At 47.8% G+C, this 57,671-nt stretch carries 27 protein-coding genes (1 of these 27 running past the window's edge); 15 read left to right on the plus strand and 12 right to left on the minus strand.

Annotated features, from left to right (window positions below; all coding sequences use genetic code 11):
- Window positions 1-68 precede the first annotated feature (68 nt).
- The 5 genes from QUB63_RS30030 to rsmI form a co-directional block, all read right to left on the minus strand.
- Window positions 69-1,082, minus strand: a complete 1,014-nt coding sequence (locus tag QUB63_RS30030) for an aromatic ring-hydroxylating dioxygenase subunit alpha (RefSeq protein WP_332949025.1) — start codon at window positions 1,080-1,082, stop codon at window positions 69-71.
- 305 nt (window positions 1,083-1,387) lie between these two features.
- Window positions 1,388-1,750, minus strand: coding sequence for a hydroxyisourate hydrolase (uraH, locus tag QUB63_RS30035; protein WP_332949026.1), 363 nt, complete (start codon window positions 1,748-1,750; stop codon window positions 1,388-1,390).
- A 218-nt stretch (window positions 1,751-1,968) separates the two neighbouring features.
- Window positions 1,969-3,129, minus strand: a complete 1,161-nt coding sequence (gene hpxO, locus QUB63_RS30040; protein ID WP_332949027.1) for an FAD-dependent urate hydroxylase HpxO — start codon at window positions 3,127-3,129, stop codon at window positions 1,969-1,971.
- Between the two features lie 160 nt (window positions 3,130-3,289).
- The gene (locus tag QUB63_RS30045; protein WP_332949028.1) at window positions 3,290-4,510 is read right to left on the minus strand and encodes a glycosyltransferase; all 1,221 of its coding nucleotides are present in this window, start codon (window positions 4,508-4,510) and stop codon (window positions 3,290-3,292) included.
- An 84-nt stretch (window positions 4,511-4,594) separates the two neighbouring features.
- The gene (gene rsmI, locus QUB63_RS30050; protein ID WP_332949029.1) at window positions 4,595-5,476 is read right to left on the minus strand and encodes a 16S rRNA (cytidine(1402)-2'-O)-methyltransferase; all 882 of its coding nucleotides are present in this window, start codon (window positions 5,474-5,476) and stop codon (window positions 4,595-4,597) included.
- A gap of 48 nt (window positions 5,477-5,524) precedes the next feature.
- On the opposite strand from rsmI, the gene QUB63_RS30055 reads away from it, so the two are divergent.
- From QUB63_RS30055 to QUB63_RS30095, 9 genes are all read left to right on the plus strand, one after another.
- Complete coding sequence (locus tag QUB63_RS30055) at window positions 5,525-6,388, plus strand: sugar kinase (RefSeq protein WP_332949030.1); 864 nt, start codon at window positions 5,525-5,527, stop codon at window positions 6,386-6,388.
- Window positions 6,389-6,637: 249 nt separating this feature from the next.
- Window positions 6,638-7,768, plus strand: a complete 1,131-nt coding sequence (locus tag QUB63_RS30060) for a cupin-like domain-containing protein (protein WP_332949031.1) — start codon at window positions 6,638-6,640, stop codon at window positions 7,766-7,768.
- Between the two features lie 566 nt (window positions 7,769-8,334).
- Window positions 8,335-9,213 (plus strand): 3'(2'),5'-bisphosphate nucleotidase CysQ family protein, encoded by an 879-nt coding sequence (locus QUB63_RS30065; RefSeq protein WP_332949032.1) that lies wholly within the window; start codon window positions 8,335-8,337, stop codon window positions 9,211-9,213.
- Between the two features lie 443 nt (window positions 9,214-9,656).
- Complete coding sequence (locus QUB63_RS30070; RefSeq protein WP_332949033.1) at window positions 9,657-17,252, plus strand: FG-GAP-like repeat-containing protein; 7,596 nt, start codon at window positions 9,657-9,659, stop codon at window positions 17,250-17,252.
- Between the two features lie 56 nt (window positions 17,253-17,308).
- Window positions 17,309-18,385, plus strand: coding sequence for a hypothetical protein (locus tag QUB63_RS30075; RefSeq protein ID WP_332949034.1), 1,077 nt, complete (start codon window positions 17,309-17,311; stop codon window positions 18,383-18,385).
- A 154-nt stretch (window positions 18,386-18,539) separates the two neighbouring features.
- Window positions 18,540-23,084, plus strand: coding sequence for a DUF4347 domain-containing protein (locus QUB63_RS30080; RefSeq protein ID WP_332949035.1), 4,545 nt, complete (start codon window positions 18,540-18,542; stop codon window positions 23,082-23,084).
- Between the two features lie 483 nt (window positions 23,085-23,567).
- Window positions 23,568-31,973 carry a DUF4347 domain-containing protein gene (locus tag QUB63_RS30085; protein ID WP_332949036.1) on the plus strand — a complete coding sequence of 2,802 codons (8,406 nt, stop codon included), beginning with the start codon at window positions 23,568-23,570 and terminating at the stop codon, window positions 31,971-31,973.
- Window positions 31,974-32,470: 497 nt separating this feature from the next.
- Entirely contained in the window at window positions 32,471-39,787 is a 7,317-nt protein-coding gene (locus tag QUB63_RS30090) for a DUF4347 domain-containing protein (protein ID WP_332949037.1), read from the plus strand.
- A gap of 76 nt (window positions 39,788-39,863) precedes the next feature.
- The gene (locus QUB63_RS30095; RefSeq protein WP_332949038.1) at window positions 39,864-41,132 is read left to right on the plus strand and encodes a calcium-binding protein; all 1,269 of its coding nucleotides are present in this window, start codon (window positions 39,864-39,866) and stop codon (window positions 41,130-41,132) included.
- A 475-nt stretch (window positions 41,133-41,607) separates the two neighbouring features.
- On the opposite strand, the gene dprA is transcribed toward QUB63_RS30095, so the two are convergent.
- The 3 genes from dprA to QUB63_RS30110 form a co-directional block, all read right to left on the minus strand.
- Window positions 41,608-42,759, minus strand: a complete 1,152-nt coding sequence (gene dprA, locus QUB63_RS30100) for a DNA-processing protein DprA (protein ID WP_332949039.1) — start codon at window positions 42,757-42,759, stop codon at window positions 41,608-41,610.
- A gap of 122 nt (window positions 42,760-42,881) precedes the next feature.
- Complete coding sequence (locus QUB63_RS30105; protein ID WP_332949040.1) at window positions 42,882-43,565, minus strand: YdcF family protein; 684 nt, start codon at window positions 43,563-43,565, stop codon at window positions 42,882-42,884.
- Window positions 43,566-43,734: 169 nt separating this feature from the next.
- Window positions 43,735-44,382: a DUF2301 domain-containing membrane protein gene (locus QUB63_RS30110; protein WP_332949041.1), complete on the minus strand. Its 648-nt coding sequence runs from the start codon at window positions 44,380-44,382 to the stop codon at window positions 43,735-43,737.
- Between the two features lie 84 nt (window positions 44,383-44,466).
- Between QUB63_RS30110 and QUB63_RS30115 the strand changes: the two genes are divergently transcribed.
- Window positions 44,467-45,129, plus strand: a complete 663-nt coding sequence (locus QUB63_RS30115; RefSeq protein ID WP_332949042.1) for a hypothetical protein — start codon at window positions 44,467-44,469, stop codon at window positions 45,127-45,129.
- Window positions 45,130-45,310: 181 nt separating this feature from the next.
- Here the strand turns inward: QUB63_RS30115 and QUB63_RS30120 are convergent, their stop codons facing one another.
- Both QUB63_RS30120 and QUB63_RS30125 read right to left on the minus strand, forming a co-directional pair.
- Window positions 45,311-46,066 (minus strand): DUF561 domain-containing protein, encoded by a 756-nt coding sequence (locus tag QUB63_RS30120; protein WP_332949043.1) that lies wholly within the window; start codon window positions 46,064-46,066, stop codon window positions 45,311-45,313.
- 227 nt (window positions 46,067-46,293) lie between these two features.
- Window positions 46,294-47,154: a creatininase family protein gene (locus tag QUB63_RS30125; RefSeq protein WP_332949044.1), complete on the minus strand. Its 861-nt coding sequence runs from the start codon at window positions 47,152-47,154 to the stop codon at window positions 46,294-46,296.
- 607 nt (window positions 47,155-47,761) lie between these two features.
- On the opposite strand from QUB63_RS30125, the gene QUB63_RS30130 reads away from it, so the two are divergent.
- Window positions 47,762-53,110 carry a PAS domain S-box protein gene (locus QUB63_RS30130; RefSeq protein ID WP_332949045.1) on the plus strand — a complete coding sequence of 1,783 codons (5,349 nt, stop codon included), beginning with the start codon at window positions 47,762-47,764 and terminating at the stop codon, window positions 53,108-53,110.
- A 397-nt stretch (window positions 53,111-53,507) separates the two neighbouring features.
- On the opposite strand, the gene QUB63_RS30135 is transcribed toward QUB63_RS30130, so the two are convergent.
- Window positions 53,508-53,828, minus strand: a complete 321-nt coding sequence (locus QUB63_RS30135; protein WP_332949046.1) for a WGxxGxxG family protein — start codon at window positions 53,826-53,828, stop codon at window positions 53,508-53,510.
- A gap of 325 nt (window positions 53,829-54,153) precedes the next feature.
- On the opposite strand from QUB63_RS30135, the gene QUB63_RS30140 reads away from it, so the two are divergent.
- Both QUB63_RS30140 and QUB63_RS30145 read left to right on the plus strand, forming a co-directional pair.
- Window positions 54,154-54,798 carry a hypothetical protein gene (locus QUB63_RS30140; RefSeq protein ID WP_293298216.1) on the plus strand — a complete coding sequence of 215 codons (645 nt, stop codon included), beginning with the start codon at window positions 54,154-54,156 and terminating at the stop codon, window positions 54,796-54,798.
- A 20-nt stretch (window positions 54,799-54,818) separates the two neighbouring features.
- A complete protein-coding gene (locus QUB63_RS30145) occupies window positions 54,819-55,571 on the plus strand; it encodes a pentapeptide repeat-containing protein (RefSeq protein WP_332949047.1) in 753 nt (250 codons plus the stop codon).
- An 81-nt stretch (window positions 55,572-55,652) separates the two neighbouring features.
- Here QUB63_RS30145 and QUB63_RS30150 read toward each other — a convergent pair whose 3' ends face one another.
- Window positions 55,653-56,180, minus strand: a complete 528-nt coding sequence (locus QUB63_RS30150; protein WP_332949048.1) for a hypothetical protein — start codon at window positions 56,178-56,180, stop codon at window positions 55,653-55,655.
- A gap of 83 nt (window positions 56,181-56,263) precedes the next feature.
- On the opposite strand from QUB63_RS30150, the gene pyrE reads away from it, so the two are divergent.
- Together pyrE and dcm are read left to right on the plus strand one after the other, a co-directional pair.
- Window positions 56,264-56,839 (plus strand): orotate phosphoribosyltransferase, encoded by a 576-nt coding sequence (pyrE, locus tag QUB63_RS30155; RefSeq protein ID WP_332949049.1) that lies wholly within the window; start codon window positions 56,264-56,266, stop codon window positions 56,837-56,839.
- A gap of 283 nt (window positions 56,840-57,122) precedes the next feature.
- Window positions 57,123-57,671, plus strand: the start of a protein-coding gene (gene dcm, locus QUB63_RS30160; RefSeq protein WP_332949050.1) for a DNA (cytosine-5-)-methyltransferase. 738 nt of this gene lie beyond the right edge of the window; 549 of the gene's 1,287 nt are visible here — the first part of the coding sequence; its start codon is at window positions 57,123-57,125; the stop codon falls past the right edge of the window.

The raw sequence follows: 57,671 nt of genomic DNA on the forward strand, positions 1-57,671 counted from the left end.
AACTGTCAACTGTCAACTGTCAACTGTCAACTGTCAACTGTCAACTGTCAACTGTCAACTGTCAACTGTCAACTGACTTTAGTTTGTTCGACTTCGCCGTGCGCTTTTAAGAGTGCAGCAATTTTGCGGCGGATGATGATTCCCGGCTTATCTGTAATCATGTGCTGTTCTTGCGCGATGTCGAGCGGCACGTCCCAGTCAGTTGTTTCTAAAATCCGCTTGTCCTCTAAAGTAACAGCGCGATCGAAGGCAATAATATCGCTGGTTTTTGCCTCATTTTCGGTATCGTTGCGGAGGCAAAACTGCACCATTTGAGAAGTCGAATCGTCAATCGGAGTCATGGTATTGACGATGATGTGAACCAGTCCGTTCGGGTACGCAATCCGCAGCTTGACGGTAAACGGCACAAACCAAACTCCGTCTATTGTGCGCACGGTTTCTTCTTGCTCTATTTTTAAGTTTTGCTGCTGCTGTGCGGGATTGGCGACACCTAAAACACTTCGATAATGCAGTTCCCATTCTGTTTCTGTAAACTCCATCACATCCGGCGTGAGATGCTCTTCGCTGCCGAAGGTTGTGGTATGTACAAAAGTAGGATGAGCCATATCTAATTCATTTTCCATTACCCGCAATCCCGCACAATTCCAAGGCTCGTAAAATTCGTGAATTTGGCGGTAGTTCGGGTCTGCTGCTTCGGGAATGTCGGGAATGTCTGCGATTGGTTCGCCCAAACAAACCCAAACGTATCCGTAGCGATCGCAAGCCTGATAAGATTTTACTTTATAGTTGCCAGAAATCGCGCCGTTTTGCTGTTGGGGAACGCGGACGCAAGTTCCTGACGAGTTGAATGTCCAGCCGTGGTAAGCACAGGAAATGTTGCCGCTGACAACTTTTCCCAGGGAAAGTTTAGCCGTGCGGTGACAGCAGCGGTCTTCTACTGCTGCGGGTTTGCCTTCGGAATCTAACCAAAGTGCGATCGGCTGACCTAACAATACAAAAGGTTTTGGTTCGCCGCCCAATTCGGCGACGGGAATAACAGGATACCAGAAGCGTTTGAAAACAGGTTGTTTTGTGACTAACATGGTGTTTTTTTATCTGAAATTAATTATTCAACATCTCCCCTATTTAGTTAAAGCATGGTGCGTCGCTCCAACAATTTTGGATATTTACAAATATATAGCCTTTCTTAGGTTTCTGGAGGTACAATTGAGAAATTGGTAATTGATAATTGGTAATAGCTTGAGAGCGAACCTCACTTTCTTGAGAACTGCTATATATGGGCGATGCACCCTACCGCGATAAACACTGCGCCCTCAACTGTCAACTGTCAACTGTCAACTGTCAACTGTTTGCTGTCAACTGTCAACTGTCAACTGTCAACTGTTAATCAGCTACCGCGATAGGTGCTGTACGACCAAGGCGAAACTAACAGCGGTACGTGATAGTGCGAGCTTGTATCGGCGATGCCGAACTGAATTGGAACGCTGTTTAAAAAAGGCGGCTCGGGCAAATTTTCGGCGGACAGCGCGAAGTATTCGCCAACGGCAAAGACTAATTCATAAACTCCCGGTTTGAGTTCGCTTTCTGATAGTAACGGAGCAGCGGTGCGGCCGTCAGCATTAGTTGTTACAGTTTTTAGCAGGATTTTTGCGCCGGAGTTGGGGTCAATTGATTGCAGGGCGATCGACATATTTGCAGCCGGACAGCCGCGGGCAGTGTCGAGAACGTGAGTAGTAAGTTTGCCTGACATTATTGTAATCTTAAATGCTAATTTTTGATTGATTTTTCCGCTAATTTTCCTCGTGTAAGAGAAGAGAAGAAGAGAGCCAGAGCCTCTGGATATCGGTTTCCAAGCAGAGCCAGGGAACCAGTTTACATCTGCTACATCCGCTATAAAATCCGTTGCCGAACTTCCTTCTTCCTATCCGTTACATCCGCTACAAAATCCGTTGCCGAACTTCCTTCTTCTTAGTGCAAGGGCCCTGCCATGATGACTTTGGCTATTGCATCGGTTACGTCGGTTGGCTGTTCCTTAGCCAATTGTTCGTACCACTTATCTGTCACGTCTGCATCTTTGCCGTGAATTTGTTCGGCACGCTGGCGCGCTTTTTCGACAACTGCATTAGCCCGCTGCTTGCGCTCGGTTTCGTAACGTTTGAGCGCGTATTCTACGCCTAAATTCGTGGTAGAAAGGTAGTTGCTGAGTACCAGTCCATCTTCCATTGCCTGACAGCCTCCCTGTCCGAGATCCGGGCAGGTAGCGTGGGCGGAATCTCCCAGCAAAGCAACTCTACCGCGAACGTAGCAGTCGATCGGTCCTACGTCGTGAATTTCGGGACGGGCGACTGCTGCGGGATCGAATCTTTCTATCAGCAATTGCACTGGTTCGGCCCAACCTGTAAAATGTTCTTTAAGTTCGGCTTTATAGTTGTCGGGATTGGCGGGAGTGCCTGTGGGTAAGGGAACATCGAAGAAAAAGTAAAATCGATCGCCCGCTACGGGCATCAATGAGGCGCGCTTGCAGTCGCCGACATAAATCGCCCAAGTATTTTTCGGCGCTAGTTCTTCATCTGCGGAAACCAGCCCGTTCCAGTTGATGTAGCCGCCGTATTTCGGCTGTACTTCGCGGCCCAATACATATGTTCGCAAAATTGAGCGAACGCCGTCAGCCGCCACCAGCAAATCGCCGCGCGCTTTGTCTCCGTTCTCAAAGATTGCAGTTACACCTGTTTCGTCTTCTTCTACGGCAATACATTTGCGATCGAGCTTGACTTCTCCCTTAAAAGCTGCTAATAACATTTGTTGTAAATCGCGGCGGGCAACCGGATAAGGACGCTGACCGACTTGTTGAATTAGCGGCATTAAATCGATGTCATTTAGCAGTTGACCGATTTTGGTGCGGTATTCCATGCGCTCCATTTTTCCGCCAATTTTTGCCATTTTTTCGCCTAAACCCAAGCGGTTGAGAACTTTGACGCCGTTCGACCACAGGGAGATGCCAGCCCCTGCAGGACGCAGTTCTTTTACGCGATCGTAAATTTCAACTTCATAACCCGCTTGTTGTAGGGCGATACCCGCAGTTAAGCCGCCAATTCCTGCACCGATGATGACAACTTTCAAGTCGTGCATTCTGTGTTTCTCCTGCTAAATGACATCCTAATACCATTTTAGATTTTAGAGTTTAGATTTTCGTATCGAGAATTACATTTGAAGTAGGGTGCGTCAGCTTGCATTTACTCGATCGTCATCAAACAAACCCAACTGACGCACCCTACATATTAATTTGCAATTATCCTAAAAACTTGGTTAATTCGCCGAGATTTTGCCCGATCGCATTTGTCCCGCGAATGTGAGACAGGGGAGAACCTCCGTACAAAAAACTATCCAAACTAACTTGATAATTTTGCTGCACCGCCAAATCCAGCCACAAATTCTTAAATGCTGCTCCCGGTTTGTAGTCGGGAATGTTGTGCTGGTAGTAGGGAAAACTATCAATGCAAGTGTTAAAGAAGTTCTTGCGACCGCAATGCTTTAAATACTGATATCGCGGTTTGAATTCAGTTTGATTTTCCAAGACTGTATGAATAGTATCGGCTAAGGATTCCGGGTCGAATTTGGCGTAAAGACCCGCACCTTCCGGGAAAACGGGCGAGTTTCCTCTTGCGTATTGGTTGAATTCTTCAAAACAAATTACTGGTACGTTGCAACTCATTGCTTCGGTAATTCCCCGGTTTTTTCCTTCGAGGAGGGAACCCAGCACGAATGCTTGCGCCCGCGAATAATAGTTAGGGATTTCTTGGTAGTAGTCAACTCTCGGCAGTAAGTTAATGTAGTCGGAGGGATTGCCTAAAATTGTTTCTATTTGTTGCCATTCTTTTAAGGCGTGATCGTCGAGAGTTTTCAAGTTATTGACATCAAATTCGTGACCGCTGACAACTGTTAATTTTATTGGTTTTTGCGGATACTTCTGGCGGTAAACTTTTAAGGCTTTGGCAATCATCGGCAAGTTCTTTTCTTCGGAAATTCGGGCGACAGCGAGGAGTTCGATGTCTTTGGCGGGGACGTTGCGAGGAGAAATTAAGTATTCGTTGATGAAGTCTGTGTCTTGCAGCGGTATAATTGGTTTGTTGGCGCGATCGGGATATGTTTCGCGAAACCACTTTGCTCGCTGCGGGTTTTTGTATAAACTGGAGTAGGCGTCGGCTATTGGCGCCCAAGAGTAGGACGTTCCGGGGGAATAGGTGAAGGAGAAAAATGCTGAGGAAAGTTGCGGAAATAGTTTGTTGATGAGTTCGACTCCTTCGCTGAAGTATATCCCTTTGATGAATTTTCCTTCGTAAAATAGCGGCGGAAGCAAGACGTAGAAACTGACTGTATCGAAGCGGTGGGGTTGGTCTTCAAATATCTCCCAGCTAAAGGCGTCTAAGTCTGCATAGATTTCGGCGATTGGTTTGTTGATGTGGGGGTTGCGTAAATATGGTTTTTGTCGATCGTAGTTTCCGCGTACCATATAATTTATTAGTGTGATTATTTAGCTTTTTTTATTTAACCGCAGAGGGCGCAGAGGGCGCCCAGAAGGAGAAGAGAGAGTTATTCACAAGTCATCTAAGGGTTGTTCTGGTGATTCATTGTCGCCAATTGTGAGGGCGATTTGGTAGATTTGGCGGCGGGGGAGGGAGGTTTGTTGGGCTATTTGTCGGCTGGCTTGGGAACGACTTACTCCTTCTGCGATTAATGTTTGCAATTCTGCTTTGATGGCGTCTTCTGAAAAAATTGGTGCGTCTGTTTGGATGCCGCCAATCACGAGGGTGAATTCTCCCTGGGGTTCGCGTTTGGTGTAAAGCTCGATCGCACTTTCCATACTACCCCGCCAAAATTCTTCGTGCATTTTTGTCAATTCCCGCGCCAGCACAATCTGTCTGTCGCTTCCCAAGGTGTTTGCTAAATCTTGTAAAGTTTGGCGCAACCGGTGCGGAGATTCGTATAAGATAATAGTGCGGGATTCTATTTGCAAAGCTTCTAAAATCCGCTGGCGTTCTTGACCTTTGGCGGGCAAGAAACCTTCAAATACAAATCTGTCTGTAGGCAATCCCGAAGCGCTAATCCCGACAATGCAGGCGCTCGGCCCGGGAATCGGAATAATGTTAATATTAGCATCGGCGCAAGCTTTGACTAACTCGTATCCGGGGTCAGAAATTCCCGGCATTCCGGCGTCGGTGACGAGGGCGATACTTTTCCCTAACAGCAGTTTGTCGATTAATTCCGGGAGTCGCTGGTGTTGGTTGTGTTCGTGATAGCTGATTTGGGGGGTTTTGATTTGAAAGTGGTGCAAAAGTTTGCCTGTGTGGCGCGTGTCTTCGGCGGCGATGAAGTCTGCTGTTTGCAAAATTCGGACGGCGCGAAATGTCATGTCTTCGAGGTTGCCGATCGGCGTTCCGACAATGTAAAGTGTTCCTGTGTTAGGATTTGGCTGCATTTGGATATTTTTTATTTTAACCGCTCCTTAACGCGGATTCACGCAGATATGAAGACTGGATTGTTTTTGGGATTGGCGACTTTAGATTTAGTTTATTTGGCCGTTGGGCCTCCGGGCGAAAATCAGAAAGTTGTTGCTGCTGATTGTACCATTGCTGCGGGCGGGCCGGCGACAAATGCTGCGGTTGCTTTTAGCGGTTTGGGGAATGCGGCGGTATTGGCGGGGGTTTTGGGCACTCACGCGATCGCCCAACTAATCCGTGCAGACTTAGCGGAGTACAATGTCAGGATAATTGATTTGCAGCCCGGGCGATCGCACTCCCCGCCAGTCTCTTCGATTATCGTAACTCAAGCAACGGGCGATCGGGCAGTAATCTCAGTGAATGCTACTAAATCCCAGGTTGACAGTCAAGCAATCAACCCCGATATTTTAACATCAGTTAATATCATACTGTTTGACGGACATCAAATCGCCGCCAGCCAAGAAATTGCTCAACTCGCCCAATCAAAAAACATTCCAATCGTACTAGACGGCGGCAGTTGGAAACCCGGATTAGAAGAAATATTGCCCTTCGTTGAATGGGCTGTATGTTCGGATAACTTTCATCCGCCCGACTGCAACAATTCCCAACAAGTCTTTGCATATCTCTCAGCAGCCGGAATTCCCAACATTGCCATCACTCGCGGCGAAAAACCGATTCAATACCTCAGCAATGGCAGTTTCGGCAGTTTAGAACTGCCTCAAATTCAAGCCGCAGACACTTTAGGCGCCGGCGACATTTTTCACGGCGCTTTCTGTCACTACATTATACAAGAAAAGTTTACAAATGCCCTAACCGCCGCTGCTAAGATAGCCAGCCATTCCTGCAAATTTTTCGGAACCCGCCAATGGCTCAAAAACATTCAACCTTAACTTTAAATTAACACAAATATCCGGACACCCGCGATCGCACCCAGAAAACTCAAACAGCCAACACTCGTTAAGCTAAAATAGTCATAGCAACCCTTACAAGATTTGTGAACCACTCTCCTCTCTTCCTTCGCGCATGAAAGCGTCTTCGCGGTTCGTAAAAAAAACACATTCACAAATCCAACAAAATTGCTATATTAGTTAAGCAACTTCAAGCAAAACCAAACTACCCCAAAACAAAACACTCGAATCATGCCTGACACCCAACCCCTAACCATCACACTTCCCCCTTTGCGGATTACCCTAACCGAACAACAACAGGTTAATCTAGAATGGCTGACGCAAAACTTGCCCAATCTACTCGCAGCGCCAAGCAAACCCGAAGTCCCCGACAACATGAAACAGTGGGTGGCTGCCAACAAATTATTAAATCAACCCGACGAAGAAATCATTAAAGCCCTAGTAAGTACCGGCATTGATGCAGAAACAGCAACCGCAGAAGTTACCCAAATATCCTCTCATCCGTACTTCCAAGCCGGCAGCCATTACGTGCAGTTATTGCAGAAACTGGAATCGCAACTCAGCATCAACAATCAATTAGCTGCCCTCTCTTCCAAGTTTGGCACAATCGAACGCAAAAGCAGCCTTTCCCGAGAGTATTTTTTAGAGAATTACTACGCCAAAAATACTCCGGTAATCATTACCAACATCATGCACAACTGGAAAGCATTGCAGTTGTGGACGCCGGAGTATTTGCAGCAAAAATACGGCGATGCAGAGGTGGAAATTCAAGCCAACCGCAACTCTGATCCGGATTACGAAATTAAGGTACACAACCATAAAAAAACCGTTTTGTTCCGCGAGTATATAGATATGGTAGTCAACAGCGGGCCCAGCAACGACTACTACATGGTGGCTAACAACCAAACTCTGGAAAGAGAGGAATTTAAACCGCTATTCAACGACTTTGAGATTTTCCCAGAATACCTGAATCCAGGCGATACAAAAGGCAGAGTTTTCTTTTGGTTCGGCCCGAAAGGTACGATTACACCGCTGCACCACGACCCGGTTAACTTAGTTTTAGCACAGGTATCGGGACGCAAACTGATTAAGTTGATTTGTCCGCAGCAAACGCCTCTGCTTTACAATCATGTCGGAGTTTTCAGCAAGGTTGACGGCGAAAATCCTGACTATGACAAATATCCGCTTTACAGAGAGGCGAAAATCATTGAGGTGATTTTGGAACCGGGAGAAGTTATCTTTATTCCTGTCGGTTGGTGGCACCATGTAAAATCGCTGGATGTGAGTATTTCGGTTTCGTTTACTAACTTTGTGTTTCCCAATTATTATGAATGGAAATATCCTCATATTAATTGGTCGTAGGTGGGGTTCGCTTCATCAAAAATATCCCATAATCCCGTAGGGGCGGGTTCGCCAACCATTTATAAAACCCACAAACAATCTCATAAACCCGCCCCATCCCCACCCTTATTTACATCAACATTTAGCAAATAAATTATGGTACATTTTGATTGTTCGTGGGGCAGGGCGGGTTTATGAGATTATTCATTTTTCGCGTAAATTGTTGGCTCACGGGCCCCTACAATTTTTTTATTTTTCTGTTTTAATTAGCGATATAGTCTCATAACAAACGTCCCAAAATCCCGTAGGGGCCCGCGAGCCAATTATCTATTCAACCCACAAACAATCTCATAAACCCGCCCCATCCCCACCCTTATTTACATCAACGTTTTACCAATCAATTCGCCGTACATTTTTATTGTGGGTGGGGGCGGGTTGACAATATTATTTATTTTCACCATAAATTGTTGGCTCACGGGCCCCTACAAATTGGGTTGATTATAATAGTCGTAGGGTGGGTCAGTTAGTTATTTTCGATTATTATGAAGTAGATGCAATCTGACGCACCCTACTTAAATCGATAAAAAATGAAAAATCTCGAAGAATTAAGCGAAATTGCGCAGGCCGCCGCTTGGGGTGCCGCAGATATTTTACAATCCTATTACCGCCCCGATTCCAACACTCCAAACCTGGACATTCAAGAAAAAAAAGACGGCCCCGTTACCGCCGCCGATGTAGCGGCCAATTCTTACATCCTAGATGAATTGCAGTCGGCTTTAGGGAATGCAGAATTTGGCTATCTCAGCGAAGAAACTTACAAATCTTATTTAGAAAGTTGCGGTCAAATTCCCTTACCTCAATCTTGGGTTTGGATTATTGACCCTTTGGACGGAACGCGCGATTTTATTGACAAAACAGGGGAATTTGCGGTTCACATTGCTTTAGCCTTCGAGGGAAGACCCGTATTGGCTGTTGTGGCTTGGCCGGAACAGCAAAAGATTTATTATGCAATCCGGGATGCGGGTGCTTTTGGGGAAAGTCGCACTGGTTGTGCGGTGAAATTGCAGGTTTCTGCGCGCAATATAGTGGCAGATTTATCTATAGTAACCAGTCGCAGTCACCGGGACGATCGCCTAAATCAATTATTGCACAAACTGCCCTGTCAAAATCAACTTGCTGTCGGCAGCATCGGCTGCAAGATTGCGACGATTGTCGAGCAAAAAGCTGATGTTTATATTGCTCTTTCGGGCAAGTCTGCGCCGAAGGATTGGGATTTGGCGGCGCCGGAATTGATTTTGACGGAAGCGGGCGGCCGATTTACTCGTTTTGACGGTTCTGCTTTGCAATACAACCGGGGAGATGTCAGTCAGTGGGGGGGATTGTTGGCGAGTAACGGTTGCTGTCACGATGCTTTGTGCGGGGATGCTGAGAGGCTTTTGGCTGAGATTGATTCGGGTTTGCGGTAATCACATTGGTTCGCAGCATCGGAATGCGAGTCCTCATAAAATCAGAGGACTCGCATTCCGATGCTGCGAACCTTTTTTTCATCGCACATAACCTTACTTAGCTAAAGTATGTATCAAAATTGCTCAGTGTGAAATTCTGTACAATTGCACTTACGTTTCAAAAATATTTGTGGTAAACCCATCTCCCATTCATCCCAGTAATAATACTTAAATATTTTTTCCCTATTTATCAAAAATTTAATTAACCAGGTATTCTTAATAAAATTTAATACGTATTTATGCGTAAAAATGTTAGGTTATGGTTACTACAAGAGAGATTCCCTATTTAAGTTATTGCGCGGGGATGCTATGTCTTTCTAAATCAAAATTGATAGATAGTTTCGGACGCAAGTCACGAAATTGGGGAATTTTTGTCTTTTTTTGAAACCCCAGTCAGGTGTATTATGCCAAATTTTAATATTCCAATTTCAGTAAAGTCGATCGCCTTTATCGACACAGCCGTACTCGACTATCAGACTTTAGCAGACGGCGTTATCCCTGGAACACAAGTAATTCTATTGGATTCTAACTGCAACGGCTTAGAACAGATTGCAGAAGCGCTGCGGGGAGAGACATTTTCAGAAATTCACATCATCTCTCACGGTACACCGGGCAGCCTGCAACTAGGTACAATTCAGTTGAGTTGGGAAAAGTTGAGCGCGAAGGCTGACAATTTTGTCACAGCAGTTAAAGAATGGGCGCGATCGCTAATACCTAATGCTGAAATTCTGCTTTACGGCTGCAATGTTGCTGAGGGAAATTTAGGTAAAGCATTTGTACAGCGTTTGAGTCAGCTAACTGGGGCTAGTGTTGCAGCTTCTTCCAAGCTGACAGGCAGTGCAGCATTGGACGGCGGCTGGGAATTGGATGTAACAGCAGGGAAAATAGCAGCATCTTTAGCATTTTTGCCGCAAGTTCTGACAGGTTACAATTACGTTCTCTCCGGCTTCAGTAGGGCCACCAACTTCAGCGCCGGCTTGACTGCGACGGCAACTCCCATTTCGATCGCAGCAGGCGACTTGAACGGCGACGGCTTCCCCGACTTAGCCGTGGCAAACCTTAACTCCAGAGATATTTCTATCTTGTTAGGAACTGGTACGGGCAGCTTTGGTACTGCTGCCAATTTATTTAACCCCGGCAACGAGGTTCCCAATGCCATTGCACTCCGGGATTTTAATGCAGATGGCAACCTCGATTTAGCTGTAGCGAATCCTATCACCGGTACCAACGGCGATTTCGTTTCGATCCGGCTGGGGACAGGTACAGGTAGTTTTGGTAATCCTACCAACTTCGGTTCAGGGATAAATCCGAAGGCGATCGCAGCGGGCGACTTTAATGGAGATGGCAAGCCCGATCTAGCCACAGCCGGTAGCAACATTTCAATTCTTTTGGGAGACGGTACTGGTAGCTTTAGCAATCCCGTTAGCATTAATGCAGGGGCATATCTTTCGATCGCCACAGCCGACTTTAACGGCGACAACAAACTCGATTTAGTCGCGTCGAACAATAGCGCTACTAACAATATTTCCGTGATGTTGGGGAACGGTATTGGCAGCTTTAGCGCCCCCGTTAACTTTAGCGCGGGGACAGGCAATCATTTTGTCGTTACAGGCGACTTTAATGGCGACGGCAAACTCGATCTCGCCGCATCGAACAGTTCCACTAACAACGTCTCCGTCTTGTTGGGGAATGGTACGGGTAATTTTGGTACTGCCACCAACTTTAGTATCGGATCGTCTCCCACATCTGTGGTAACGGGCGACTTTAACGCCGACGGCAAACTCGATATAGCTGCATCCAACAGCGGCGATAACAACGTCTCAGTCTTATTGGGGGATGGTACGGGCAGTTTTGGTAGTGCCACTAATTTTAGTGTTGGGACAACTCCCCGTTTCATTGCTGCTGCTGATTTTAATGCTGACGGCAAGTTGGATCTAGCTACGCCGAACTTTTCCTCTAAAAATGTCTCAATTCTGCTCAATATTGCGGCAAATTTCGGTGCGGCTAACTATAGCGCTACAGAAGACAGCACCGATAAAGTAGTTAATGTACCGGTAACTCTCAATGCTATTCCTGCTGTCGATGTTACCATCCCGATCGCAATTAACCCCAGCAGCAGTGCCACCCCTAATTCAGACTACACCTTTTCACCTACAACTATTACTTTCCCCGCCGGAACTACTACTCTCACTCAGAATATAGCAGTTACTATCAAATCTGACGATATCCCAGAGACAGACGAAACAGTTGTTTTCAACTTGGGCAGCATTGCAGGAGGTTCTGCGGGTGCAATTTCTCAAACTACGCTGACTGTTGCGGCCAACGATGCAGTTGCTTATGCTGTGACTGCTGGCATTCCCGCAGTTGCCGAAGGCAATACCGGCACAATTCCCCTCACTTTTACCGTGACTCGCAGCAGCGGTAGCGGTGCGGTGAGTAGCGTCAATTATGCGATCGCCGGGACTGCTATCAGCGGTACGGATTATAACAATATTGGCGGCACTTCTGGGGCAACCGGCATCACTGGTACAGTTAATTTCGCTGCGGGCGAAACATCCAAAACGATTACTTTGGATGTTTTAGGCGATAGTGCGATCGAACCTGACGAAACTATTACTGTCACCTTATCAAATCCGGTTGCACCCGGCCCGACTCCGACTATTACTACTGCTAGCGCGACAACTACTATTACTAATGACGACACTGCCGGCATTGCCGTCAATCCCGCTAGCGGATTAGTGACGACAGAAGCGGGCGGCACTGCGACATTTACCGTCAAACTCAATACTCAACCGAGTGCTAACGTTAGCATTGGTTTGAGTAGTTCCAATCCGGCAGAGGGAACAGTTTCTAGCAATAGTTTAACCTTCACTCCTGCCAACTGGAATCAAGCGCAAACGGTAACGGTGACTGGTGTTGATGACAGCATTGCTGATGGCAGTAAAACTTACAATATCGTTACCGCTGCGGCTGTCAGTACCGACAGCAATTACAACAATGTCAATCCCTCGGATGTCGGCGTTACTAACAGCGACAACGAAACTCCTGGCATTACCGTTAACCCGACAGCGGGATTAACTACGACTGAAGCCGGTGGAAAAGCTAATTTCAACATTGTACTCAACACGCAGCCGATCGCACCAGTGGCGATCGCACTCACCAGTTCCAATCCCGCAGAGGGAACTGTTTCGACAAATAGCCTAACTTTCACTTCCCTTAACTGGAATACTCCGCAGACAGTAACGGTAACAGGCGCTGACGACAATATTGCTGACGGATCTCGCGCTTACACTATTGTCACCGCTGCCGCTGCGAGCACCGATCCCAATTACAGCAACCTCAATCCCACCGATGTCACTGTTAGCAATAGCGATAACGATACAGCAGGTGTCACCATTTCTCCTGCGATCGCAACTGCAACAGAAGGATTGGCGACTGGCAGTTATACAATTACACTAAATTCGCAGCCGATCGCACCGGTAACAGTTAGCTTTAATACGGGCAGTCAAATAAGTGCGATCGCACCGATTAATTTCGACACGACTAACTGGAATGTCGCGCAACCAGTCACTGTCACCGCTGTTGACGATACGGTTGTTGAAGGAAATCATACGGGGGCGATCGGTCATACCGCTACCAGTACCGACACTAAGTATAGTGCGATCCCGATTGTGGACGCGACGGTGGCGATCGCAGATAACGATGTAGCACCAGTCGCACCAACTCCCACGCCAGTCACGCCAACGCCGACACCAGTCACGCCAACTCCCACGCCAGTCACGCCAACGCCGACACCAGTCACGCCAACGCCAACGCCAGTCACGCCAACACCGACACCAGTCACGCCAACGCCAACGCCAGTCACGCCAACGCCGACACCAGTCACGCCAACACCGACACCAGTCACGCCAACGCCGACACCGACACCAGTCACGCCAACGCCGACACCGACATTAGTCACGCCAACGCCGACACCAGTCACGCCAACGCCGACACCGACACCAGTCACGCCAACGCCAACGCCAGTCACGCCAACGCCAACGCCACCAGTCACCGCAGGCGCACAGAAGAATTGGTGCGGTGTAGAAGCTGGATTAGATAAACTTGAGAAAATTCTTGACAACCAATTACAGGCAGTTAACCTACCAATTGTCGGCCCCCTCAAGAACATTTCCCCAGATTTTATTAGCAACTTCAAGACTAAGCTAGTCGATGCAGTTAAAAATGGGGCAAATCAAACAATAAGTCAGTTAGAAAGTAGCATCCGCACAGCACTTGGGCCTGATTTCACAGTCGCTCTAACTGGGAATTCAACACCGGATGACAGCACCTTGCTAATCACCCTTGGCAAGCAATATCAGTTCCCAGATATCAACCTCTCAAAAAACCTAGGAGTCCCGGCTTTAAGCTTAGATGTAGATGGAAAAGCCAAATCAAAATACAACTACAACTTGTCCCTAGGAGTTGGTGTTAGTAAAGAGTTTGGCTGCTACATAGATACCGACAAAACAAAGTTAACAGCCAACATAGACTTGGGTCTAGATGACCAATTCAAGGCCAAAGGCAACTTAGGCTTTTTCCAAGTAGACCTGGCCAACGATACTAAAAACCCCACTAAAGTCGATGCCAACCTGGAAGTCAAGCTCAATGACTTAGACAATCTTGGCGGCCCCAATGATGGCTCTCGCCTCACCTTGCCAGAACTGCAAGGCAGCTATCAGTTTAAAGACTTATTCAATGCCAACTTAAAGAGCAATGCTAATCTCGGCTTGCAAGCCAAGACCAGCATCAACGGCAATGCAGCATTCCCATCCTACAACTTCGACTTAGCAGTCAATTGGCCGATTCTCAATTACGCCAACGGTCAATTAACTGGCCCGCCAAAACCCACAGTTGCATTTAACAATATGCAGCTAGATTTAGGAACATTTATCAATAACTTTGTCAAACCAGTTATCGGCCAAATTTCTGATGTCATTAAGCCATTACGACCAGTAATTAAATTCTTGAATACTGACACAAAATTACTTTCACAGATTGGTCTATCTGGGTCGTTTGATAAAAACGGAGATGGCCAAGTCAGCGTATTAGAAATGGCAGCCAAACTGTCGGGTCGCGATGTCGATACTCGTTTTTTAGATGCCGTTGCCAAAGTTGATAAAGTGGTTGATTTGGCAAACCAAATAGCTAGCTCTCCCGATAAAATTGATTTTGGTTCCTACACTTTGGGGGCGATAGATGTTTCTGATGCAAATGCCAATCTTCAGAATGCTGTAGTTTCATCAAAAGGTTCTGATGAAAGAAGCCAAAGTTCTCTAATACAAAGCATTGACCAACAAATCAATTCTAAAACAAGCGGCAAAGTCAAAGAATTTTTAGAGGCTTTAAAAGATGTTGAAGGTTTGGATTTACCGCTTTTAACCAATCCAGAAACTGCCATTCAGTTACTGATAGGCAAACCTGATGTTTCGGTCTTAAGCTATCAGATGCCGAAACTAGAATTTGCCTTCGATGTTAAGCAAAAATTTCCGATTCCGCCCTTGCCACCTCCGATCGCTGGTTTACTCGAAGGAAATCTTAGTGTTTCAGCTCATCTAGGATTTGGCTACGATACCTACGGATTAAACCAGTGGAAAAACTCTAATTTTGCTGCGGATTCTGCTGACAAAGTTTTGGATGGATTTTATGTAAGCGATCGCGAAAATGCTGACGGTACAGGGCCAGATGTTGACGAACTCAATATTGACGCTAGCATTAACGCAGGTGCTGGGATAGATCTGAAAATTGCCGAAGGTTTTGTCAAAGGTGGAATTCAAGGAAAAGTCGGCATCGATTTAATAGATATCGGAGAAGTCCAGCCGAAACAAGGCGGCGACGGAAAAATCAGAACATCGGAAATTACTTCCCGCATCAGCCAACCTTCGACACTGTTTGATGTCACAGGAACAGTCAATGCTTTCTTGGGCGCTGAAGTTAAGTCAATTTCAGTCAAATTCTGTAACAAAACCACTCCAGCCGTCAAAGTTTTTGGAAAGACTATCATTCCTGCAATCACCATCCCTTATCCTTGCGGATTGGATTACAAAACAGTCTACGATAATCACTTTGCCACATTTGAGTTAGCCAAGTTTGGTGTAGAGCCAACTATTGCAGGCCCACGTCCTCGTACAGTACCACAGCCACAGCCAACTATTGCAGGCCCACGTCCTCGTACAGTACCACAGCCTTCTATCACCAGGGGACGTACTCCTGTAGTGCCACAGCCAACTTCTCCCACCAGGGGACGTACTCCTGTAGTGCCACAGCCAACTTATCCCACCAGGGGACGTACTCTTGTAGGGTCACAATCGCAGTCGAATGATGGCGACAGTACAGAACCTACTACATCAGGTGTGTTGCCCACAAGGGGTAGAGCTGTTAACAGTTATCTCGCGGGAGCAAAGGTTTTCTTTGATGCAGATTTCAATGGCATTCAAGATGACAGGGAACCGTTTACAATTACTAACGTTGATGGCAGTTTTGATTTAGAAGTTTCTCTCTTCAATTTCGATCTAAATAACAGCGGCGACCTCGAACCGGATGAAGGCAGAATTGTCATTTCAGACGGCATCAATACCTCTACTTATTTGCCTCAAGAAGCGCCCCTATTTGCCACGCCAGATGCTACTGTTGTCACTCCGCTAACTACTCTCATGACCGAGTTAGTCGAGCAAGGAATTAGCGTAACTGAGGCACAGAATCAGGTGAAATCAGGACTTGGCTTGTCGTCGGAAATTGACTTGACTAGCTACGACCCGCTACAGGCAATTACTCAAAACGATCCGAACGGCTTAGCTGTTTATGCTGCACACGCGAGCGTACAAAATACCATTGTCTTGGTAACTAATTTAATTAGCGGTGCTTCAACTACTGCTAAAAATGAGATAGCCGATCGCATTATTTCCACTCTTGCCAACCAAATTAAATCGGGCACTCTCGATTTAAGCAATGCAGCACAATTGCAGACGATTATTCAGTCGGCAGCAAGTGAACTGCTTTCGGCGCAAGTATCTGGCATTGCCTCCGATGCTGCGAAAATTATTGCAGAGGGCAATCAGCGGATAAAGGCGATCGCCTCCACCAATTCCTCGCCTTCAGATGCAGCCACCGAAATAGCCCGGGTACAACTGGTAGAACAGGGTGAAGTCGCCAAAGACTTGCAGCAAGTAGCAGCAGGAACTAAAACGATTCAGCAGGCGATAGCAGAAAATACGGGTGCATCTTTAAATACCCAAATTCAGTCGGCGACAGCTAACAACCCGAATGTCGGAAATACTGTAACAGATGATTCCAGCGCACCTTCAAATCCCCAAGAACCCTTTCCCGATAGCGGTATTGAATTCGTCAAAGACGGTCAAAACTTTACCGAAAGCACTGATGGTGATGATACTCTAGTCGGTAGCGCTGCTGATGACATTTTGCGCGGCCAAAAGGGAAATGATTTCCTATTTAGTCTAGATGGCAATGATTGGATGAATGGCAATCAAGGCAGTGACTTGACTGATGGCGGAATCGGCGACGATACTCTCTACGGCGGTAAGGGTTTTGATACCTTGACAGGTGGCGCTGGTAATGACTTTATTTCTGGCAATCGAGGCGAGGATATCCTGATGGGTGAAAAGGGCGACGATACTCTCTACGGCGGTCAAGGTAATGATATCTTATTGGGAGGTGAGGGTAACGATTACCTCAGCGGCGATTTGGGAGATGATACGTTAGTGGGAGGCCTGGGGAGCGATCGCTTCCTACTATCTAATGATTCGGGCATCGATACCGTTACCGATTTTGAGGATGGTAAAGATTTGCTGATTCTCGGTAATGGAGTGACTTTTTCACAATTGGCAATTACTGAAAGCAACGGCATCACTCAGATTAGTTTTGCCTCAAGCGGCCAAGTTTTTGCCTCTTTAATTGGAGTGTCTGCCACTGCGATCGATGCTGCGGATTTTAGTTTGTTATAGTTGTCGATACTATCAAACCTACTTTTTCGATATTTGCAACTCCGATATGGTGTATCATGGTAAAATCAAACCTGACAAAGCCTTACGAAATTGACTTAAGAACAGGCGCGATCGCAGGTACGCCGAACCAGTTTATTACTCTCGTGCAACCTCCGACTGATGCCAACGGCGACAGTTGGTTAGAAACGTTAGTAAAGATAAATTTTCAAGGTTTTACCACCGTTAAATTTATCGTTGACTGTGGTGAAACACCATCAGGATGGACGGTAAATATTGGTAATTCGGCATCGAATGACGGCTATGGAGGGGATGGGGGGACTCAAAGCAATGATGCCGAAATGCAGATTGCAAATGGGAATATGGCTGTTTTTGGTAACGACTACAATACACCTCCGGGCGCTCAAATTATCCAGGGAAATGTTCCTAATTTAGTAAGTAAGGGTTCCCGTATCGAGTTAGAAATTAGCAACAAACATCTGGCATGGAACAACTACAAAGGACTGCAAAATAGCTTGAATTCGCCCTACTTGTATGCTACTGCCAGTCAAGCTGATGCGACGGGATCGGTCAACTCCAGCATCTATGCTAGCTTTAATAGGGTGATTAGCGGGCGATCGGACCGTTTGGGTTCGGGAGTGAGGAAGGTAACTATTCTTCTCGATCCGATCGAGTATGCTATTACTCCTCACGCTGTGGCAATTGCAGAAGGCAATTCTGGCACTACTACTCCTGTTATTTTTACCATCACTCGCAAAGGCGCTACCTCCTGGGCAAGTTCCGTAGATTATGCGCTCGGTGGTAGTGCTACAAACAGCAGCAATTACAATAATATTGGGGCGACTTATCGGGCAACAGATATCACAGGTACGATCGACTTTGCAGCGGGTGAAACATCCAAAACCCTCACTCTCTATGTGGTGGGCGATACACAGTTTGAACCTAATGAAACGATTGCGGTTGCATTGTCAAATCCTGTAGCACCTTTTAGCTCTTATATAACCACTGCGATCGCCACAACTACGATTGACAATGATGACGGCTTAGTAGCTAATATTAATGTTTATTACGCGATTGCCGCCGTAGGATTAGCAGTCATGATTCTAAGTATAGCAAAATTGCGTTCCATGACCTGACGGCATTGATTTTACATTAAAATTAATTAACCGGGCGTTTTGAAAGAAAAATTTACATATATCCTCGAAGAAAGCTGTTATTGTTGCTACAACACATATTCCGCTGGCAATTTTTTACACACAGATGCTGTGTCTTGGTCAATATAGGTGTATTATGCCAAATTTAAACGTTCCAGTTTCTGTAAGAACGATCGCCTTTATCGACACTCAAGTACCAAATTATCACAGTTTGGTGGCTGGAGTAACACCGGGCACGGAAGTTGTAGTGTTAGATGGGAACAGGGATGCGATCGACCAAATTACTGATATTTTAGCTCATCGCACCAATATTGACAGCATCCACATTATCTCCCACGGCAGTCCCGGAAGTCTGCAACTTGGCAAAACCAGATTTTCCTTAGATAATTTAGAAACATATTCGCAGCAATTGCAGAAGTGGCAGAATGCTTTTACAGACAGTGCGGATCTTCTGATTTACGGTTGCAATGTGGCATCGGGGCCTCGCGATTGCCCGAAAGTCCGCCGGGGAATTAATTCCCCGTCTCATAGCGAAAGTCGGTTGAAACCGACTGGGGATAGCAATATTAAACAGTCCACAGGCAGAAACCGGGTTTCTGGCAAAGATTCTGGATCTAGACCGATATTTATCGGTCAGAAACCCGGTTTCTTTGGGCTCATTGAGCGTGATGCAATATCTCAGTTGAAACCGACTGAAAACAAGGTCGCTCTTCAGTCCTCTTTAGAGGACTTTTGCTGTGAGACGGGGAATTCATTCCCCGGCGGTACCGGGGAACAAGCGAGAGATTTAGATGTAGGTTTAGAAATAGATGGTTTCGCCTTCATCCAGCGCATTGCCCAACTCACAAATACCAATGTTGCAGCTTCCAAAAACCTCACGGGAAGCGCGGAAAAAGGCGGCGACTGGAAACTAGAAGCAACAACCGGGGAAATTAACACACCGCTAGTATTTGCAGAAGAAGTGTTAGCTGGTTACGAATATATCTTACCTATTGAACCCTACGAGATAGACTTAAAAACAGGCACGAGTACAAGTACGCCAAACCAGTTTATTACTCTCTTGGAACCTCCGACTGATTCCAACGCCGACAGTTGGTTAGAAACGTTGGTAAAAATCGATTTTCAAGGCTTAACCAGCGCTAAATTTATCGTTGACTACGGTACAACACCATCAGGATGGACGGTAAATATTGGTGATTCGGTATCGAACAACGGTTTTGGAGGGGATGGAGGAGATCAGAGTAATGATGCCGAGATACAGATTGTGAATGGGAATATGGCCGTTTTTGGTAACGACTACAATACACCTCCGGGCGCTCAGATTATCCAGGGAAATGTGCCTAATTTTGTAAGTAACGGTTCTCGTCTTGAGTTAGAAGTTAGCAACCAAAAGCTGGCATGGAACAACAACAACGGACTGCAAAATAGTTTAAATTCGCCGTATTTGTATGCTCTTGCCGGTCAACCAGATGCCGCCGGAACAGTTAACTCCGATATTTATGCTAGCTTTAACAGGATTATTGATGGGCCATACCGCGTGGGTTCGGGGGCTAGAAAGGTAACAATTATTCTCGATCCGATTGAGGTTAATTTTGGTGCTCCTAGTTACAGCGGCACAGAAGGAACTACAGACACGATAGTTAATATTCCCGTTACAATCGATAGCACTCCCAACACTACGGTAACTGTACCAATCCTCATCAATCCCAGCAGCACGGCTACCCAAAATTCTGACTGCACCTTTGCCCCTACAACTGTTACTTTCCCCGCCAATACTACTAATCTCACCCAGAATGTTGCAGTTACTATCAAACCCGACAACATAGCTGAAAATGCCGAAACCGCAATTCTCAACTTTGGTACAATTACAGGTAGCCTTGCAGGTGCGATCGATCGCACTACGCTAACTATTGCTGCCAACGGTAAAATTTCTTATGCCATTGCGACTGAGATTCCTAGTATCAAAGAAGGCAATACTGGCACAACTAAGCTAATTTTCACCGCGACTCGCAGCGGCGACATTGGTGCGGCAAGTAGCGTAAATTATACGATCGCCCCAAGTGCTACCAACGGCAGCGACTACAATAATATCGGCGGCACTTCTGGGGCAACTGCTGCTACTGGCACGATTAATTTTGCAGCGGGTGAAACCTCAAAAACCATTACTCTTGATGTGTTAGGCGACGCAGTAGTAGAATCCGATGAAACTATTGCGATCGCGCTGTCGAATCCTGTTGCACCGGGTATAACACCTACGATTGCTGCTGCAACGGCTACAACTACGATCGCGAATGATGATAAAGCAGGTATTAAAGTCATACCTCTGAGTGCTAACATTACAGAAGGCGGCGATCCAGGTAGTTATGCAGTTCAACTCACGTCGCAACCTTCTGCACCGGTTACTATCAGTTTAACTGCGGGCGATCGCATTAATCAAATTGCGGCAATTACTTTCGATCGCAATAATTGGAATGTTCCTCAAACTGTTTCCGTTAGCGCGATCGATGACAATATAGTGCAAGGGGTGCTCGCTGGCACGATTACTTATGCAATTAGCAGTAACGATGCCAATTATAACAGCTTAACAATTGCCGATATTACTATACCGATCGGCGATAACGATCGCGCTGGTGTTTCTATTATCGAGTCAGCAGGCAGTACGGAAATCGGCGAAGGCGGTGGCACAGATACTTACAGTCTGGTTCTCACTTCTGAACCTGTTGCCCCAGTTACGATTAACTTTAATCCGGGCAGTCAAATAAATGCGATCGTACCTGTGACTTTTACACCGAAGAATTGGAATGTTGCTCAAAATGTGACTGTTAGTGCGATCGATGACAATCTCTCGGAAGGGACGCACAGCAGCACTATTACTCACACAAGTACCAGTACCGATGCTAATTACAACGGCTTGACAATTCCCAATGTTACTGCATCGATCGCTGATAACGATCGCCCTGGTGTTTCTATTATCCAATCAGCGGGGAGTACGGAAATCGGCGAAGGCGGTGCCACAGACACTTACAGTCTGGTTCTCACTGCTGCACCTACTGCACCAGTTACGATTAACTTTGACGCGGGCAGTCAAATTAGTGCGATCGCACCTGTCACTTTTACACCTGATAATTGGAATGTTGCTCAAAATGTGACTGTTAGCGCGATCGATGACAGCATCGCCGAAGGAACCCACAGCGGCACGATCGCTCACAAGTCGGTCAGCGACGACACTAAGTATAATGAGCTGACGATTTCTCCTGTGACTGCCGCGATTGCTGACAACGATACGGCAGGCGTGACTGTTTCACCGACGACTACAACTGCTACGGAAGGAGGTGCTACAGGTACTTACAGCGTCAAACTCAATTCTCAGCCGATCGCACCTGTGACGGTTAGTTTCGCTACAGGGACTCAAATTAATGCGATCGCCCCGATTACCTTTGACGCTACTGACTGGAATGCGGCAAAACCAGTTACAGTAACGGCTACAGACGATACGGTGGTTGAAGGAAGTCATGCGGGGGCGATCGGTCATACAGCCACGAGTGCTGATACTAAGTATAGTCAAATAGCAATTTCCGGTGTGACAGTGGCGATCGCTGATAACGACACAACACCAACACCAATAATAACTCGGACTAGGACTCCAACACCAACGCCGACACCAACTCCAACTCCAACTCCAACACCAGCGCCGGAAGTAACGCCAACGCCAACGCCAACACCTGCGATCGTAATTCCTCCCCCCGCCCCAACTGATGCACCTCAAACCCCTGACACCGATTGTATTTGCCGTACAATTGTGCCTCCAGAGCTCAACCAACCCCATCAAGTTGATGATACTCTGTACGACAACGGCAGCAACATAAATCAGTTTGGCACTCTTCAAAATGATGATTTCTACGGCAGTGAAAATCCCAATCTTTTCGATGCCAAAGAAGGCAATGACAATCTTTTTTGTGGCAATAGCAATGACTCTGTTAACGGCAACGAAGGGAGTGATTTTATTGTTGGCAACCTGGGAGATGATTTACTGTTTGGAGGCAAAAATAACGATATTGTATTAGGAGGTGAAGGAGAAGACATCATTTTTGGCAATCGCGGTCGCGATTCTATTAATGGGCGAGAAGATGATGATTTTATTAACGGGAATCAGAGTGATGACTGGCTTGATGGGGGTAAAGGCAATGATTCTTTGTTTGGCGGGAAAGATAACGATTTAATGATGGGTAGTGAAGGCAATGATACCCTCTTAGGACATTTAGGCGACGATACTTTGTGCGGCGGTCAAGGTGATGATTATTTGAGGGGCGATCGCAATAATGACTTGATAGATGGAGGTGAAGGAAACGATCGCATTTATGGGGGTGAAGATGATGATACTTTGATTGGCTGTGAAGGTGATGATGTTTTATCGGGCGATTTGGGTAATGATAGTTTGATTGGAGGCCTTGGGAGCGATCGCTTTTTACTATCTAATGATTCGGGCATCGATACTATTACCGACTTTGAAGATGGCAAAGATTTGCTGATTCTCGGTAATGGAATGACTTTTTCGCAATTGGCCATTACTGAAAGCAACGGCATAACTCAGATTAGTTTGGCCTCAAGCGGACAAGTTTTTGCTTCTTTAATTGGAGTGTCGGCCAATCAGATTAATGCTGCGGATTTCAGTTTGCTGTAGTTAGGATTTAAAGCGCTCTCGCTCTCGATGACCCGGTTTCTCAAAAAAACCGGGTTTTCTCGGGAAAAATCGCCCAATGATATCAATTCCGGGCAATTACCCGCGATCGAGGTTTCCAATTTTGGCGATCGCACATCACCTTACCTATCCAACTTATGTATCAATTACCACGTTTAAATTGTCACTCCAATGACACTTACGTTTCAAAAAGTTTTGTGGTATATGCAGTGCGCCTTCCTCGCAGTGATTGTACTTAAGTATTTTCTCGCTGTTTATCGGTACTTTAATTAACCAGCTCTTTTTAAAGAAAACTTTATATAGCTCTCCTAAAAAAACTGTTATTGTTACTACAACAGATGAGAAATAACCGAAATTTTACGCAGAACTGCTGTGTCTGTGTAAATCAAAATTGATAGATGGTTTCGGACGCAAGTTACGAAACAGGGGAATTGTTGTCTTTTTTTAACCCCAGTCAGGTGTATTATGCCAAATTTAAACGTTCCAGTTTCTGTAAGAGCGATCGCCTTTATCGATCCGAAAGTAGAAAATTATCAAAGTTTGATCGCTGGGGTAACACCGGGTACGGAAGTAGTAGTGTTGGATGGGAAGAAAGATGCGATCGACCAAATTACTCAAATTTTAGCTCTTCGCAGCAATATAGACAGCATTCACATCGTTTCTCACGGTGCTCCGGGCAGCTTGCAACTCGGCAACGGTAGCTTGAGTTTAGATGATATAGAGTGCGATCGAAATTCTCTACAGCAGTGGTTTTCGCAACGAACCTACTCCACCCGCAAAAATCGACCTCAGATCCTGCTGTACGGGTGCTGTGTAGCAGCAGGCGAGACTGGTAAAGCATTTGTCAAACGCTTGAGTGAGTTAACCGGGGCAAGAGTTGCAGCTTCCGAAAACCTCACCGGAAGTGTAGCAAAGGGTGGCGACTGGGAACTGGAAGTCAGAACCGGTTCAATAGAAACACCGCTGGTATTTGAAGCCGAAGTATTGGCGAATTACGAATATGTTTTGAACAGTTTTGGTGCGGCTGAAAATACTGCTGCTGGGACAAATCCCTACGGTATTGCTACAGGGGATTTTAACGTCGATGGCAAACCCGATTTAGCTGTAACAAACCAAGGATCTGACACCGTTTCTATCCTGTTAGGAAATGGCACTGGTGGCTTTAATCCCGCGCCTATTCCTACCTTGGCGGTGTCAAGTGCCCGAGCGATCGCGATCGGCAATTTTAACAACGATAATTTCCCCGACTTGGCAGTAGTGGGTAGTAACACTGGTGGTGCCCTCTCAATTTTCTTAGGAAATGGTACGGGCGGTTTTGGCAGCCCCACTCCATATCCCACAGGAGTATCCCCTATATCAGTTGCAGTTGGGAAATTTAATGCAGACAACTTTTCTGATGTCGCAGTAGTGAATGCTAGCCCTGGCAGTACCTCTGGTACCGTCACAATTTTGCTGGCAAATGCAAGTGGCAATGGCAGCTTAAACTTCAACACCAACTTAACCGCAAAGTCAATTCCAGCTTTGATGGCAGTCGGCGATTTTAACGGAGACACTTTTTCCGATTTAGCTGTCCCGAACAGTCTTTCTGGCGGTGTTTCCATCTTTTTAGCTAATGGCACGGGCGGATTTAGCACGGCTAATCCTATTCCTGCTGGGACAAATCCTAATTCGATCGCCACTGGGGACTTTAACGGAGACGGCAAAGTTGACCTAGCCGTAGTTAACGGCGGATCTAACAATGTCTCAATTCTATTAGGAAATGGCACTGGTGGCTTCAGCGCGCCCACTGATTTTAGTGTGGGTACAGGGGCCCAAAGTATCGCCACTGGGGACTTTAACGGAGATGGCAAGCTTGACTTAGCAGTAGCAAGCAGCAGCGGCGCTGCAATTTTAATCGGAAATGGGGCTGGCAGTTTTAACGCTCCGATAAACTTTGCTGCGGGGACAGATCCAACTTCTATTGTGGCGGGCAATTTTAACGCTGATACTCTCCCGGATTTAGCACTAGCGAACAATGGTTCAAGCAATGTTTCAGTTCTGCTGAATACACCCACTACGGTAAGGTTTGACACTTCCAAATATGCCGGCAACACTTACAACGTTGATGAAGGCACTACCGACACAGTAATTAATGTCGCAGTTACTATCAGCAACAGCAGTTCTTTCAGCGATGTAGTTGTACCAATTCTCATCGACCCCAGCAGCACAGCTACTCAAGGTGCTGATTACACTCTTTCAACTACATCCCTGACTTTTCCTGCCGGCACTACAACTCTCACCCAGAATATTGCAGTCACTATCAAAGCTGACAATATCGTTGACAGTAACGAACAAATAGTTTTAAATTTGGGCGCGATTACAGGTGGCACGGCTGCTGGCACCAGTCAAGTTAAATTGTCCATCTTGGACAGGAATAGTTCTTATACTATTGCTGCCAATACTCCTAGCGTTATCGAAGGCAATTCTGGCAAAACTCCGGCAACATTTACGATCGCTCGCAATGGCAGCACGGAACTTGGGAGTACCGTAGATTATAGTATCGCCGGAACTGCGACTAACGGCAGCGACTACAATAATATCGGCGGCACTTCTGGGGCAACTGCTGCTACTGGAAAAATTACTTTTGCAGCGGGCGAAACATCCAAAACTATTACTTTGGATGTGTTGGGCGAGGGATTAGTTGAACCTGAGGAAACGATCGCAATTACGCTATCTAATCCTGTTTCACCGGGTGGCGCGCCGACAATTACTACTGCAACTGCGACAACTACCATAACCAATGATGACACTGCCGGCTTCACCATTGCACCTGCGAACATCACTGCTACAGAAGGTGGCGCAACTGGCAGTTACAAAGTCAAGTTAACTGCACAACCCACGGCACCAGTTAACATTAGCTTTAATACTGGCAATGCAATTAGCCCGATCGCCCAAATTACATTTGACAGCACTGACTGGAATGTTGAAAAGACTGTCACTGTCACTGCGATCGACGATACTGTAGCACAAGGAACGCACGCAGGCACGATCGCTCACACAGCTAGCAGTACCGATGCGAGTTATAACGCCAAAGTGATTCCCGATGTTACGGCATCGATTACTGATAACGATAGTGCGGGTATTTCGATCGTGCAATCAGTCGGCGGCACAAATATTGCTGAAGGCGGTGCAACGGCTACCTACGGCGTGGTTCTGACTAGCGCACCTACTGCAAATGTCACGATTAATTTTGACGCGGGCAGTCAAATTAGTGCGATCGCACCTCTGACTTTCACCCCAAATAATTGGAATGTTGCTCAAAATGTGACTGTTAGTGCGATCGAGGACAGCATAGCCGAAGGAACCCACAGCGGCACGATTGCTCACACTTCTGTCAGTACCGATACTAAGTATAATGGGCTGACGATTTCTCCTGTGACTGCCACGATTGCTGACAACGATACCGCAGGCGTGAGTATTTCAGCTACGAACATAACTGCTACCGAAGGTGGTGCGAATGGCAGTTACAGCGTTAAACTAACTTCTCTGCCGATCGCCCCTGTTACCATTAACTTTAATGCCGGAAGTGAAATAAATGCGATCGCTGCTGTTACTTTTGACTCTACTAACTGGAATGTCGCGAAACCAGTCACTGTCACGGCGAAAGACGATGCGGTTGTTGAAGGAAATCATACAGGGACTATTTCTCATACGGCCCAGAGTGCTGATGCTAAGTATAGTGCGATCCCGATTCCGGGCGTGACAGTGGCGATCGCTGATAACGATGTAGCGCCACCACCGCCGACGCCGACGCCGACTCCGACGCCGACGCCAACAACTGTTACACCGACGCCGACTCCGACTCCGACGCCAACAACTGTTACACCGACGCCGACTCCGACTCCGACGCCAACAACTGTTACACCGACGCCGACTCCGACTCCGACGCCAACAACTGTTACACCGACGCCGACACCGACAACTGGCACTCCCACACCGACGCCGACAACTGGTACTCCGACACCGACGCCCACGCCGATACTTGGAAGTCCTGGCATTGTTATTAGTCCGGCATCGGGATTAGTAACTACAGAAACTGGTGGCACAGACCAATTCACCATCAAACTCAACCGCCCACCGACTGCCGATGTGAGAATTGATTTGCGTAGCAGCAATGAAGCAGAGGGAGTAATTTCGACGGCATCAATTACCTTCAATTCTGTTAATTGGAATCAGTGGCAGCCGATTACGATAACGGGTGTGGACGATCGAGTATTTGACGGCGATAAGACTTATCAGATTGTGACTGCCCCTGCTGTGAGTGCTGATAGTAACTACAACGGCCTCAATGCACCGGATGCGACTGTTGTTAACAGGGGTAACACCATACCGCCATCTAACGCTCGGATTGCTGGTGGTCCTAATCTCGATCTGCCTCTTGGTGGTGAGCCCACGGTAAGTTTTTCCCAAGCTAGTTACAAAGTCCAGGAAAGTTCCACAAGAGTCGTTCAAGAAATTACTCTCACTCGCACTGGGACTGAGGAGGAGCTAAACAAAATTTCCAGGGCGTACATACAACCTGTTACTGGTGGTTCAGCGACTTTGGGAACAGATTGGAACTTTGCCTCCAGTTACTCTGGTCAAGTCACCTTTAACCCAGGTGAAAATACTAAAACTTTCACAATTGAGATCTTGCCGGATAGTCAAGCTGAGGGAACAGAAGAAATCGCGTTTCGGATTGCTAATGCGGATAATGCCAATATTGGTACTCAAAGCTCTACGACATTGAAAATTTTGGATAAAGTTTTCACCAACGAATTCGCCGGTCAGACGATACCTGGTTTTGTCGGCCCTAATGCCTGGGGAGACTTCGACAATGACGGCGATTTGGATCTCTTGGTGATGGAACAAGATAGTTCACCAAACCCCTTAACTTCTTCTGAGGTAACAGCATACAAACCCAAAGTGTACCGCAACAACAACGGTAATGACTTTGAGCCAGTTGATATAGGCCTGCCTCGCGTTTACGGAGGTACGATTCGGGACAATAATAATTGGAAATTGCATATTTCCAAGCCTTCTGCTACCTGGGGAGACCCCGACAATGATGGTGACCTCGATATCTTGCTCACAGGCGCAATTGAAACCCCTCAACAAGATATCTACACCACTGGTTCGCGCTACACGCCCATCACCCGGCTATACCGGAACCAAAAGGCTGACCGAACAATTGCTGACACTCTGCAACTTTCTGAGGCAGACAGGTTCGACCCTCCTAGATTTAGTCCAGACAGCAGGGCAAAGCTACCTGGTATTTTGAACGGTTCCGCAGCTTGGGGAGACTACAACAGCGATGGCAGACCGGATCTCGTACTCACTGGTGATACGGGTGCGGGTTATATAGCCAAAGTGTTCCGCAATGACCCCACTGGCTTTAACGACGGCAGTATCTTGAACTACGGCATTACCTTTGAGGAAGAGACTGGGGCTAGCTTACCCGGTGTGATTGGCAATGCCGCCTGGGGAGACGACAACAACGATGGCAAACCAGATATCTTGCTGACAGGTGACACCGGTTCAGAATACATCGCAAAATTGTATCGCAACACTGGCAATGGCTTTACTGAAGAGAGTAATTTACTGCTGCAAGAGCCATACCGAAACCTTAATGAACCGATTAATTACGGCGCTTGGGGAGACTATGACAATGATGGTGACCTCGATATCTTGCTTACGGGTCGAAACCAGCGTTTAAATGATTTTTATCCGCAGTACGGCCCTACCAGAGTGATCCAAAACAACAGCTCTGGGGATAATACCAGCTTTAAGAAAGACCCTTACGTATCCGCAGGGCTTGGTGCTTCCGGTACTTGGGGAGACTATGACAATGATGGTGATCTCGATATCCTACTAACAGAACCGGATTATTCAAGTGGCGGTGGTGTCGCCAAAGCCAAAGTTTACAAACGTGAGTCCAGTTCTTTTACACCTTTTAAACCCATCGACAATGCAGGGCTGCCTAATACATTTATCGACAAGGGAGGGCTGCCTAATAGTGGTGATGTTGTCAGTCCGAATACTTCGTGGGGAGACTCCAACAAGGACGGCAGACTGGATATTGCACTCACGACAAAAGATGATTCATCTGCTGGCGGTGGCAGCTTTGTCAAAATCTACCGCAACAATACCCCTGATGCGAACACACGACCCTCTGCACCTCAAGCTCTATATCCAGACACAAACAATTCCAACGAAGGAGTCAAGTTAACGTGGCAGTCAGCCGGAGGATCGGGGAACCCGATGGACTCTCAAACTCCAAATCAGGGTTTAAGCTACAATCTGCGAGTTTGGACTGTCGATAAAGTTCAAGTTAATAACCAAGGCTTTGAGACTGCTGACATTATTAACTATGTGATTGGCCCAATGTCCCTTGATGACGGAACTCGGCAAGTAGTGCAGTTGGGGAATGTCACCTCAAACTACTGGGGTGGCAGTTGGCTGCTAAAGCCGGATTACTTAATTCCTGGAAAGGAGTATCACTGGAGTGTACAGGCGATCGACAGTGCTTGGGCTGGTTCACCGTTTGTCGAAGGACCAACTTTTACAGTGAGCAATCGCAATTTCCAACCAACCGTCACCATCACCGCTACGGATGCTAATGCGGCAGAAACACGTTGGGATGAACCCCCGAATCCCGGAAAATTCACCATTACCCGTACTGGTGGCAGCCTAGATAATCCGCTGAATGTCTACTACAGGTTCAAGGGTTTCGATGTGTCAGATGGATCATATAGTAATCAAAACAACCTTGCTCTACCAGGTTCATATGCTCAAGATTACGAATTGGTTTCAGATTCCGAACCCCCTAAGCCGTTACCCAGTGACCTGTCCAACAGCTACAACAACTTTGTCACCATTCCAGCGGGTAAACGCAGCGTTAACATGGTTGTCAAAGTCCGGGATGACAGCCTAGTAGAAGGCGACGAAAAAGTGGTTATCACATTAGATCATCCCAACCCCCAAAAGATAGGCGAGTCTTCTACTGCTACTGTGACGATCGCGGACAACGAGCGCAACAACCCGCCTGTCCTCAACTACGGCCCCGATACAACCCCTTGGCATTACGAGTTCAAAACTGTAAGCAACAGCCGATCGACATTCAACTACCAATTTCCAGCGAACACTTTCACAGATCCCGATCCAGGTGACACGCTTACCTACACAGCTACTCTTGAAAATGGCGATCCTTTACCTGATTGGCTCATTTTCGATCCAGATACTCGCACTTTCAATGGCACCAATTCTAAACCTCAAGATTTCAATATTAAGTTAACAGCAACAGACAGAGCCGGTGCAAGTGCCAGCGATACGATCCGGCTGATTATGAATGACAGCAACTATCAAGGTACTGTCATTGACGGCTACATTTCCGGTGCTAATGTTTTCCTCGATGCCAACAAAAACGGCGTCCTCGATACCAACGAACCATCCACCACAACTGATTCAGGCGGTAAATTTAATCTCAACATCCCCTTCGAGACTTTCGACACCAACAAAAACGGAGAAATCGACCCATCAGAAGGCAATCTAGTAGCCACCGGAGGCACTGACACCGCCACCGGCTTACCCCTAGAAACACCAGTCACCGCACCACCAGATGCGAGTGTAGTCACCCTCCTAACCACCTTAATCGCCGACTTAATCGACAAAGGAATTGCACCTGAAGAAGCCCAATCTTTAGTCAAAGCAGCCTTTGGACTCCCCGCTGATATTGACCTAACTACCTTAGACCCCATAGAAGCCACCAACACCAACCAGCCAGGGGGAGTCCAAGTCTTAGCAGCAATGGTGAAAGTCCAAAACCTCATCACCCAAACAGTCGCTTTGATTGACGGTGCATCCAGTGCAGCTACTCACGATCTTGTCAAAGCTGTTGTCAGTTCAATTACCAATCAAATTCAATCCGGTACAGTATTAAATCTCAGCAATGGGGCCGCCTTAGAACCAATAATTCAGCAATCCGCTGCTAAAATCCAGCAGATTGACCCCAGTTTCAACATTCAAAAACTCACCCAAATTACCTCGCAATCGGCGACAGTAATGGCAACAGCCAATCAACGCATCGATCTCGCTCTCAGCAACCCAACAGCAACATCAATTCCCCAAGCCGTTGCCCGCGTCCAACAAGTATCTTTGGGCCCAACTACTCAAGACTTCAAAGCAGTTGGTGCCGGAAGCAAGCCAATTTCCCAGCTAGTTACTGACAATACTGGTACTGCTTTAGATAGCAAAATTCAATCCGTAACCTTGCCTGCTGGGATAGCAACTCCTCTTGTCAGTGGCGACGCCGATTTGGGCAGCAATTCCCCGAGTCAAATCACCGGCACTCAGGGCGACGACATCATCACCGGCACCAGCGGAAATGATGAGATTAACGGCTTCCGAGGCAATGATTCCCTCGGAGGCGGCCTTGGGGATGACACTCTTTACGGCGGCAAAGGTAGCGATACTTTGCTGGGCGCTAGCGGTGATGATATCTTATTTGGCGGCCGCGGTGCTGATATCTTGAACGGCGATGATGGTAACGATATCTTGCTTGGAGGTAAAGGAGATGATTTGCTGACGGGCGGTTTGGGAGATGATACTTTGACTGGAGGAAAGGGATTCGATCGCTTCCTACTCTCTAATGATTCCGGCCTCGATACCGTTACCGATTTTGAGGATGGTAAAGATTTGCTGATTCTCGGTAATGGAATGACTTTTTCGCAATTGGCAATTACTCAAAGCAACGGCATAACTCAGATTAGTTTGGCCTCAAGCGGACAAGTTTTTGCTTCTTTAATTGGAGTGTCGGCCAATCAGATTAATGCTGCGGATTTCAGTTTGCTGTAGTTAGGATTTAAAGTGATCTCGCCCCCTGAAATCGAGAGCGATCGATGACCCGGTTTATCTAAAAAACCGGGTTTTTCCGGAAAAATCGCCCAATTATATCATGTCCGGGCAATTACCCCTAATCTAGCCGTCCCATTTTGGCGATCGCACATAACCTTACCTACAGTAGGTATCAAAAGTGCTGCTTTTCAAATTTCTGTACAATTATACTTACCTTTCACAAATATTTGTGGTAAGCCAATCTCGCCTCGCTCTCCGAAATAATACTTAAATATTTTCTCCGTCTTTATCAAAACTTAAATTAACAAGCTGTTTTTAAAGAAAACTTTATATATAGTCTCTAAAAAAACTGTTAACGTTACTACAACAGATGAGAAATAACCGAAATTTTACGCAGAAATTCTGTGTCTGTGTAAATCAAAATTGATAGATGGTTTCGGACGCAAGTCACGAAACAGGGGAATTGTTGTCTTTTTTTAACCCCAAATAGGTGTATTATGCAAAATTTAAACGTTCCAGTTTCTGTAAGAGCGATCGCCTTTATCGATCCGAAAGTAGAAAATTATCAAAGTTTGATCGCTGGGGTAACACCGGGTACGGAAGTAGTCGTTTTGGATGGGAACCGGGATGCGATCGACCAAATTACTCAAATTTTAGCTCTTCGTACCAATATTGACAGCATTCACATCGTTTCTCACGGTGCTCCGGGTAGCTTGCAACTGGGCGACGGTAGCTTAAGTTTAGATGATATAGAGTGCGATCGGCAGGATCTACAGCAGTGGTTTTCGCAACGAACCTACTCGATCGGCGACACTCGACCTAATATCCTCCTCTACGGGTGCTGTGTAGCAGCAGGCGAGACAGGTAAAGCATTTGTCAAACGCTTGAGTCAGTTAACCGGGGCGTCGGTTGCAGCTTCCCAAAACCTCACGGGAAGTGTAGCCAAAGGCGGCGACTGGGAATTAGAAGTGAGCACCGGGAAAATAGAAACACCGCTGGTATTTGAAGCCGAGGTGTTAGCCGATTACGAGTATGTTTTGTCTACTTTTGGTGCTGCGACTAATTTTCCCATAACCTACAGTCTCCGTAAAGTTGCCAGTGGAGATTTTAATAAAGACGGCAATCTTGACCTAGCCTTTGCAACCACTGGACCCAATCGCAACGTCTCGATCGCATTGGGAAATGGTACTGGCCAATTTAGCGCTGCCACTAATCTTAACACCAGCCCGCCGACCGATCTCACTACCTTCTCTGTCGCTGTAGGCGACTTTAACAAAGACGGCAATTCTGACTTGGTTACGGCTAATAATTCTACTAACAACGTTTCTCTCCTGTTAGGAAATGGCGCTGGCACTTTTGGTGCAGCCACCTACTTTGGTGTGGGGTCAAGTCCTTATGGCGTAGCTGTGGGAGACTTCAACGGGGACGGCAATTCTGACTTAGCTACAGCCAATCAAACCTCTAACAACGTCTCCATCTTACCGGGAAATGGTAATGGTACTTTTGGCACAGCTACTAATTTGATCGTGGGGTCAAGTCCCTATTTTGTGGGAGTCGGCGACTTTAACAAAGATGGCAAGTCTGACTTAGCGACAGCGAACTTGGGTTCTAACAGCGTATCCATCCTGTTGCAGAATGCTAATGGCACTTTCGGCGCCGCCACTAACTTTACCGTTGGAAATAGCCCTAATTACATTGCTCTAGGAGACTTTAACGGGGACAATAATCCTGACTTAGCAACCAGCAATGAAGGCTCAAACAACGTATCAATACTATTAGGAAATGGCACGGGAAGCTTTAGTGCAGCTACCAACTTTAGCGTTGGATCACAACCCCTTGCTATTGCTAGTGGTGACTTCAATGCCGATGGAAAAGTCGATTTAGCCACAGCCAACAATTCATCGGGCAATGTCTCCGTCTTGTTTGGAAGTGGCAATGGCAGCTTTGGGACTGCAACTAATTTTGTTGTGGGAGGCAATCCCCAAGGTATTGTTGTAGGTGATTTTAACAAAGATGGCTTATCCGATTTAGCTACGGCGAACTTTGGCGGTCAAAACTCCTCGATTCTGCTGAATACATCCCCGGCGGTAAATTTCGGTGCGGCAACTTACAGCGCAACAGAAGGAACCGCAGACACGGTAGTTAATATTCCCGTCACTCTCAGCGGCACTCCTGACGCTGCTTTAACAGTACCAATTGCGATCGACCCCAGCAGCACAGCCACCCCTAATTCAGACTACACCATTTCACCTACCTCGATTAAATTCCCCGCAGGTGCAACAGGTGCCGCACTCACCCAGAATGTTGCAGTTACTATCAAACCCGACAATCTCCCTGAAAACGCCGAAACCGCAATTCTCAACTTTGGCACAATCACCGGAGGCGTTGCAGGTACAACAAAACAAACAACATTAACTATTGCAGCCAACGGTACTGTTTCTTATGCCATTGCCGCTGGTATAGCAAGCATTCCTGAAGGTAATACCGGCACAAAACCTCTGACTTTCACCGCGACTCGCAGCGGCAACACAGGCGGGGCAAGTAGCGTCAATTATACGATCGCCGGAACAGCTACAAACGTCAGCGACTACAAAAACATCGGCGGCACTTCAGGGGCAACTGCTGCTACTGGCACCATTAATTTTGCCGCCGATGAAACATCCAAAACTATTACTCTTGATGTATTAGGCGACACCCTAGTTGAACCCGACGAAACCATAGCCGTCACCCTTTCAAGTCCCACAGGCCCAGGGGTAACACCGACCATTACCACTGCTACCGCTACCACAACTATTACTAATGATGACAAAGCTGGCTTTACTATTAACCCAACAGCATTAACTACAAGTGAAGTCGGTGGCAAGGCAGAATTTACAGTCAAACTCAACTCTCAACCCACTGCTGACGTTACCATCGGTTTGAGGAGTGACAATCTTGCCGAAGGAACAGTTTCAACTAATAGCTTAACTTTCACTCCTGCTAACTACGATCGACCGCAACCAATAACGGTGAGTGGTGTTGACGATTTGGTAGCTGATGGTCCTCTACCTTACAAAATTGTCACGGCTGCTGCTGTGAGTACCGATGTTAATTACAATAACCTCGATCCTGAAGATGTCACCGTCACCAACAGTGACAATGAAACTCCGGGAATTACGGTGAATCCCACAGCCGGATTAACTACTGGTGAAGATGGCACTAAGGCTAACTTTACTGTGGTTCTGAATACTCAGCCAACTGCTAATGTGACTATCGGTTTGAACAGTTCCAATGTTGCGGAGGGAACTGTTTCCCCTGCCAGCATAACTTTCACTCCGGCTAACTGGAATACAGCGCAACCAGTAACAGTAACCGGGGTTAATGATAGCATTGTTGACGGCAATATTGACTACAAAATTCTCACAGTGCTTGCTGTTAGCGACGATCCGAATTATAAGCTAGATGCAGCGGATGTTAGCCTCAGCAATAAGGACAATGATACCGCTGGTGTTTCTATTACTCCTACGCAAACAACTGCTACAGAAGGCGGGGCGAATGGCAGTTATCGCATCCAATTAACGTCGCAGCCGATCGCCCCTGTAACTATCACTCTCACAACAGGTAATCAGATAGGGGAGCTCGCGCCTATCATTTTCACGCCCATTAATTGGAATGTCGCTCAAACTGTTACGGTGCAAGCTGTTGATGATACGGTTGTCGAAGGCGCGCACAGCGGTAATATCACTCACAGCGTGAGTGGTACTGATACTAAGTATAATTTACTGGTGGTTCCAGGGGTGACAGTGGCGATTACTGATAACGATGTAGCGCCACCGCTGCCGACGCCGACACCGACGCCAGTCGCACCAACTCCCACGCCAGTCACGCCGACACCGACGCCAGTCGCACCAACTCCCACGCCAGTCACGCCAGTCACGCCAACGCCAGTCACGCCGACACCGACGCCAGTCACGCCAACTCCCACGCCAGTCACGCCGACACCGACGCCAGTCACGCCGACACCGACGCCAGTCACGCCAGTCACGCCAACCCCAGTCACGCCGACACCGACGCCAGTCACGCCGACACCGACGCCAGTCACGCCGACACCGACGCCAGTCACGCCAGTCACGCCAACGCCGACAACATCTGCACCGCTAAGAATTGGAGGTAATGAAACCATTGCTGGTGGCATCGATGCAAAAAATTGGTGCGGTGTAGAAGCTGGATTAGATAAACTTGAGAAAATTCTTGACAACCAATTACAGGCAGTTAACCTACCCATTGTCGGCCCCCTCAAGAACATTTCCCCAGATTTTATTAGCAACTTCAAGACTAAGCTAGTCGATGCAGTTAAAAATGGGGCAAATCAAACAATAAGTCAGTTAGAAAGTAGCATCCGCACAGCACTTGGGCCTGATTTCACAGTCGCTCTAACTGGCAATTCAACACCGGATGACAGCACCTTGCTAATCACCCTTGGCAAGCAATATCAGTTCCCAGATATCAACCTCTCAAAAAACCTAGGAGTCCCGGCTTTAAGCTTGGACGTAGATGGAAAAGCCAAATCAAAATACAACTACAACTTGTCCCTAGGAGTTGGTGTCAGTAAAGAGTTTGGCTGCTACATAGATACCGACAAAACAAAGTTAACAGCCAACATAGACTTGGGTCTAGATGACCAATTCAAGGCCAAAGGCAACTTAGGTTTTTTCCAAGTAGACCTGGCAAACGATACCAAAAACCCTACTAAAGTCGATGCCAACCTGGAAGTCAAGCTCAATGACTTAGACAATCTCGGCGGCCCCAATGATGGCTCTCGCCTCACCTTGCCCGAACTGCAAGGCAACTATCAGTTCAAAGACTTATTCAATGCCAACTTAAAGAGCAATGCCAATCTCGGCTTGCAAGCCAAAACCAGCATCAACGGCAACGCTGCATTCCCATCCTACAACTTCGACTTAGCAGTTAATTGGCCGATTCTCAATTACGCCAACGGTCAATTAACCGGGCCACAAAAACCCGCAGTTGAGTTCAACAATACTCAACTTGATTTAGGAACATTTGTCAATAATTTTGTCAAGCCTATTATCGGGAAAGTTTCTGATGTCATTAAGCCATTCCGACCAGTCATTAACTTTTTGAATACTGACACCAAGTTACTTTCAAAACTTGGTATAGCTGGGTCGTTTGATAAAAATGGGGATGGTAAAGTCACGGTACTAGAACTGGCAGCAAAAATATCGGGTCGCGATATCGATACTCGCTTTTTAGATGCCGTTGCCAAAGTTGATAAGGTGGTGGATTTGGCAAACCAAATAGCCAACTCTCCCGATAAAATTGACTTGGGTTCCTACAGTCTGGGGGCTATAGATGTTTCCGAACCCAGTGCTAATCTTCAGAATGCTGCCCCCGTCCAAAAAAGTTCTGCACAACAAAGCGTTGACCAACAAATTAATTCCAAAACAAGCGGCAAGGTCAAGGAATTCTTAAATGCTTTAAAAGATATTGACGGTTTTGATTTGCCACTCCTGACCAAGCCGCAAACCGCCATTCAATTGCTGATAGGTAAACCGGATGTTCCAGTCTTTACCTACGATATGCCCAAACTGGGATTTGATTTTGACATTCGTAAAGATTTCCCAATCTGGGGCCCGCTCAAGGGATTGCTGGAAGGCAAGTTTAGTGCTTCGGCTCATTTAGGATTTGGGTACGATACCTACGGATTAAACCAGTGGAAAAACTCTAATTTTGCTGCGAGTTCTGCTGGCAAAGTTTTGGATGGGTTTTATGTGAGCGATCGCGAAAATGCTGACGGTACAGGGCCAGATGTTGACGAACTCACACTTGATGCTAGCATTGCAGTCGGTGCAGGGTTGGATGTTGGCATTGCCGAGGGTTATGTCAAAGGCGGAATTCAAGGAAAGGTAGGCATTGATTTGATAGATATCGGAGAATTCCAGCCCAAACAAGGCGGCGACGGAAAAATCCGAACATCGGAAATTACTTCCCGCATCAGCAAACCCACGGAACTATTTGATGTCACAGGAAAAGTCAATGCTTTCCTGGGAGCTGAGGTTAAGACAATTTCAGTCAAATTCTGTGAAAAAACCTTCAAAATATTCCGCAAGCGCATCAGCATACCTTACCCTTGTGGGATTGACTACAAAACAGTCTACGATAATAACTTTGCCACATTTGAGTTAGCTAGCTTTAGTTTGGGGCCGAGTTCTAGCACTAGGGGCAAAGCAATTAACGGTTACATGGCCGGGGCGACTGTCTTCTTCGATGCCAACTTTAATGGAGTCAAAGATGACAGCGAACCGTTCTCACTTACTAATGCTTCGGGCAGTTTTGACCTAGATGTCTCTCTTGACAAGTTCGACAAAAATAACAGCGGCGACCTCGAACCGGATGAAGGCAGAATTGTCATTTCCGATGGCATCAATACCTCTACTTATTTGCCTCAACAAGCGCCTCTATTTGCCACGCCAGATGCTACTGTTGTCACTCCGCTAACCACTCTAATGACCGAGTTAGTCGAGCAAGGAATTAGCGTAACTGAGGCACAGACTAAGGTAAAATCAGGACTTGGCTTGTCGTCGGAAATTGACTTGACTAGCTACGACCCGCTACAGGCAATTACTCAAAACGATCCGAACGGCTTAGCTGTTTATGCTGCACACGCGAGCGTACAAAATACCATTGTCTTGGTAACTAATTTAATTAGCGGTGCTTCAACTACTGCTAAAAATGAAATTGCCGATCGCATTATTTCCACTCTTGCCAACCAAATTAAATCCGGCGCTGTCGATTTAACCAATCCCGCACAATTGCAAACCGTCATTCAGTCGGCTGCAACTCAACTGCAAGCACAGACAGCATCGAATCTTGCACCGGAAGTTGCGAAAATTATTGCAGAGGGCAATCAGCGGATAAAGGCGATCGCCTCCACCAATTCCTCGCCTTCAGATGCAGCCACCGAAATAGCCCGGGTACAACTGGTAGAACAGGGTGAAGTCGCCAAAGACTTGCAGCAAGTAGCAGCAGGAACTAAAACGATTCAGCAGGCGATAGCAGAAAATACGGGTGCATCTTTAAATACCCAAATTCAGTCGGCGACAGCTAACAACCCGAATGTCGGAAATACTGTAACAGATGATTCCAGCGCACCTTCAAATCCCCAAGAACCCTTTCCCGATAGCGGTATTGAATTAGTCAAAGACGGTCAAAACTTTACCGAAAGCACTGATGGTGATGATACTCTAGTCGGTAGCGCTGCTGATGACATTTTGCGCGGCCAAAAGGGAAATGATTTCCTATTTAGTCTAGATGGCAATGATTGGATGAATGGCAATCAAGGCAGTGACTTGACTGATGGCGGAATCGGCGACGATACTCTCTACGGCGGTAAGGGTTTTGATACCTTGACAGGCGGCGCTGGTAATGACTTTATTTCTGGCAATCGAGGCGAGGACATCCTGATGGGTGAAAAGGGTGAAGATACTCTCTACGGCGGTCAAGGTAATGATATCTTGGTAGGAGGTGAGGGTAACGATTTCCTCAGTGGCGATTTGGGAGATGATACCTTAGTAGGGGATGTAGGGAGCGATCGCTTCTTGCTTTCCACCAATTTTGGTATTGACACCATCGATGACTTTGAAGTCGGTCAAGACTTGTTAGTATTAGGTAAGGGGCTGACTTTTTCGCAATTGGCGATTAGTCAAGATAACGGTGCAACATTAATCCGGTTTGCCCAAACTGGGGAGATTTTGGCTTCTATCAGTGGAGTTTCTGCTGGCAGTATTGGCGCAGGGAGTTTTGGATTAATTTGAAGAAGACCGGGCGGTTTCAACCACCTCTATACAAACACAACCCGACGGGAGCGGGTTGAAGAGTAAGCGGTTAAAATTGTCTTATTTTCTTCAGTCCGCACCTGCTGATTCCAGTGTAGTCACCCTCTTAACCAGCTTAATCGCCGACTTAACCGACAAAGGAATTGAACCAGAATCAGCGCAATCTTTAGTCAAAGCAGCCTTTGGACTCCCCGCTGATATTGACCTAACTAGCTTAGACCCCATAGAAGCCACCAACACCAACCAACCGGGCAGAGTCCAAGTCTTAGCAGCCATGGTGAAAGTCCAAAACATCATCACTCAAACAGCCGCTTTGATTGACGGTGCATCTAGTGCAGCCAATCACGATCTTGTCAAAGCTGTTGTCAGTTCAATGGGCGATAAAATTCAAGGCGGTGCTATCTTAAATCTCAGCAACGGGGCCGCCTTAGAACCAATAATTCTGCAATCCGCTGCTAAAATACAGCAGATTGACCCCAGTTTGAAAATTCAAACTGTCACCCAAATTACCCAGCAAGCAGCGACAGTAATGGCAACAGCAAATCAGCGCATCGATCTCGCTCTCAGCAACCCAACAGCAACATCAATTCCCGAAGCCGTGGCCCGCGTCCAACAAGTAGCCTTGGGCGCAACCAGTCAAGACTTCAAAGCAGTCGGTGCCGGAAGCAAGCCAATTTCCCAGCTAGTTACTGACAATACTGGTGCTGCTTTAGATAGCAAAATTCAATCCGCAATCTTGCCGACAGGCCTTGCGGTTCCTGTTGTCACCGGCGACGCCAATTTTAGCAGCAATTCCCCAGGTATAATCAAGGGTACAAATAGCAACGACACCCTCACCGGCAGCAGCGGCAATGATGCCATCTACGGTTTGCGGGGCAATGATTCCCTAGACGGCGGCCTTGGGGATGACACTCTTTTCGGTGGCAAAGGTAGCGATACTTTGCTGGGTTCTAGCGGTAATGATATCTTGTTTGGCGGTCAAGGAGATGATACTTTGCTGGGCGGCGATGGTAATGATATCTTGTTTGGCGGCAAAGGAGATAATTTACTGAATGGCGGTTTAGGAAATGATACTTTGACAGGAGGAATAGGAGTCAATAAATTTGTAATTGCCACCAACTCCGGGACTGATACTATTACCGATTTTGAATTTGGTCTAGACGTTTTAGTATTGGGTAACGGGCTGGTTTCCGGGCAATTGACGATTAGTGAAGAGCGAGGTAAAACATTAGTCAGGTTTACCCAAACAGGGGAGCTTTTAGCTACTATCAACGGAGTTGCTGGCGGCAGAAGCCTTAGCGCGATTAATTTGGGATTGTTTTGATAAGACGGGGCGGTTGAAACCGCGTCTATACAGACACTCACGCGACGGGAGCGGGTTTCCGAGTGTAGAAGAAAACCGGGCGGTTGAAACCGCGTCTATAAAGACAAAACCCGACGGGAGCGGGTTGAAGAGTAGGCGGTTAAAATTGCGTTTTTTCTTCAGTCGGCCCGAAAGCGGACATCGTTTGTATAGACGCGGTTTCAACCGCCGTCTTATCTTCAGTCGGCCCGAAAGCGGACATTGTTTGTATAGACGGGGTTTCAACCGCCGAGGGCCCATCGCACAATCAGGGGCTAGATCCCCCCTAACCCCCCTTAAAAAGGGGGGGACAAGAGTTATCAAAGTCCTCCTTCAGAAGGGGGACAAGAATCCGATAGACAGTCAACCCCTACTCCCCTTCAGAAGGGGGATTTAGGGGGATCTAGACTCGGCGATAATCGAGATTTCTATGGTTAAATACGATCGCTAATACCAATCAACAGCGCTGATATCGCATACCCGGTAACTGCGAAACTAATCCCAACAATTCCAACTGCAAAAGAATACCAGAAACCGTTCCCGCTTCCAATCGGGCGGCCTCCACAATTGTATCAAAAGAACTTGTCCCAGAGCCGATCGCCCGCAACACTACAGCCCACTCCGCATCCAACGGCGGCTCTTGCCTTTGAGGGGCTGGATTTGCCGGAAACAGCGACAACTGCTGCGCGCTATCCAATTTTGGCATAGCTCCGAGCATTTCCAATAACCTGTCTTCGCTTAAGAGTCGATCGCTATTCGGGAGAATCGGATGAGCACCTTTACTCAGCAACTCCAAACATCCAAACGATCGCTCATCATCCAACCTTGCCGTCAAAACATACACATCCCGGCAAAAATCATTAGCTTGATAAGCAGTAATTAACGCGCCCGATTTCTGCGGAGCTTCTATCACAATTGTAGCGCGGCTCAAGCCAGCAATTATCCGATTTCGGCGCGGAAAATTAGTTTTATTCGGTTGAGTGCCCGCCGGATATTCGCTAATTGCCAATCCCTGCTGTAAAATGCGATCGCACAACCGCTCATTCGGCTTAGGATAAACGATATCGACCCCAGTGCCAAAAACAGCCAAAGTCCGGCCTCCCGCCTCCAAACAGCTTGTATGAGCCTCAGTATCAATACCTGCGGCGAGTCCCGAAACAACAGTAAAACCGTTGGTAGCCAAAGCCGCACTAAATTTGCGAGTCCAGCGGCGGCCGTATTCCGAAGGACTGCGAGTCCCAACAATTGCCACCGTCGGCGTAATTCCGCAATTCTCTTTGAGGTCAACTAAACCGCGATAATAAAGCACCGGCGGCGGATTGGGAATTTCTAATAATAAGCTGGGATAATCTTTATCGGCGGGCGTCCAGAAACAGGGATTTTTGATAAGATGTTGTTCGATAAATTCTTCGGGATTGAGTTGCGATCTTTCTTGCAAAACCGTTTCAATTTTATGCTTGCTAAACCCTTCTATTTGCATTAAATCTACAGGCTTTGCCGTCCAAGCTTCTGCCAAAGTAGGGAAGTGTTGGTGCAATCTTTGCAACAAAATCGGCCCGATACCGCTAATCTGCGACCATGCTAACCAGTAAGCGCGTTCTTCTAGCAACGACTTGCCCTCAATTTATATGAGAATGATTTTATCATTTTGGGTGGGATATAGATTTTTTTAACGAACCGCGAAGGCGCAAAGAACGCGAAGGGAAGAAAAGAAGGGTTGAAAAGTAATGGCTAGGCTTTCCAATCGACAAAACGGGCATAAATATAAGCAATTATTTCCCCAGTCACAGTCCGAAAACCTTCGCTGGATTTCCACCATTCTTGCGGGTTGTAATCTTGCGGTTCCGCAGCTATTATCCCGACTTTAATCTCGGGATTCAGGACTTCTTTGAAAACCATCCAACTTCGGCGGGCGTGAGGGCCAAAAGAATAGAGATTAATTGAGTCAACTTTTAGGGCAGATGCAGCTAGCCAATCTCGAAGTGCGATCGCAGAAGCAGCAGTGCGGTGTTTCACAACATTCGGTGCGGGTACGGCTACTACTTTGTCTTTATCAAATCCTAGCGCAATACAAGTCGCGGCGGTCAGTTCCGCATAATTTTTATATTCAGCGAGGTAGTAGCCTTTAGCTACCGGAATTCCCGTTGTAATTAATTGGCGGTATCCGCCTTTTTTGAATTCGGCGATCGCACTTTCGACTGCATAATCCGGCAACCACCCTTCTACAACCAGTAGATCTGCTTTAATCGGCGCATTTACCGCCAAAAATGGATGAATATTTGTGATAATTAAGAGCATTGCAATGATTAAACCCACGATCGCAATTACCCAACCTTCCCAGGTAATCGCCCACATTTCTCGGCGGCGGATTAGACTAATTTTGATTTTGAGTTTTCGCAGTCTGGCAAAATTCATATCAATCAAATTATTGACGATTTACGCACCAGACGGCTATAAACCCGGTTTCTAGAGTCGGAGTGCGATCGCGAACTGTTCTTATATAAATCCCGCCAAGAAATCTAACTTCTTGGCGCGCAATTACATCCGTTAAATCCGCTACATAATCCGTTGCCGAACTTCTCTACTATTTGTGTTTGAGATACTCAAAAACGCTCTTATCCCCGATATCCTGCGGCATGGGTTGAAAGAACTTGCGCACCGCAAAAATGATAAACAAAATCGCCCAAAGCCCCAGCAACAACTGTTCGTTTTCCGGTGACAAAAATCCGAAAATATGCCCTAAAATTAACAGCGGAACTCCCGGAGTCAAAAACTTAGTTTCTAGGCGGTTGAAGCAGAAAGCCTCCTTAAAATAAATGCCATTCAAGGCGGCAAAAGTAAAGCCAATTCCCCACAAAGTCGCTGGATGTTCGTACACAGCTAAAGCTAAAGGTTCGCTGCTTTGTAGGGCGACAAACAAAGCTGCCGCGCCGCCGATCGCCCAAAACGCCTGTAACGTGCGGTGCAGCGCAATCATGTAAATGTGAATAGTTGCCAAGCTAACGCCTAAAGCAATCCAGAAACACGCAAAAACAGGCGTTACAGCTTGGATTGCAGTTGGGTTGTCGCTTTGTTGAAGCACCAGAGTAGCGCCCACCGCCAAACACAGCGCCGCCACCCCCAATCCGGCGCGGTAGATCAGCACTCCCGCGCGATCGCTTTGAGTAATCGTAAACTCGCCGAATTGGCCTTGATAGACTTCCGATTCATCAGGCGATTTCAGTAATTGCATCACAGCTTCCTCCTATCTATCAGACACGAATGTACTTCTGCCAAGATATACTTTATTGATAAACCGATACAGCGAGACCGAGCGATGCCTAAATTTGACAAGCCTGAACTTAACAAGTCTAAAGTTAACAAGTGTAAATTTGACGATCGCCCAAATCACAGCAAATCCCTTCCCTCAGCATCGGAACTTCCTTTAGTTCAGCTTGATGAAACCATTGTAGCAGGCAGAAGACCGAAACCGCTAAACGACTTCCAGCGCCTGCTGGTGGAAGTACCCGAATTGAGAGCGGGGTTCGAGCCAGAAATGTTCGCCCATCTCCTGGAAAATATCCCATTTAATCCCAAGCAATTTGAAACCAAAATTAGGAAAATTTTAGGCTCTAAAAATATTGATGTCAGCCTTGAAAATTCAATCAAATATCTAGATTACATCAAACAAACTATTCAATTCCCGTGCCACGTTACCGGTATAGAAGAGTTTGAATGGGAAGAAGAATATACAATGGGTTCGGGCAGCCAAACAGAATATGCAAAGCTCAAAAAAACTCAACCTTCTCATGCTGATACTTTTACAATTTCTCGGTTGGAGGATTTGCTTGTTCGCGAAGACGGCATATTTTCCCAAGTGCAGCGCTTGGGCGATTGCAGAAAGTTTATGCTGCCTTTAGCTGATTTAAAATCTGTTGATATAACCTCGCTAAACTATCAGTTATTGCATGATTATTCAGTGTGGTTTGTCAACTATTAAGGAAGTCTTGGAAGAGTGGAAGAAGGGAGAGGGGGAGATTGGGGGACGGGAACAATCTTCCTTCTTCCTTCTTCCCTCTTCCTTCTTCCTTCTTCCTTCCATCCGTTACATCCGTTACATCCGTTACATCCGTTACATAATCCGTTGCCGAACTTCCTTCTTCCGTTGCCGAACTTCTTATTTAAATTGAAGCAGCAAAGTGCGATCGCTCGACTTTTGCCAAAGCTTCAACTAAACTGCGAACAGCAGCAATCATCGCCACTTCGCTGTTAAGCTGGCTGACCGCAGAACCGACGCCAACACCCGCAGCGCCGGCGCCAATAGCCAGCGGTGCGGTGACGCTGGAGATGCCGGAAGCGCAGAGTACGGGGACGGATACGGCGCGGGAAATTTCAAAGGCTGCGGCCAAAGTAGGCGCTGCTTTTTCAATCAATCCCAAAGTTCCGGCGTGAATTGGTTGGGCGCTAGTGCCGCCTTCAGTTTGAATGATGTTAGCGCCAGCTTTGACTAATTCGGTTGCTAACTGTACCTGTTTGTCGAGAGTCAAAATGTGGGGAACTGTTACAGAAAGAGTGATGTTCGCAAATAGCGATCGCGTTTCGCGAGTCAACTCCAAAACTTCTTCAGCTTCAAAGCGGCGCCCTACAGCGTAGAAAGCATCAAAGTTGCCAATTTCAATCAAATCAGCGCCAGCTTCTACCGCAGCCACAAACTTTTCCGGTTCCACAGCCGATACACAAATTGGCAAATTTGTCAACTGTTTTGCCATCAATACCAAATCGCGATCGCAAGCAATATCGACAAATGTTGCACCGCCGAGATCCGCTGCTTTGACAACAGCCGCAACGTTAGCCGCATCAAAATTATTTAAACCGCTGATAATTTTCAGGGCGCGGCCTTGCTCAAATGCGCGCTGCAATTTAGGATTTACACTCATCGTTAGTTTTCCAACTCAGAAAATTTGTTAGACTCATTTTGACACGGATTAGAACAAATTTTAATTTTTAATTCTTAATTTTGATAGGACTGACGCACGAGTGTTTAGAAACCGGGTTTTTTACTCTATAGCAATCCTCGCATCATTTGTGAATTTCTTACTCCCTCCCCGCGAGTTCGGGGAGGGTTGGGGTGGGGTAAAAATATTTACGACTCCTGCAAGGATTGCTATATCTCTAGGGTGCGCAATGCGCTGACATCCGTTACATCCGTTACAGAATCCGTTGCCGAACTTCCCGGCTGTCGAAACTTGTGCACATCTTTGATAACTTGTGCCCAGCCGTCAGATAGAGATTCCAAAATACGAGATCCCTTTTCCTTCGTCGCCACCGTCGCATCGCCCAACACACCGCTATCAGTCAACTCTCGCGTCAGCCAAGCAAAAGGCAAATCACCTTCCATACTCAGCAAACTCTCAGCAGGCAAATCCCTCGGATACTCGCAAACTGCTCGATCCATTTTCACCTGTTCGGGCAAAATTGACAACATCAAACTCGTTTCTGCATCACCCGCGTGAATTCCCAATTCTAACTCCTTCGCAGTCAGCAATTGGGCCGCCACATTCGGCACCCGCCAAACAAACAGCGGAAACACCGAAAAATCCTGATATTTTTGATGTATGTCCCGCGCCGCAATTTCCATCACCTGCGGCTGTCCGCCGTGAGCGTTCATTAACACTAACTTCCGAAATCCTGCCCGGTAAATACTGTCAGCAATTTCACTTATTACGGCTAAAAGTGTCTGAGCGCTGAGCATAATTGTACCGGGAAAATGCCAGTGTTCGTTGGATTTTCCGCAATACAAAGGCGGCAAAGCGTAAGCTGGAATATTTGCATCTAACTTCGCCAGCGCTTTGCCAGTAACCGCCGCGCTAATTGCCGCATCTACAATTAAAGGCAAGTGCGGGCCGTGTTGCTCGATCGCACCTAGCGGCTGAATTATCACAGTATTTTCCTTGTCCGGCATCGACTGAATCTCTGTCCAAGTCAGATAGGGAAAAAAGCGCGATTCGGGAATAAAATTGTGCATATTGTGGTTTTTATTTTAAAGTACAGATGCTCGGGTAGGGACTTACGTGAGAGTCTTTCGCCGTGCCAACTTAACGTTAAATTCAGTACGGATATACTGTTTGAATATTAAAGCCAGATCCCCCCGGCGCCCCCCTTAAGAAGGGGGGGACAAGAGTATTCAAAGTCTCCCTTAGGAAGGGGGGGACAAGAAGCACTCAAAGTCTCTGTTCCTAAGAGGGGGACAAGAAGCACTCGAAGTCTCTGTTCCTAAGAGGGGGACTGTAAGCTCTCAAAGTGGGTGTTCGATCGGGGGAGTAGGGGGAATGCGAGGGGGATCGAGACTGTGAGATAAACGAGAGATACAAAGGATTTTAGTCTTAAATTACCACCAATAGGCACTCTCGCCGTGTCTAAAGCTGTATTTCATAGAATTGAAAACTGCTATGAATTGTGGAGACAATATCTCATGCCAGCGAGGCAATCATTGGGCTGGAAAACTCAAAAGTAATTCCCAAGATAGATAGCGGATTCTGTCTGTGGGTAGATAATATAACATAGCAGATGCTTTAATCGCGCTAATACGCCGATCGCCCGCTCAGACCGAAAGACCTAGAGACGACTAATTGATGGAAGCTTGGCAAACCCCACAAACTAATTTAACCGACATTCCGATCGCCCAGGAACTGTCGCGCCGCACTCCTCGCTCTCGGGATCTGCAATCAGAAAATCGCGCGCTGCAAATCCTGGCCCGACAACTGGCAACCTCGCCCCACACCCTGCTCAAAACACTGGTGGCGATCGCCCGAGATTTGTGCGGCGCAGGCAGCGTCGGAGTCTGCTTGCTCGAAGAAAATGCCGCATCAGAACAAATATATCGCCTTGAAGCCTTGGCGGGCGCGTGGGAAGCCGCAGAACAAACAAACACACCCCCGACAATGCGCTTGTCAGGAACAAATCTAGACTTGCAAACTCCCCAGCTTTACTTCTATCCAGAAGCATACTTTACCGACTTGCCGCAGCTAAAAATGCCGGTCGCCGAAGCATTAGTCCTGCCGCTGCTAGCAGACAATCAACCGCTGGGAGCAATCTGGATTGTATCTCACGATTCGCGCAGGTTCGATGCCGAAGACTTGCGGCTCGGGCTCGCCCTGGCAGACTTTGCCGTTGCTGCCCTCCAAATCGATCGCGCCCATAAAACCAAAGAAGCGCTCAGACAAAGCGAAGAACGCTGGCAGTTAGCCTGTGCCGGCAACAGCGACGGCATTTGGGATCACAACCTGCAAACCAACTGCCATGTCCTGAGCGATCGCTGTTTAGAGATTTTGGAACGCGGCCAGGAAGAACTCCACCACTTCAGCCAATATTTGAACTGGGTTCATCCCGATGATGTGGAGACAATGCAAAGCACTTGGCAGCAGCACTTGCATCGAGAAACCTCGCATTACTGCTGCGAGTACCGCATCCTCTGTCCCGACGGGCGCTACAAATGGGTTTTAGCCAGAGGGCGAGCAATTTGGGACGAGTCGGGCAATCCGGTGCGCGCCGTCGGTTCCCTCACAGATATCAGCGCTCGCAAAATCGCCGAACTAGCCTTCGCTCAAAGCGAAGAACGTTTGAGCGTCGCCATCGAAGGCTCGGGCATGGCAACCTGGGATCTAGACGTGCGAACAAATCGAGTAATTTGGTCGGCGAACCATTTCAGGATTTTCGGCTGCGAACCGGCACCGAGCGGCGAAACAACGATCGCAGTGTGGAAAAAGTGCGTGCATCCCGACGACTTAAAGCGAGTCCTGCAAGCAGTCAAAACAGCTCGGGAAACAGGATCGCTCTACTCGATCGAATACCGCATCATCCGGGCAGACACGGGAGAAATCCGCTGGTTGAGCGTGTTCGGGCGCTATTTCTACGACACCGCAGGCGAAGCAGTGCGGTTTGTCGGAGTAATATTTGATGCTACCGATCGCAAAAAGGCTGAAATCGCCCTGCACGAAAGCGAGCAAACCGTGCGCCGCCAACTTGCAGAAATAGAGTGGATCTACCAAACAACTCCCGTGGGTTTGGCCGTGTTAGACACGGATCTGCGGTTCGTGCGGCTCAACCAGCGGTTGGCCCAAATCAACGGCTTGCCCGTCGAAGCCCACATCGGCCGCACGGTGCGCGAAATAGTCCCCGACTTGGCAGACACAGCCGAAACTTTGTTCCGCCGCATTCTAGAAACCGGAGAATCGGTGCGGAATTTTGAAATCAGCGGTGAAACGGCTTCTCAACCGGGTGTTGTCCGCACTTGGAGCGAGAATTGGTCGCCGCTCAAAGACGCGGGCGGGGAGATTGTCGGAATCAATGTCGTGGTTGCCGAAATTACCGATGGCAAAAAAGCCGAACTCGATTTGCAAGCAAGCAACGAGCGCTTCGAGTTAGCCACAATGGCGATCGACGGCATCGTGTTTGAGTGGGATTTTGCATCGAACTCAGTTTACCGTTCCTCGGGGCTGTACTCGCTCGTCGGTGTCCGCCCCGAAGATGCACAGCCAACACCAGATTGGTGGAGAGAACGCATCCATCCCGTCGATTTGGCGCGCATCGAGGCCCGGGCCCAATCAATGTTAAAACAGGAGCGCTACGAAGGCGAGTACCGAGTCCGGCACGCAGACGGGCGCTGGATCGATGTTTGGGAACGCGGCTGTTCGATCCGCAACCAGCAAGGCGAAGCGACCAAAGTTGTCGGCTTCACAACCGACATCACCAAGCGAAAACTTGCAGAAGCAGCACTGCGCGATCGCGAAACCCACCTGCAATTGATTCTCGACAGCGCCAAAGACTACGCCATCTTCACCCTCGACACCGGCGGACACTTTACCAGTTGGAACGCAGGCGCCGAGAGATTGCTGGGCTACGGGGAAGCAGAAATCATCGGGCAGCACGGACGGATCATCTTCACCCCAGAAGACTCTGCAGCCGGCAAGCCGGAAACAGAAATGCACCTAGCCCTGACTGAGGGAAAAGGAGAAAACGAGCGCTGGCACGTCCGCAAAGACGGCAGCCGCTATTGGGGCAGCGGGCTGGTGATGCCCCTGCGCGACGAAAACGGCGAGTTCCAAGGTTTCCTGAAAATCATGCAGGACAAAACCGATCGCCGGCAAATAGAAGAAGCACTGCGGCAAAGCGAAAATCGCTACCGCACCCTCGCCGATGCCGTCCCCCAATTAATGTGGCTCAACACCGCCGACGGCAGGTTAGAGTTTTGCAACCAGCACTGGCAAAGCTACACGGGCATCATGCCAGCAAAATTTCCGCTGGCTGCGCCGGTGCTGGAATTATTTCATCCTGAGGATCTGCCAGCAGTTGTCGCCACGCGCACTGCTGCGATTCAAGCAGGGGAATCCTACGAATTCGAGTGTCGGGTGCGGAGGTTTGAGGGCACCTACCGCTGGCATCTAGCGCGAGTTGTGCCCGTCTTTGACGGGGCCCGAAAGGTGGTGCAATGGGTGGGGATTGGCATTGATATTGACGATCGCAAACGAGCCGAAGAAAGCTTAGCAGAAAGCGACCGCCGCTTCCGCTTCCTGGCTGAGTCGCTCCCCCACCTGATTTGGAATGTAGGCCCCGCCGGGGAACTTCGCTTTGCCAATCAAAAATGGTCGGAATATCTGGGAATGTCTTACCAGGAAGCCGCTCAAAACAATTGGGAGTCTCTGGTGCCGCCGTCGGATTTGGCAGAATCCCTCGCCCGCTGGCAAGAATCTCAAATTACCGGAGAAGTTTATCAAGTTGAGCTGCGCCTGCGGCGGGCCTGGGACCAAATGGAACGCTGGCATTTGTGCCGCGCCGTCCCAATTCGCGACGCCCGGAATCAGATTGTCGAGTGGATCGGCACGAATACCGATATTGACGATCGCAAAAGAGCCCAACTGTCCGAGCAGTTTCTCTCTGAACTCGAACTCCGCTTGCGGCAGCAATCTAACCCCGCAGAAATGTTGTGGGAAGCTATGAAAAGTCTGGGAGAATATTTAAATGTCGATCGCTGCATCTGGCACGAAATCGATGCCGAAGCCAAACTCGCAATTGTCGATCGAGACTGGCACCAGCCCGGCCTTGTCAGCACCGTCGGCACCCATCAAATCTCAGACTTTAATACGCCAGAACATAAAGCTCTGTATCAGGCAGGTCAAACAGCAGTCATCTCAGATATCGCTAATTACCAGCCTACAGCGCCATTTGTAGATAAATACGGTAGCGTTGGCATTCGCGCTTTGGTCGCTGTTCCCTGCCTTCAGGAAGGGCGCTGGGTGGCTCTTTTGTTGGTGACATCACAGGCGGTGCGGCACTGGCGGCCCGATGAAGTTTCGCTGGTGCAAGAAATGGTGGCTCGCCTCTGGCCTGCGATCGAGCACGCGCGAGCCGTGCAGCACCTGCACGAAAGCGAGGATCGGTTCCGCGCTCTAGCTGACAACATCGCTCAGTTGGCCTGGATGACAGATGTCAGCGGCTGGATTTTCTGGTACAACCAGCGCTGGTTTGACTACACCGGCACCACCCTAGAGCAAATGCAAGGCTGGGGCTGGCAGCAGGTGCACGACCCGGAACACGTCGATCGCGTTGTGGCAAAATTTAGGGGCTGCATTGAAAGAGGCGAACTCTGGGAAGATACTTTCCCCTTGCGCGGCAAAGACGGATCGTACCGCTGGTTTCTCTCCCGCGCCGTGCCGATTCGCGACGAGCGAGGCAATGTACTGCGCTGGTGCGGTACCAACACCGACATTACCGATCGCCTCACAGCAGAAGCGGAACGGGAACGACTGCTAGCGGGAGAAAAGGCCGCCAGGGAGGAAGCAGAACAGGCTAACCGCGTCAAAGACGAATTTTTGGCTGTTTTGTCCCACGAATTGCGGACTCCCTTAAACCCGATTGTAGGCTGGGCTAAGCTGCTGCGATCGAACAATCTGACACCGGAAAAGCAGCGCTACGCGGTAGAGACGATCGAGCGCAACGCCAAACTGCAAACCCAGCTTATCGAAGATTTGCTCGACGTGTCGGGGATTCTGCAAGGCAAGGTCAGCTTGAATATTGTACCTGTGGATTTAGCCGGGGCGATCGGCAGCGCCATTGAAACGGTGCGTTTGTCGGCCCAAGTCAAGTCGATTCAAATCTGCACTGAATTTGCACCGCATATCGGCCGGGTGTTGGGTGATGGGAACAGACTTCAGCAGGTATTCTGGAATTTGCTGTCAAATGCCGTCAAGTTCACCTCGCCCGGAGGCAAAATCGCAGTCAAGCTCGATCGGGCAGACACCGACGCCCAAATTACTGTAACAGATACGGGCAAAGGCATTTCTCCTGATTTTGTGCCCTACGTCTTCGACTACTTCCGCCAAGCTGACAGCACGTTTACGCGCAAGTTTGGCGGATTGGGTTTAGGATTGGCGATCGTCCGCCATCTCGTCGAACTCCACGGCGGCACGGTGAAAGCGGACAGTGCAGGCGAAGAACAAGGCGCGACATTTACAGTCAGGATACCTCTGATGCCGGTGCAACCTCTGACAAGTCCTGCCCAGACTGCGCCGGAGTCATCCTTCAATTTGAGCGGTATCCGGGTGTTAGCGGTGGATGATGATGCTGATGCGCGAGATTTGGTGGTTTTTCTGCTTGAGGATTGTGGCGCCAGCGTGACAGCAGTTTCTAACGCCGCCGATGCCTTAAAAGTCTTAACTCAATCTCTCCCGGATCTGCTGTTGAGCGATATTGGAATGCCCGACACTGACGGTTATATGTTGCTGCGGCAGGTGCGGGCTCTGCCGCCTGAGCGAGGTGGATTGGTGCCAGCGATCGCCCTTACCGCTTATGCTGGAGAAATTGACTATCAGCAAGCTCTGGCTGCAGGGTTCCAGCGGCATCTTTCTAAGCCTTTAGATCCTGACAAGTTGCTGCAAGCGATGTTGGATTTGCTCGCAGATCGATCGGGCAAAAATATTGTTTAAACTGTTTTTTCCTGCTTAAATTATTTATTTAACGAACCGCGAAGGCGCGAAGAACGCGAAGGAAGGAGAAGAAGAAGAACAAGAACAAGAACAAGAACAAGAAAAAATAAATAAAATAGGTTCGTAGTAAGGACTAAAGTCCTCTCTTGAATGAGGACTAAAGTCCTCACTACAAACTGAATGACTGCACGATCAAATAAATAAAATAGGTTCGTAGTAAGGACTAAAGTCCTCTCTTGAATGAGGACTTTAGTCCTCACTACAAACCAATCTTTCGCACATCATATCAAATAAAAAAACCTCACAGATGGAGGTTTTTTGATGATTGTTGGCGCTATTCGGACAGGTTAAAACATCCTGTCCCTGCATGATGCCCACAGCCGGTTATACTGGAGCATTAGCGGTAGTCTGTACGAACTGCTGGGTCGCGATCGCCCGTTGTAGTTGTGTAGCGAACATTTTCTTCACGTTTTTTGGGAATCAAACCTAACAAACCGGACAAGCCGAGCAAGCCCAACCATCCCCAATCAAAGTCGCGATCGTTATCAGCACTGTAGACATCGGAGCGAGGAGTTGTGGTAGTGGTGGTGGTGTCTCTGCTGTTAGTACCGGGAGCTGTATTTGTCTGAGCTGAAGCAGGCAGATGAGCTGGTGCAATGGCTAAACCAGCAGCGATAATACCTGCACCGATTGCTTTGGATAAGTCAGAACGTTTCATAATTCAAATGCTCTCTGTTGGCGAAAATCTTTAACTATCACCACTATATCGATCGGCTCTTAAAGCTAAATCCACCTGTAGCAGTAAAGATTGATAAACTCCAGCTATTACTACAGATTGATATCCAATTTTTAGCTGGCGCACGAAATTAAACCTTGCTCGCTGTGGCCCAGGGCGGCACTAGAAATCGGGGGTCTCGCACCTCAGACGCAGTTGAGGCACTCCGGGACTCTCGACTACAGACAATCGACTGTTGACAAAAAAAGGTAAACTCAGATCTTGCACAGACCACAGTTGGAACTCGATCGACGGAGATCAAAACAAATTGGGTATAGAGCTACGCAGCTACGTATTTCTAGACAACTTGCAGCCGCAGCACGCAGCATACATCGGCACAGTCGCCGCCGGATTCTTGCCGCTGCCTGGGGATGCGTCGCTGTGGATAGAAATCTCGCCCGGTATCGAAATTAACCGAATTACCGATGTCGCCCTCAAATCAGCCTCCGTGCGCCCCGGAGTGCAGATAGTCGAGCGCTTGTACGGCCTTCTGGAGGTACACTCGGGCCAGCAGGGGGAAACTCGGGCCGCAGGCAAAGCAATTCTAGAATTCATCGGAGTCCGCAGAGAAGAATGTATCAAACCGCGGGTGATTTCCAGCCAAATTATCCGCAACATCGACCCGCACCAAACGCAATTAATCAACCGCAGCAGGCGCGGACAGTTGCTGCTGGCGGGACAAACGCTTTACGTCTTAGAAGTAGAACCGGCGGCCTATGCAGCGCTGGCGGCTAATGAAGCAGAAAAAGGCGCGTCTATTAACATCTTAGAGGTTCAGGCTGTCGGCAGTTTCGGACGGCTGTACCTCGGCGGCGCAGAACGAGATATTATAGCAGGTTCCCAGGCGGCAATTGCGGCGGTGGAAAGCGTATCTGGTCGAGAAAATCCAGCAGTTTTTGGTCGCAAGGAATAGCCGTTAAAGGAGATGCAATTATGGCAAACACACAGCATTTAGCGCTGCTGAAAAAAGGTGCAGTTACTTGGATTGAATGGAGAAATCTCAACCCGAATCTAGAACCGGATCTGGGCGAAGCTAACCTCGCATCAGCAAATCTCAGAGGCGCGCATCTGTGGCGGTGTAACCTTTTTAAAATAGACTTATTTGAGGCTAAATTAATTGCGGCTAACCTCGCCGAATCTAACCTCAGTTTAGCAAATCTTGCCGGAGCGCAACTGCTGGAAACTAACTTAGTTAAAGCTAATTTAACTGGAGCCAACCTCCGAGCGGCAGACCTCAGAGGAGCTGATTTGAGCGGTGCTAATTTAATTGGGGCGGACATCAGCGCTGCCAATCTCCAACAAACCGATTTGGGAGAGGCGAATTTAATCGGTGCGGCGATGTTTCGAGTTAATGCGATCGGCGCCCACTTCAATCATGCTAATCTCAGTCAAGCTAATCTCACTGAGGCAGAATTGATTGAAGCGCATTTTTACGCAGCCAATTTCTCTAAAGCTAACCTCGGACAAGCTCACTTCACGGGAGCATATCTTGTCAGGGCAAATCTCTGTTTTGCGGACTTGAGTGCTGCCGATTTCCGGTGGACAAACCTCAGCAAAGCTGATTTGAGAGGGGCGAATTTGACCGGGGCCAATCTCAGAGGAGCGAACTTGGCTGGAGCTAATCTGGGCGGCGCTCATTTGAAAGGAACAATCATGCCTGACGGCAGCATTGTTTCACCATCCTAAGTTCGATCGTTCCGAATGCAAATCCTCTGAAAATTCAGAGGACTTACATTCGTGAGTGCGAACCAATTTTATCATCGGTAATTAATTTCTACCAGCCGGTGAGACATTGTACAGTCCTCTAACCGGGCCTGGAGCTGTCTGCGAATCTTGCTGCTGTGCTGGAGGTGCAAACGGCTCTTGAACTCCAGCCGGAGTGGCGAAACAACCGCTCGGTTGAGGTGCTAGCTGGCAAGCTGGAGGCAGTGCCATGACTGAGGCGTCAAAGGGATTGGTGGCATCCGGGACGCGGAGAATGGGATCGCTCGAAACCTGCCGCTGCATTACTCGTCGGTAGAAGCCGTTGACGCGGCTGGCATCCCGCTCGATTTCTTTTTCGGGAAAGGCAACGACGCCGCTGGGGGAACCGATGCCTAAATAGTCGCCAAAGTATCCTTGCAAGCTGACGTTGTGGTAAAAGTCTCCTGAAGCTTCAAAGAATTGTCTGTTGAAGTCGTCGCCAATCGGGTGAAATCGAGCTGGTTCTGCTTGGGCTGCTTTGACTGATGCTAGTGTGGCAGATGCGATCGCGAGAATCAATGCACTGCTGAGGCTTTTTAACTTGTGACTCATATATTTCAGCTTCTAGATTAATTCCGATTCCAATATAAACTGATTATCGGCGGATTATTTGTGTTTTCTACAAGGTGTAAGTTATGGATGCTGATGATTTAAAGGTGTTGCGCGATCGACTTTTGGATTTGTTGTGCTCCTTTGCGTACCGCGAGGGCGATTTTGTGCTGTCTTCGGGACAGCAAAGTTCTTATTACATTAACTGCAAACCGGTGACTTTGCACGCTGAAGGTGCTTTGGCAACGGGGCGCGTACTCTTCTCCATGCTGCCGCCTCAAGTGCAGGCTGTGGGCGGTTTGACCTTAGGTGCTGACCCGATTGTCACTGCGGTAAGCGTGGTTTCGGCTCTGGAAGGTCGATCGATTCCGGCGCTAATTGTCCGCAAGGAGACCAAGGGACACGGCACAATGGCGTATATTGAGGGCCCAGTGTTGCCTGAGGGGACGAATGTGGCGGTGTTGGAGGATGTGGTGACGACGGGTAAATCGGCGATGCAGGCGGTGGAAAGGTTGCGGGGAGCCGGTTATATTGTCGATCGGGTGTTGTCGCTGATCGATCGAGAACAAGGTGGAGCCGAGTTGTACCGCGAGCAGGGATTGGATTTTCAGGCCGTTTTTACGATCGCGGATCTTAAGGAATGGATTAGTAGCAAGAAATAGGGATGTAAATTTATTGTAGGCCCAGTTGGGTTGGGCGATCGAAATAACACTATAAACATAAATCCCGTAGGGGCCCGTGAGCCCTGAACTCTGGCTTAAAACCAGAGGATTTGTAAACCCGTCCCCACCCACCGACTAGCTTTGTGCTACTCCTTCTACCTGGTAACGCAGATGCTTTCTAATTCTCTCGTTACCAGGTTCTACCTGGTAACGAAGATTCTTTCGCTCTGCCTCGTGTTAACAATGCTGCAAGATATCAATCTTAACCAGCCATTTTAATGCTATGAAAACCATCCATTTTATCGACCTCTTCTCAGGAATAGGCGGCATGAGATTAGGCTTTGAATCAGCCGCTCATTCCTTGAATCTGAAAACAGAATGCCTCTTAAGCAGCGAAATCAATCCCGACGCTCAAAAAGTTTACCACAAAAACTTTAACCACACACCATTAGGCGACATCCGACTAATTAACCAACTACCAGAACACGATATTTTACTAGCAGGATTCCCATGTCAGTCTTTCTCCTGTGCCGGAAAAAAAGCAGGTTTTGGCGACACACGAGGAACCCTGTTCTTTGAAATAATGAGGCTAATTGATACCGCTCAACCTCAAGCATTTATTTTTGAGAACGTCCGGGGACTTGTCAGCCACGACGGCGGCAGAACCCTCGAAACAATTAAACACGAAATTACCAGTAGAGGTTACAGCTTCGATTACTTTTTGCTCAACAGCTCTAACTTTAGCTTACCTCAGAACCGCGTCCGAGTTTACCTAGTAGGAATTTTAAATGCTTCGCCCCAAATTGGGTTAGTTTCCGACTTAGGCCCAAAA

The organism is Microcoleus sp. ARI1-B5 (assembly GCF_036705795.1).
Taxonomy (GTDB): Bacteria; Cyanobacteriota; Cyanobacteriia; order Cyanobacteriales; family Microcoleaceae; genus Microcoleus.

Excerpts from the sequence above, each read along its gene's own strand:
- QUB63_RS30030 (WP_332949025.1), bottom strand. The coding sequence starts at position 1,082 with ATGTTAGTCACAAAACAACCTGTTTTCAAACGCTTCTGGTATCCTGTT.
- uraH (WP_332949026.1), bottom strand. The coding sequence starts at position 1,750 with ATGTCAGGCAAACTTACTACTCACGTTCTCGACACTGCCCGCGGCTGT.
- hpxO (WP_332949027.1), bottom strand. The coding sequence starts at position 3,129 with ATGCACGACTTGAAAGTTGTCATCATCGGTGCAGGAATTGGCGGCTTA.
- QUB63_RS30045 (WP_332949028.1), bottom strand. The coding sequence starts at position 4,510 with ATGGTACGCGGAAACTACGATCGACAAAAACCATATTTACGCAACCCC.
- rsmI (WP_332949029.1), bottom strand. The coding sequence starts at position 5,476 with ATGCAGCCAAATCCTAACACAGGAACACTTTACATTGTCGGAACGCCG.
- QUB63_RS30055 (WP_332949030.1), top strand. The coding sequence starts at position 5,525 with ATGAAGACTGGATTGTTTTTGGGATTGGCGACTTTAGATTTAGTTTAT.
- QUB63_RS30060 (WP_332949031.1), top strand. The coding sequence starts at position 6,638 with ATGCCTGACACCCAACCCCTAACCATCACACTTCCCCCTTTGCGGATT.
- QUB63_RS30065 (WP_332949032.1), top strand. The coding sequence starts at position 8,335 with ATGAAAAATCTCGAAGAATTAAGCGAAATTGCGCAGGCCGCCGCTTGG.
- QUB63_RS30070 (WP_332949033.1), top strand. The coding sequence starts at position 9,657 with ATGCCAAATTTTAATATTCCAATTTCAGTAAAGTCGATCGCCTTTATC.
- QUB63_RS30075 (WP_332949034.1), top strand. The coding sequence starts at position 17,309 with ATGGTAAAATCAAACCTGACAAAGCCTTACGAAATTGACTTAAGAACA.
- QUB63_RS30080 (WP_332949035.1), top strand. The coding sequence starts at position 18,540 with ATGCCAAATTTAAACGTTCCAGTTTCTGTAAGAACGATCGCCTTTATC.
- QUB63_RS30085 (WP_332949036.1), top strand. The coding sequence starts at position 23,568 with ATGCCAAATTTAAACGTTCCAGTTTCTGTAAGAGCGATCGCCTTTATC.
- QUB63_RS30090 (WP_332949037.1), top strand. The coding sequence starts at position 32,471 with ATGCAAAATTTAAACGTTCCAGTTTCTGTAAGAGCGATCGCCTTTATC.
- QUB63_RS30105 (WP_332949040.1), bottom strand. The coding sequence starts at position 43,565 with ATGAATTTTGCCAGACTGCGAAAACTCAAAATCAAAATTAGTCTAATC.
- QUB63_RS30110 (WP_332949041.1), bottom strand. The coding sequence starts at position 44,382 with ATGCAATTACTGAAATCGCCTGATGAATCGGAAGTCTATCAAGGCCAA.
- QUB63_RS30115 (WP_332949042.1), top strand. The coding sequence starts at position 44,467 with ATGCCTAAATTTGACAAGCCTGAACTTAACAAGTCTAAAGTTAACAAG.
- QUB63_RS30120 (WP_332949043.1), bottom strand. The coding sequence starts at position 46,066 with ATGAGTGTAAATCCTAAATTGCAGCGCGCATTTGAGCAAGGCCGCGCC.
- QUB63_RS30125 (WP_332949044.1), bottom strand. The coding sequence starts at position 47,154 with ATGCACAATTTTATTCCCGAATCGCGCTTTTTTCCCTATCTGACTTGG.
- QUB63_RS30130 (WP_332949045.1), top strand. The coding sequence starts at position 47,762 with ATGGAAGCTTGGCAAACCCCACAAACTAATTTAACCGACATTCCGATC.
- QUB63_RS30135 (WP_332949046.1), bottom strand. The coding sequence starts at position 53,828 with ATGAAACGTTCTGACTTATCCAAAGCAATCGGTGCAGGTATTATCGCT.
- QUB63_RS30145 (WP_332949047.1), top strand. The coding sequence starts at position 54,819 with ATGGCAAACACACAGCATTTAGCGCTGCTGAAAAAAGGTGCAGTTACT.
- QUB63_RS30150 (WP_332949048.1), bottom strand. The coding sequence starts at position 56,180 with ATGAGTCACAAGTTAAAAAGCCTCAGCAGTGCATTGATTCTCGCGATC.
- pyrE (WP_332949049.1), top strand. The coding sequence starts at position 56,264 with ATGGATGCTGATGATTTAAAGGTGTTGCGCGATCGACTTTTGGATTTG.